Origin of the sequence: Nonomuraea angiospora (assembly GCF_014873145.1) — a bacterium.
GTDB classification, from domain to species: domain Bacteria; phylum Actinomycetota; class Actinomycetes; order Streptosporangiales; family Streptosporangiaceae; genus Nonomuraea; species Nonomuraea angiospora.
Window position 1 is genome coordinate 737,684 of the sequence record NZ_JADBEK010000001.1, and the last position, 57,671, is coordinate 795,354.

At 71.1% G+C, this 57,671-nt stretch carries 49 protein-coding genes (2 of these 49 running past the window's edge); 25 read left to right on the top strand and 24 right to left on the bottom strand.

Annotation, left to right across the window (positions count from 1 at the left end; translation table 11 throughout):
* A protein-coding gene (locus tag H4W80_RS03265) for a TetR/AcrR family transcriptional regulator (protein ID WP_192783692.1) crosses the window boundary here: on the bottom strand, positions 1-377 show its 5' portion. The gene continues 376 nt to the left of window position 1, outside the view; the window shows 377 of its 753 coding nt (coding positions 1-377); it begins with the start codon at positions 375-377; its stop codon lies off the left edge, out of view.
* An 85-nt stretch (positions 378-462) separates the two neighbouring features.
* Here H4W80_RS03265 and H4W80_RS03270 point away from each other — a divergent pair, with 85 nt between their 5' ends.
* Together H4W80_RS03270 and H4W80_RS03275 are read left to right on the top strand one after the other, a co-directional pair.
* A complete protein-coding gene (locus tag H4W80_RS03270) occupies positions 463-1,209 on the top strand; it encodes an SDR family oxidoreductase (protein WP_225963214.1) in 747 nt (248 codons plus the stop codon).
* A gap of 168 nt (positions 1,210-1,377) precedes the next feature.
* On the top strand, positions 1,378-2,277 hold the full coding sequence (locus H4W80_RS03275; protein ID WP_192783694.1) for a UvrB/UvrC motif-containing protein: 900 nt from the start codon (positions 1,378-1,380) through the stop codon (positions 2,275-2,277).
* A 176-nt stretch (positions 2,278-2,453) separates the two neighbouring features.
* Here H4W80_RS03275 and H4W80_RS03280 read toward each other — a convergent pair whose 3' ends face one another.
* The 3 genes from H4W80_RS03280 to H4W80_RS03290 form a co-directional block, all read right to left on the bottom strand.
* The gene (locus tag H4W80_RS03280; protein WP_192783695.1) at positions 2,454-3,026 is read right to left on the bottom strand and encodes a dienelactone hydrolase family protein; all 573 of its coding nucleotides are present in this window, start codon (positions 3,024-3,026) and stop codon (positions 2,454-2,456) included.
* A 452-nt stretch (positions 3,027-3,478) separates the two neighbouring features.
* On the bottom strand, positions 3,479-4,225 hold the full coding sequence (locus H4W80_RS03285; RefSeq protein WP_192783696.1) for a phosphotransferase family protein: 747 nt from the start codon (positions 4,223-4,225) through the stop codon (positions 3,479-3,481).
* A gap of 249 nt (positions 4,226-4,474) precedes the next feature.
* Positions 4,475-4,732, bottom strand: coding sequence for a hypothetical protein (locus H4W80_RS03290; protein ID WP_192783697.1), 258 nt, complete (start codon positions 4,730-4,732; stop codon positions 4,475-4,477).
* A 32-nt stretch (positions 4,733-4,764) separates the two neighbouring features.
* Between H4W80_RS03290 and H4W80_RS03295 the strand changes: the two genes are divergently transcribed.
* On the top strand, positions 4,765-5,106 hold the full coding sequence (locus H4W80_RS03295) for a hypothetical protein (RefSeq protein ID WP_225963215.1): 342 nt from the start codon (positions 4,765-4,767) through the stop codon (positions 5,104-5,106).
* A 32-nt stretch (positions 5,107-5,138) separates the two neighbouring features.
* Here H4W80_RS03295 and H4W80_RS03300 read toward each other — a convergent pair whose 3' ends face one another.
* A complete protein-coding gene (locus H4W80_RS03300; protein WP_192783698.1) occupies positions 5,139-6,128 on the bottom strand; it encodes a helix-turn-helix transcriptional regulator in 990 nt (329 codons plus the stop codon).
* Between the two features lie 93 nt (positions 6,129-6,221).
* Between H4W80_RS03300 and H4W80_RS03305 the strand changes: the two genes are divergently transcribed.
* The 3 genes from H4W80_RS03305 (at position 6,222) to H4W80_RS03315 (ending at position 7,595) form a co-directional block, all read left to right on the top strand.
* Positions 6,222-6,620, top strand: a complete 399-nt coding sequence (locus H4W80_RS03305) for a VOC family protein (protein WP_192783699.1) — start codon at positions 6,222-6,224, stop codon at positions 6,618-6,620.
* A gap of 281 nt (positions 6,621-6,901) precedes the next feature.
* Positions 6,902-7,339 (top strand): DNA-binding protein, encoded by a 438-nt coding sequence (locus H4W80_RS03310; RefSeq protein WP_192783700.1) that lies wholly within the window; start codon positions 6,902-6,904, stop codon positions 7,337-7,339.
* Positions 7,320-7,595: a hypothetical protein gene (locus H4W80_RS03315; RefSeq protein WP_192783701.1), complete on the top strand. Its 276-nt coding sequence runs from the start codon at positions 7,320-7,322 to the stop codon at positions 7,593-7,595. The genes H4W80_RS03310 and H4W80_RS03315 overlap by 20 nt, the downstream gene beginning before the upstream one ends.
* 189 nt (positions 7,596-7,784) lie before the next feature.
* On the opposite strand, the gene H4W80_RS03320 is transcribed toward H4W80_RS03315, so the two are convergent.
* From H4W80_RS03320 to H4W80_RS03350, 7 genes are all read right to left on the bottom strand, one after another.
* Positions 7,785-8,576: a class I SAM-dependent DNA methyltransferase gene (locus H4W80_RS03320; protein ID WP_192783702.1), complete on the bottom strand. Its 792-nt coding sequence runs from the start codon at positions 8,574-8,576 to the stop codon at positions 7,785-7,787.
* A gap of 217 nt (positions 8,577-8,793) precedes the next feature.
* Positions 8,794-9,984, bottom strand: coding sequence for a cytochrome P450 (locus H4W80_RS62400; protein WP_192783703.1), 1,191 nt, complete (start codon positions 9,982-9,984; stop codon positions 8,794-8,796).
* Positions 9,985-10,321: 337 nt separating this feature from the next.
* Positions 10,322-13,285: a S8 family serine peptidase gene (locus H4W80_RS03330; RefSeq protein WP_192783704.1), complete on the bottom strand. Its 2,964-nt coding sequence runs from the start codon at positions 13,283-13,285 to the stop codon at positions 10,322-10,324.
* A 173-nt stretch (positions 13,286-13,458) separates the two neighbouring features.
* Positions 13,459-14,337, bottom strand: coding sequence for a hypothetical protein (locus tag H4W80_RS03335; RefSeq protein WP_192783705.1), 879 nt, complete (start codon positions 14,335-14,337; stop codon positions 13,459-13,461).
* A 76-nt stretch (positions 14,338-14,413) separates the two neighbouring features.
* The gene (locus H4W80_RS03340; protein ID WP_192783706.1) at positions 14,414-15,469 is read right to left on the bottom strand and encodes a CU044_5270 family protein; all 1,056 of its coding nucleotides are present in this window, start codon (positions 15,467-15,469) and stop codon (positions 14,414-14,416) included.
* The gene (locus H4W80_RS03345; RefSeq protein ID WP_192783707.1) at positions 15,469-16,053 is read right to left on the bottom strand and encodes an RNA polymerase sigma factor; all 585 of its coding nucleotides are present in this window, start codon (positions 16,051-16,053) and stop codon (positions 15,469-15,471) included. The genes H4W80_RS03340 and H4W80_RS03345 overlap by 1 nt, the downstream gene beginning before the upstream one ends.
* Before the next feature lie 67 nt (positions 16,054-16,120).
* Positions 16,121-18,826, bottom strand: coding sequence for a helix-turn-helix transcriptional regulator (locus tag H4W80_RS03350; protein WP_192783708.1), 2,706 nt, complete (start codon positions 18,824-18,826; stop codon positions 16,121-16,123).
* Positions 18,827-19,014: 188 nt separating this feature from the next.
* On the opposite strand from H4W80_RS03350, the gene H4W80_RS03355 reads away from it, so the two are divergent.
* On the top strand, positions 19,015-19,578 hold the full coding sequence (locus H4W80_RS03355) for a permease (protein WP_192783709.1): 564 nt from the start codon (positions 19,015-19,017) through the stop codon (positions 19,576-19,578).
* A gap of 12 nt (positions 19,579-19,590) precedes the next feature.
* The gene (locus H4W80_RS03360) at positions 19,591-20,373 is read left to right on the top strand and encodes an alpha/beta fold hydrolase (protein ID WP_192783710.1); all 783 of its coding nucleotides are present in this window, start codon (positions 19,591-19,593) and stop codon (positions 20,371-20,373) included.
* A 6-nt stretch (positions 20,374-20,379) separates the two neighbouring features.
* Here H4W80_RS03360 and H4W80_RS03365 read toward each other — a convergent pair whose 3' ends face one another.
* Positions 20,380-20,727 carry a ribosomal maturation YjgA family protein gene (locus H4W80_RS03365; protein WP_192783711.1) on the bottom strand — a complete coding sequence of 116 codons (348 nt, stop codon included), beginning with the start codon at positions 20,725-20,727 and terminating at the stop codon, positions 20,380-20,382.
* A 388-nt stretch (positions 20,728-21,115) separates the two neighbouring features.
* On the opposite strand from H4W80_RS03365, the gene H4W80_RS03370 reads away from it, so the two are divergent.
* Together H4W80_RS03370 and H4W80_RS03375 are read left to right on the top strand one after the other, a co-directional pair.
* Positions 21,116-22,696: an FAD-dependent monooxygenase gene (locus H4W80_RS03370; RefSeq protein WP_192783712.1), complete on the top strand. Its 1,581-nt coding sequence runs from the start codon at positions 21,116-21,118 to the stop codon at positions 22,694-22,696.
* Positions 22,697-22,727: 31 nt separating this feature from the next.
* The gene (locus H4W80_RS03375; protein WP_192783713.1) at positions 22,728-23,504 is read left to right on the top strand and encodes a hypothetical protein; all 777 of its coding nucleotides are present in this window, start codon (positions 22,728-22,730) and stop codon (positions 23,502-23,504) included.
* Between the two features lie 281 nt (positions 23,505-23,785).
* Here the strand turns inward: H4W80_RS03375 and H4W80_RS03380 are convergent, their stop codons facing one another.
* From H4W80_RS03380 to H4W80_RS03395, 4 genes are all read right to left on the bottom strand, one after another.
* Positions 23,786-25,150 carry an ankyrin repeat domain-containing protein gene (locus H4W80_RS03380; protein WP_192783714.1) on the bottom strand — a complete coding sequence of 455 codons (1,365 nt, stop codon included), beginning with the start codon at positions 25,148-25,150 and terminating at the stop codon, positions 23,786-23,788.
* Positions 25,151-25,382: 232 nt separating this feature from the next.
* Positions 25,383-25,580, bottom strand: coding sequence for a hypothetical protein (locus H4W80_RS03385; protein ID WP_192783715.1), 198 nt, complete (start codon positions 25,578-25,580; stop codon positions 25,383-25,385).
* A gap of 184 nt (positions 25,581-25,764) precedes the next feature.
* A complete protein-coding gene (locus H4W80_RS03390; RefSeq protein WP_192783716.1) occupies positions 25,765-25,959 on the bottom strand; it encodes a ferredoxin in 195 nt (64 codons plus the stop codon).
* Positions 25,960-25,973: 14 nt separating this feature from the next.
* Positions 25,974-27,194: a cytochrome P450 gene (locus H4W80_RS03395; RefSeq protein WP_318786679.1), complete on the bottom strand. Its 1,221-nt coding sequence runs from the start codon at positions 27,192-27,194 to the stop codon at positions 25,974-25,976.
* A 233-nt stretch (positions 27,195-27,427) separates the two neighbouring features.
* Between H4W80_RS03395 and H4W80_RS03400 the strand changes: the two genes are divergently transcribed.
* From H4W80_RS03400 to H4W80_RS03410, 3 genes are all read left to right on the top strand, one after another.
* A complete protein-coding gene (locus H4W80_RS03400; RefSeq protein ID WP_192783717.1) occupies positions 27,428-28,078 on the top strand; it encodes a TetR/AcrR family transcriptional regulator in 651 nt (216 codons plus the stop codon).
* A gap of 76 nt (positions 28,079-28,154) precedes the next feature.
* A complete protein-coding gene (locus H4W80_RS03405; RefSeq protein WP_192783718.1) occupies positions 28,155-28,364 on the top strand; it encodes a hypothetical protein in 210 nt (69 codons plus the stop codon).
* Positions 28,365-28,422: 58 nt separating this feature from the next.
* A complete protein-coding gene (locus tag H4W80_RS03410; protein ID WP_192783719.1) occupies positions 28,423-28,848 on the top strand; it encodes a nuclear transport factor 2 family protein in 426 nt (141 codons plus the stop codon).
* 4 nt (positions 28,849-28,852) lie between these two features.
* On the opposite strand, the gene H4W80_RS03415 is transcribed toward H4W80_RS03410, so the two are convergent.
* From H4W80_RS03415 to H4W80_RS03435, 5 genes are all read right to left on the bottom strand, one after another.
* On the bottom strand, positions 28,853-29,854 hold the full coding sequence (locus tag H4W80_RS03415) for a LacI family DNA-binding transcriptional regulator (protein ID WP_192783720.1): 1,002 nt from the start codon (positions 29,852-29,854) through the stop codon (positions 28,853-28,855).
* A 38-nt stretch (positions 29,855-29,892) separates the two neighbouring features.
* Positions 29,893-30,984, bottom strand: coding sequence for a glycoside hydrolase family 172 protein (locus tag H4W80_RS03420; RefSeq protein WP_192783721.1), 1,092 nt, complete (start codon positions 30,982-30,984; stop codon positions 29,893-29,895).
* 12 nt (positions 30,985-30,996) lie between these two features.
* On the bottom strand, positions 30,997-31,794 hold the full coding sequence (locus H4W80_RS03425) for a carbohydrate ABC transporter permease (RefSeq protein ID WP_192783722.1): 798 nt from the start codon (positions 31,792-31,794) through the stop codon (positions 30,997-30,999).
* On the bottom strand, positions 31,784-32,731 hold the full coding sequence (locus H4W80_RS03430; RefSeq protein ID WP_318786680.1) for a carbohydrate ABC transporter permease: 948 nt from the start codon (positions 32,729-32,731) through the stop codon (positions 31,784-31,786). Before H4W80_RS03430 ends, H4W80_RS03425 begins: the two co-directional genes overlap by 11 nt.
* An 81-nt stretch (positions 32,732-32,812) precedes the next feature.
* Entirely contained in the window at positions 32,813-34,162 is a 1,350-nt protein-coding gene (locus tag H4W80_RS03435; RefSeq protein ID WP_192783723.1) for an ABC transporter substrate-binding protein, read from the bottom strand.
* A 927-nt stretch (positions 34,163-35,089) separates the two neighbouring features.
* On the opposite strand from H4W80_RS03435, the gene H4W80_RS03440 reads away from it, so the two are divergent.
* From H4W80_RS03440 to H4W80_RS03465, 6 genes are read left to right on the top strand one after another with little or no spacing between them, the layout of a single operon-like run.
* A complete protein-coding gene (locus H4W80_RS03440) occupies positions 35,090-36,505 on the top strand; it encodes an L-fucose/L-arabinose isomerase family protein (protein WP_185074646.1) in 1,416 nt (471 codons plus the stop codon).
* A complete protein-coding gene (locus H4W80_RS03445; RefSeq protein ID WP_192783724.1) occupies positions 36,495-38,897 on the top strand; it encodes a glycoside hydrolase family 172 protein in 2,403 nt (800 codons plus the stop codon). Before H4W80_RS03440 ends, H4W80_RS03445 begins: the two co-directional genes overlap by 11 nt.
* Complete coding sequence (locus H4W80_RS03450) at positions 38,894-40,399, top strand: sugar ABC transporter ATP-binding protein (protein WP_318786681.1); 1,506 nt, start codon at positions 38,894-38,896, stop codon at positions 40,397-40,399. The genes H4W80_RS03445 and H4W80_RS03450 overlap by 4 nt, the downstream gene beginning before the upstream one ends.
* A complete protein-coding gene (locus tag H4W80_RS03455; protein ID WP_192783725.1) occupies positions 40,396-41,451 on the top strand; it encodes an ABC transporter permease in 1,056 nt (351 codons plus the stop codon). The genes H4W80_RS03450 and H4W80_RS03455 overlap by 4 nt, the downstream gene beginning before the upstream one ends.
* The gene (locus H4W80_RS03460; protein WP_192783726.1) at positions 41,448-42,419 is read left to right on the top strand and encodes a substrate-binding domain-containing protein; all 972 of its coding nucleotides are present in this window, start codon (positions 41,448-41,450) and stop codon (positions 42,417-42,419) included. The genes H4W80_RS03455 and H4W80_RS03460 overlap by 4 nt, the downstream gene beginning before the upstream one ends.
* A complete protein-coding gene (locus H4W80_RS03465) occupies positions 42,419-43,858 on the top strand; it encodes an FGGY-family carbohydrate kinase (RefSeq protein WP_192783727.1) in 1,440 nt (479 codons plus the stop codon). The genes H4W80_RS03460 and H4W80_RS03465 overlap by 1 nt, the downstream gene beginning before the upstream one ends.
* Here H4W80_RS03465 and H4W80_RS03470 read toward each other — a convergent pair.
* The gene (locus tag H4W80_RS03470; protein ID WP_192783728.1) at positions 43,855-44,832 is read right to left on the bottom strand and encodes a LacI family DNA-binding transcriptional regulator; all 978 of its coding nucleotides are present in this window, start codon (positions 44,830-44,832) and stop codon (positions 43,855-43,857) included. The genes H4W80_RS03465 and H4W80_RS03470 overlap by 4 nt on opposite strands.
* 306 nt (positions 44,833-45,138) lie before the next feature.
* Between H4W80_RS03470 and H4W80_RS60155 the strand changes: the two genes are divergently transcribed.
* From H4W80_RS60155 to H4W80_RS03495, 5 genes are all read left to right on the top strand, one after another.
* Complete coding sequence (locus H4W80_RS60155) at positions 45,139-47,739, top strand: FG-GAP-like repeat-containing protein (protein WP_225963217.1); 2,601 nt, start codon at positions 45,139-45,141, stop codon at positions 47,737-47,739.
* A 77-nt stretch (positions 47,740-47,816) separates the two neighbouring features.
* Positions 47,817-49,289 (top strand): FG-GAP-like repeat-containing protein, encoded by a 1,473-nt coding sequence (locus H4W80_RS03480; protein ID WP_318786682.1) that lies wholly within the window; start codon positions 47,817-47,819, stop codon positions 49,287-49,289.
* A gap of 13 nt (positions 49,290-49,302) precedes the next feature.
* A complete protein-coding gene (locus H4W80_RS03485) occupies positions 49,303-50,775 on the top strand; it encodes an FG-GAP repeat domain-containing protein (protein WP_192783729.1) in 1,473 nt (490 codons plus the stop codon).
* A gap of 14 nt (positions 50,776-50,789) precedes the next feature.
* Positions 50,790-52,823 carry an N-acetylmuramoyl-L-alanine amidase gene (locus tag H4W80_RS03490; RefSeq protein WP_192783730.1) on the top strand — a complete coding sequence of 678 codons (2,034 nt, stop codon included), beginning with the start codon at positions 50,790-50,792 and terminating at the stop codon, positions 52,821-52,823.
* Positions 52,824-52,834: 11 nt separating this feature from the next.
* On the top strand, positions 52,835-56,095 hold the full coding sequence (locus tag H4W80_RS03495) for a DUF2961 domain-containing protein (RefSeq protein WP_192783731.1): 3,261 nt from the start codon (positions 52,835-52,837) through the stop codon (positions 56,093-56,095).
* 6 nt (positions 56,096-56,101) lie between these two features.
* Here the strand turns inward: H4W80_RS03495 and H4W80_RS03500 are convergent, their stop codons facing one another.
* Positions 56,102-56,959, bottom strand: a complete 858-nt coding sequence (locus tag H4W80_RS03500; protein ID WP_192783732.1) for a helix-turn-helix transcriptional regulator — start codon at positions 56,957-56,959, stop codon at positions 56,102-56,104.
* Between the two features lie 84 nt (positions 56,960-57,043).
* Between H4W80_RS03500 and H4W80_RS03505 the strand changes: the two genes are divergently transcribed.
* Positions 57,044-57,671, top strand: the 5' portion of a protein-coding gene (locus H4W80_RS03505; protein WP_192783733.1) for an NAD(P)H-binding protein. 227 nt of this gene lie beyond the right edge of the window; the window shows 628 of its 855 coding nt (coding positions 1-628); it begins with the start codon at positions 57,044-57,046; its stop codon lies off the right edge, out of view.

Below are 57,671 nucleotides of genomic sequence, written 5' to 3' on the forward strand. Positions count from 1 at the left end.
GTCGGCCGGCCGCCGAGCAGCGGGGTCAGCCAGGGATGGCGCAGGCCGGCGGCCCGGGTCTCGCAGGCGACCAGGCTGAGGTCGTGGCGCCAGTCGCCGGACGGCTCGGCGGGCAGATCGAGCTCGCCCATCGCCAGGTCGATCATGAGGTCGAACAGGTCATCGCGTTTCGGCACGTAGCGGTAGAGCGACATGGCGCCGGTGCCCAGCTCGCCCCCGATGCGGCGCATGGTCGCGGCCTCCACCCCCTCGGCGTCGGCGATCCGGACGGCCGCCCGGGTGATCTGCTCGCGGCTGTAGCCGGGCCGCCGCCCGGGCCCCGAACGCTCCAGGCGCTCGGGCCGCATCCAGATGCTGATGAGTTCCTCGTCGGACATGGCCTCTCCCTGACTTGCGTACACAGTACTCGAATAGCTAGGGTCCGATTTCGAGTACGAGGTACGCAAAATGAGGGGATCAGCAATGACCTTGACGGGTAAGACGGCGCTCGTGACCGGCGCCAGCAGGGGGATCGGCCGGGCCGTCGCCACCCGGCTGGCCCGCGAGGGCGCCCGGGTCGCCGTCCACTACGGCAGCAACGAGGCGGCCGCCAAGGAGACGGTCGCGGCCATCGAAGCGGCCGGCGGGCAGGCGTTCGCCGTACGGGCCGAGCTGGGCGTGCCGGGGGACGCCGAAGCGCTGTGGGCCGGCTTCGACGCCCACGCCGACGGCCTGGACATCCTGGTCAACAACGCGGGCATCCTCGGCGACCAGGGCGAGATCGACGGCGTGACCAGGGAGGGCTTCGAGCGGCTGTTCGCGGTCAACACGACCGCGCCGTTCTTCATCACCCGGCTCGCCCTGCCGCGGCTGCGGGACGGCGGCCGGATCATCACCATCGGCACGATGCTGACCCGGGGCGCGGCCATGCCGCGGGCGATCGGCTACGCCATGTCCAAGGCCGCGCTCGACGTGCTGACCACCGCGCTGGCCAAGCAGCTCGGGCCGCGCGGCATCACGGTCAACACCGTGGCGCCCGGCGTCATCGACACCGACATGCACGAGGGACGCCTGGTCGGCGAGGCCCTGGCCTGGCTGTCGTCGCAGTCACCGCTGGGCCGGCTGGGCACGCCGCAGGACGTCGCCGACACGGTGGCCTTCCTGGCCGGCGACGACAGCCGTTATATGACCGGACACCGCCTGGACGTCTCGGGCGGGACGACCATGTGACCCGCGGCGATGGGTTTCGTGCCGGCGGCCTGCCTGCCCGCATGACCGCCATGCCGCTCCCCGCCCGGAGGGGCCCGATGACCGGCCGGCTGCCCGCCGAAGTCACCAATCCCGGCGCGTCGCCTGAGCGCTTGCCGCCCGCGGGCGGCGCGTGTTTGACTCGTCCGGGTGTCCGCCAGATCATCGGCCGCGCGGCTGCCTCATGAGCCCGGCGTCTACCGGTTCCGGGACCGGCGCGGTCAGATCCTCTATCTGGGGCGCGCCACCGACCTCCGCAGCCGGGTGCGGTCGTACTGGGGTGACCTGCGCGATCGCCTGCACCTGACGGAGATGGTCGCCCGGATCGCCCGGGTCGAGGCGGTGGCGTGCGACTCGGTGCACGAGGCCGCATGGCTCGAACGCAACCTCCTGGAAGCCGGCCTGCCCCCCTGGAACCGCACGCAGGGCGTGGAGACGTCGATCTACATCGTGGTCGACCCGCGTCCGCGCACCGCCGGGGTGCGGACGAGCCACGTCGCGCGGTTCGACGGGGTCGCCGGCTTCGGCCCCTACCTCGGCGGAGGGCGAGCACGGCAGGCGATCTCGGGGCTGCTCCGGGCGTTCCCGCTGTCGTACACGCGTGAGCGGCTCACCGGCGCCGAACGCGACATCGCGGCCAGGCGCGGCCTCGGCCCGCAGTCCAGGGAACGGCTGGCCGCGGCCGTCATCGCCGCGCTCGACGGGACGGGCGCCGAGGCCGTGCGGGAAGAGCTGACCGCGGCGCGCGATCGTGCGGCGGCCGCGCTCAACTTCGAACTCGCCGCCCGGATCCAGGATGAGCTGGCCGCGTTCGCCTGGGTGACGAGCGTGCAGCGCGTCACCGTCGAAGGCGGCGGTGACCAGGACCTGTGCGGGTGGGCGGACGGCCTCGCCGTCACGTTCGCCATCCGCGGCGGGCGCCTGGTCGGGTGGGACCAGCGCGCGTGCGGCCGGCCGGCCGCCGCCCGGGGGAGCGCCGGCGCGCCGCCTGAATGGGCCGAGTTCGCCCGGCGCAACGCCGAGCTGGCGGCGGCGCTCATCCGCGGCTGACCGAGTCCGGGCCGGACCGCGACCAGGCCTTCGCCCCGCTTGACCCGATCGCACCAGGCCAGACTCTCGACGTTCCGCCCCGATGGTCCCGGATCACAACAGTCAGCCATAAAATCTACAATGTAAAGGCGCGGTCCTGGTCAAATGATGCCGCTTCCGAAACCAGCGCCCGCCGGTTACAGGTCGGCGACGAAGTCCAGCGCGGCGGCCCAGGCGCGCTCGGCGGCCTGCGCGTTGTAGTCGGGCAGGTCAGGGTCGGTGAACAGGTGGCCGGCGCCCGGATAGCGGAAGACCTCCACGTCGGCCCGCGCCCGGCGCATCCGGATGTACCAGGCGTTCAACCAGTCGGCGGGCTCGTAGGTGTCGGGATCGGCCACGTGAAGCTGGACCGGCAGGTCGTCGGCCGAGACGCCATCGGCCATGTCGGAGGTGCCGTGCATCAGCAGCAGCCCTCGAGACCGCTCGTCACCCAGGGCGAGGTTCTGCGCGATCGCCGCGCCGAGTGAGAAGCCCGCGTACACCAGGCCGTCGGCGGACAGCGGCGCGGCCGCGGTCACGGCCCGCTTCAGCAGCTCATCGCGTCCGATCTCCTCCTTGATCGCGGTCCCCTCCTCGGGCGTGTCGACGACCCGGCCGTCGTACAGATCGGGAACGTGCACCTCGTGGCCGGCCGTCCGGAATCGGTCAGCGGCCTGGTGGACGGCGGGCCGCAGGCCGTACATCGAGTGCAAGAGGAGAATTCGCGCCATGCGCGCAGCTTAGCCACCGCTCGGGGTCGTGCCGGCGCGCCGGGAGCCGATCGTCGAAGCCCACGGCATCCCGCTCGCGGCAATCACCACCGGCGGCGACCGCAACGACGTCACCCAACCGATCCCGCTGATCCAGGCCGCCCCACCGATCCGCGGTAAGCGCGGCCGGCCACTGCGCCGCCCCGAGCACCTGTACGCCGACCGCGGCCATGACCACGAGGTCTACCGGGACAAGGTCCGCCGGTTCCAGATCACCCCGCACCTCGCCCGGCGTGGCACCGGTCACGGCTCCGGCCGGGGCGTGTACCGCCGGGTCGGGGGAGGAGCGATCGCGCTGCTGCACTGGTTCCGCCGCCTGCGTATCCGCTGGGAGATCCCCGACGACATCCACCACGCGTTCGTCACCCTTGGCTGCGCCGTCATCTGCCGGCGACGACCGCGCACCGCATGCCTCACATCCGGGATCTCAGCACATCGACCTCACAGCCCGGCGCGAAGGGGTCGAAGCCGTGCTCGATCAGCCAGCGAACCGCCAGCAGGCTTCGCAACGACCACCACGCGTGGATCACGTCGAGGTCGATGTCGGTGCCATAGCCGGCGATGACGTCGTCGAGGTGCTCCTCGTGTCCGAGCGTGAAGGTGGCGAGGTCGTACAGGGCATCACCCTGGCCCGCCTCGGACCAGTCGATGATGCCGGTGACCTCGTCGCCGTCGACGAAGACGTGCGCGATCTGCAGGTCGCCGTGTGTGAACGCCGGAGTCCACGGCCGGAGCGCGGCCTCGGCGACCTGGCGGTTGCGGGTGACCAGGTCAGCGGGCAGGACACCGTTCGTCACGAGCGACTCGCACTCGTCGTCGAGTTCCGCCGCCAGCGCGACGATGCTCCGGCCGGCCCGGCGCGGCAGGCGCGGCAGGGGCGCTTCGTGCAGCTTCCGGATGGCGGCGCCCGCCGCGGCCCACGCCGCCGGTGACCCGGTCGACGGCCCGCCGAGGCGCCCAAGCGTCGTCCCCGGGAGCGCGGCGATCGCGAGCACGGGCGGCTTGCGCCACAGGACCTCCGGGGTCGGGACCGGCGCGAGGGACATCGCCTCGACCTCGACGTCGATGCGCGCCTGATCGGCGTCCACCTTCAAGAACACGTCACCGACGCGCAGAGTCGCGCGCTCGGAATGGGCGACGACGACTTTGACCTCATCCATGGGCGACCAGTATCCCGGGGATGATCGCCGATGTCGTCAGGTTTATCGCGTGCGATTACGCGGCTGACCGCGTCCCGCTGTTCGGCGGCCTCGTGCCCGGCACCGACCTCTGGCCAGGTCAAGCCCACCACTTGTGTCAGGAGTCCTGAAGCCCACGGTAACGCGCGATCCGTGGAAGTCTGCGGCGGACTTCCTGATCATCGTCGTAGTCCCACTGCTCCCCGCGGGGACCTTCCGTGACTCCCGGAATCAACGGAAACCCATCACCGACGGTGCGTGCCCGGAGAGCCTCGTGAAGGTCCTCCACGTCCCGGCCGATTTTTTATAGACGTGGTACGGCACGTATGCCAGCCCCTCGAACTCCGGATCCTCGTCGTCTGTCCAAGCCCTTGGCTGGAGCGACCGCGCGGACCCGCTGTAATGTGACGCCTCCTTCTCGAGGAGTCGAAGCACCTCTGGCACCTCGATCAGCCCGACGGTGCAGCCGCGGCTCTGAGCGATCTTCAATGCGGCGTAGTAGTCGAGGACTGAGGGCCGAGATGCGGCGAGTGCTCAGGCCCGGCGGCCGGCTGATCGCGTCGGTGCAGCACCCTTTCGTGGACTACCTGATTCAGGATCCGCGGCCCAACTATTTGGCGACCACCAGCTGTACCGACGAAGGGACGTTCAACGGAGAGTCCTTCCCGATGACCTTCTGGCGCAGGCCGTTGCACGCGATGACCGATGCCTTCACCACCGCCGGCTTCCGCCTCGCCGTCATCGGCGAGCCGCAGCCCGACCCGGCCGCCCGTGAGCTGTTCCCCGACGACTTCGATGACTGCGTGAACAAACTCAGTTTCCTGTGCTTCGTCGTCGAGGCACCGCCGTCAATTGCCGGCTAGCTGTGCCATCTCATGACCTGGGTTCCTCGCTGTCAGGCTTGGCGGGCGTAGGAGGCGAGGCGTTGGGCGAGCGCGGTGACGAGGTTGCGCAGTTCATCGGGGCGCTCGATGACGAACGGACGGTCGAGTGAGGCGAGTACCGGAGGCAACCAGTCGAGCCGCTCCACCCGCAACTCGACGCGCAGCCAGCGCTCGGTCGCCCGGTCCTCGCCCGCCACGGGCGCGTACTCCTCCAGGCTCGCGACGCTGGCGGGAAGGCGGGCGCGGATCTGATCGACCGTCCCGTAAATCCGCAAGGTCACTTCATGCCGGTACTCGGCCGTGGCGAACGCCGACAACACACGCTGTGCCGGACCGGGACCCGCGGGCGCTTCGAATGAGCCGGGCAGGGGCCTCGCGTCTGCGATGCGATCGAGCCTGAAGGTTCGGTCCTCGCCGATCTGGGCGTCCTTGCCCGTGACGTACCATCGGCCGGAATGGGCGACGATCCCGTACGCGTGCAGCGTGCGTTCGCTGCGCCGCCCGTCGCGGTCGGTGTAGCGGATCGAGACCGGTCGGCGGTGGCGCACCGCATCGGCGATGGTGAGCAGGACCTCGGCGTCCGGGGTGTCGAACTCGCCGGGCTGATCCGTGAAGGCGAGAGCTTCCAGGAGTGTGTCGAGCCGGCGGGCGATGTGCTTGGGCAGCACCCGCCGGATCTTCGCCGATGCCGTCTCGCTTGCCGTGTGCTCCGTCGTCGTCAACCCTGCTCGGCGGCCGGCGACCAGGCCGAGCAGCACGGCCAGCGCCTCGTCGTCGCTGAGCATGAGCGGAGGCAAGCGGTACCCGGGGGCGAGCCGGTACCCGCCGTAGCGGCCGCGCACCGATTCCACGGGCACGTCCAGGTCGATCAGCTGGTCCACGTACCGCCGCACGGTGCGCCCTTCGACGCCGAGCCGGTCGGCGAGTTCGGCCACCGTCCGGGTGCCGCCCGACTGCAGCAGCTCCAGGAGTGTCAGCACGCGGGCGGTCGGTCGAGGCATGTTCGCAGCCTAACGCGAATACCGGACCGATTCTGTCCACTATTTCTCCTAGTCTGCGACGTGCACGCCTCCAGCACAGCCAAGGAGATTCCCATGAACTTCGTCTCGATCCGCATCATCACCAGCGACGTAGCGCGCCTCGTCGAGTTCTACGAGCGAGCCACAGGGGCGCGGGCGACGTGGGCCACCGAGGACTTCGCCGAACTCAAGACCTCGGGCGCCACCCTCGCGATCGCCGGCACCCGCACCGTCCCGCTGTTCGCCCCGGGCTCTGCCCGCCCGGCGGACAACCACAGCGTGATCATCGAGTTCCTCGTCGACGACGTGGACCGCGTTCACCAGAACCTGACCGGCTTCGTCACCGGCTTCGTCACCGAGCCCACCACGATGCCCTGGGGTAACCGGTCGCTGCTGTTCCGCGACCCCGACGGCAACCTCGTCAACTTCTTCACCCCCGTCACCCCGGCAGCCATCGAAAAGTTCGCACGTTGACGCCACGCACAGCCGCTCACGCGGGAGCGCTGAGATCCTCGGGCTCCCGATGAACGCGTCCGCCAAGTCCAGGAGCGTCAACAGCAAGGGGCACCGGAACGCACCGCTGACCCCGGAGGGACGTCTGCGGTTGTGCCTGCGGATCGACGCCGGCCGGCCGGGGAGCCGGTGCCTGGAGCAGGCCGGTACGGAGCCCGTACGGCGGTCTATCTGCGGCTTTTAAACGATCTGTTTAAAACAGTAAGTTGACAATAGATCGAGTGCTGCGGCATCGTGAGCCCATGCCTACAGATGCCGATCAGCACCTCGATCCCTTCACTCCTCCGCATCCCGAGCAGGCACGCGCGCAACGCGTGCACGCGTCCCTGTTCCGGATCGCCGAGCGGCACGCGGTCACTGATGAGCAGCGCGGCCGGCAGACGCATGCGTCGGCCATCGGTCCGCACGAAGCCGTCAGGCTCGTGGCGTTCCTGCTCAGCGGAGCCGCACGGCTCGATGACGGGGAGCCGGAGGTCGATCACGCCGACATCACCGCGGCGTTGAGTCTCCTCCCGCTGGTGCGCGGGGAGCTGGACGCGCTGGAGGCGGGCCTGCTGGAGATGGCGCGGGGGCGCGGCATGACCTGGCAGGAGATCGCGTTCGGGCTCGGGCTCGGCACCGCGCAGGCCGCCAGGCAACGCCACGAACGCCTCGCGGACCGTGTCGAAGGACTGGAGTAGCGCGGGCCTCCAGCCTCGTCATTCCTACTCGCCGGGGCCGAGGGCGGCCGGATTCGGGCCCGCGGAATGGGGCGAGCAGGTCCATCCGGTCGAGTGCGGGGCCACTGAGGAGGGTCTCGGCCTCATCGGCAAGACGGTCGCGCGGCACGAGGCGGTGCGCCGGGCGGTCCTGCCGCGGATGGCCGGGTCGCTCATGCGCGGCCAGGTCGCCGCCGCTCTGGTCGATGCGGCGCAGCGGGCACGGCGGTGCCGGTAGGGAGCCTTGTCGCGGCGCGTAGCGTCGACGCGCGGGTCAAGCCGGGCCGGTGGCCGCGCTGGGTTCGGGAAGGTCGCCGGCGTCGGTGGCTGTATCGCCGGCGGGTCCGCGGACAGGACGGCACGCGGCGCGGTCGTCTCGAGGGTCATCGTCGTTGCGAGGGCGAGGGCGAGGGTCCTGGATGGGCCCTCATACGGCCGGATCCGACCGGCGGGCGACGTACAGGATCCGGTCGTGGTCGTCCTCGTCAGCCGGGTCCCGTGCCGGCGACGTCCCCACCAGCCCATGGGCGGCCACGACGCGCAGCCCGGCCTGCTCGGCCACCTCCCGCACCGTCCGCTCCGAGTGGTGCCGTTGCACGTGGCGCATCGACAGCCGCTCCCACCCCACGCCGTTCCGCTCGAACAGGTCGAACTGCGTGATCACGACCGCGTTGGCCTCGATCCGCGGGGACTCCGCGAACCAGGCCACGTACCGGTCGCCCCGGTCGGCGACCGTGGGGACGCCGAACATGCGGCGGTAGTAGCCGATGGTGTTCAGGTCGAAGACCAGCACCCCGTCCTCGGTGAGCTGGTGGCGCGCGGCCGTCAGCGCCTGTCGCAGCTGGTCGGTGTCGGTCAGGTACGTCATCGGCACGTCCACGCACGCGACCACGTCGAAGCCGGTCAATCCGGGCGGGGGCTCCTGCAGCCGTCCCACCAGGAACCGGATCTCCTCGGCCCCGGGCCGGCGGCGGGCCGTCGCGACCATCGCGGGGGACAGGTCGTAGCCGGTCACCTCGAACCCGTGCTTGCGCAAGGCCACGCTGCTGCGGCCGGTTCCGCAGCCGGCGTCCAGGAGCCGCCGCCCGCCCGATCCGTACCGATCGACCGCCTCCACGAAGCGGGCCACCAGGCTGGAGGTGTCCATCCGCGCGTTCAGCTCGTCGTAGCGGACCGCGATGCCCTCGTAGGCGGCCAGGGTCTCGTCCACGTGCGCCATGCGTGCCTCCTGGGTGCGGGTGCCCCGCCGCGTCGGGAGCCGGGCCGTGCCGGGTCCAACCGGCCCGGCACGGCCGACGGAGATGGACTACCAGACGAACCATGCCTGCCGGTTGACCCGGCGGCCGGTGACCCGGCGCAGCAACTTCCTCATGGAGCTCACCTCCTTTCCTGACGACTCCTGACGAGTCCTGACGACTCCTGACGACCGAGGGCGGTCAGGTCCGATGCGGGGTCCGGCGCAGCTGGAACGGGGGAGGGGTGATGATGCCCGCGACGTGGGGCCGCCCGCGACCGCCGCGTACCTCCAGACGGGCCCCGTCCGTCACGGCGGAGAGCAGGTCGCAGGCCAGGTTGCGGGCGACGACGGCGCCGGCGCAGGTGAACGGGCCGCCGCCGAAGGGCAGCCAGGGCCCGCGGGGACCGGGGCCGTCCCATCTCCCGGGCCGGAAGCGGGTGGGCTGCGGCCAGTGGCGCTCGTCGCGGTGCAGGAGATAGGCGCAGACCGACACGCTTTCTCCCGGTTCCAGCCGCACCCCGCCGACCTGGTGCGCGCGGAGTACGGGGCGGCCCATCAGCCACGCCACCGGCCACAGCCGCAGCGACTCCCGTACGGCAGACTCCGCGGGCACGGCCGCCAGGTCGACGCCGTCGGTCGCGGCCGCCAGCAGCGCCCAGGCGACCACGTGGCCCACGGGCGCCACGGAGGTCCGGAACAGCAGCAGGTACACCTGGGCGAGCTGGGCGGCGGGCGTGCCGGGCGGGGCGGCCTCGAGTATGGCGTCCAGCAGGTCGCCGGGCCGGTCGGGCCGCGGACCGGCCCGCCGGGCGAGCACCTCGCCGGCGAGCGCCCGCACCACGCGCGCCCACAGCGCCCGCCGCAGCACGCTCGCCAGCCGGCCGCCGGGCCGGATCAGGACGTCGTTCCGCACCACCTGCGCCATCAGCTCCCGCAGGGGCGGCGGGCTGTCCGGCCGCAGCAGCGCCCCGGCCAGGAACCGGTACGCGGCGGCGCGCCCGGCCGAGGGCCACTCGCTGACCTCCCCGAGTTCCGCCACCACGGCGGGCAGCCGCTCGCGATGCGCGGCCAGATGGGCGCGTAAGGTCGCGCGGGCCGCCCGCCCGATCGCTACCTGCGTCTCCCGCGGCTCCAGCCGGCCGCCGCGGACGTGGAAGAAGTCGGACACGTCGTCGTAGTGGCCCTCCTCGTCGTGCAGCACCCGCAGGGCCTGCGCCGGGTCGGCCACGCACAGCGACCCGTCGTCGGGCAGCCGGAACACCGGGCCCCGCTCCCGGGCCGCGTGCTCGACGAACCCCAGCGGGTCCCGGCGGTACCACCGCGCCGCCCCGCCCGGCCACGGCCGCGTCCCGCCCGGAGCGGCCCGATCCGGTCCTCCGACCGCCGTCATTCCCACCTGCCCCATGCATCCGAGAGATCGGGTGTACGCGCACGCCCGCGGCAAGGACGACACCAAATCAGGAATAGTGCCGGTTGATAAGTGAACGGTGAGGAGTATCGCCACCGAATTTACAGAATTGGTGGAATCTCGGCAATGAACGCGTTGCGTGGTAATGGCATCGCCGACCGTGTGCGCCGCGCCTGACCGGGGCTTATTCGCGGCCAAAAGGAAGACGGCGCTATATCTCCGAGAAAGTGCGAAGGCGAAATGGCATTTACCGCCGCGCACGGAGACCGCGACGCCGCGCCGGGATCGCGGCGTCGCGGTCAGCCCTCCGGGTGGCCCGCTACGAGCCGACCGCCCAGGCGCGGGTGATCGTCTGGACGACGCCCGCCCCCGACCGGTCGCCGGCCGTAGCGCGGAGCGAGATGTGGCCCGCGCGCGGGTTGGTCACCAGCGCGGTCCATCCGCCGCCGGTACGCACGACGGGCACCGCCCGCCACGTCACGCCGTCGTCGGTGGAGGCCTCCAGCGCGAGGTCGCGCACGGCCGGCTCCGGCGCGTCCGGAGCGCGCTCGACCCGGATCGGCACCCTGGTGACCGAGCCCGGACGCGCCCGGTTGGCCGCGTCGAGCCCGGCGGGCGCGAAGCGGACCGCCATCAGCGGCAGCCCCTGCGTCTTGTCCGTGTGCTGCGAGCGGAACGACCACACCGACTCCACCGCGGTGGACAGCGCTCCGGGCCGCTTGGCGGTGGCCGTCAGCGTGTAGGCCGCGGGCTCGGGCGGCAGCATCGCGACGAGCGTGCAGCCCTCTTCGAACGTGCACTCCGCGACCGGCGCCCGGGTCACGACCGCGCCCTCACGGGCCAGCACCAGCTCGCCGGTGGCGGCCCTGTCCATGCCGGTGCGCCCCGCCCCGGCGTCGGCGAACAGCCGCGCCGCGCTGAAGAAGAGCTCGTCCCCGGTACGGCCGCCGGCCGACGTGGCGAACGACGGGCCGGCCACCGCGGCGTTCCACACCTCCCGGGCAGCCTGCGGCGCGACCTCGGAGGCGATCTCCCAGGTGCCGCTCCTGACGAGGGACGTCCACCGCAGGCCGGGAGTGCGGTGATGGGTGAGGGTGCCGGGCAGCGGCACGCTGACGGGCACGATCGCCAGCGCCCAGGCGCCCGCGGCGGCCTGCACGCCCACGAGGACCTCCGCGTCCTGCGCCGTCCCCGTCGCCCGGTACGTGGCGGTGGTCCGGATCAGGTCCTTGACCCGACCGGCGAGGCCGGGGTCCTCGGGCAGGCCGCCTTCGCGGCGGTCGACGAGGTCGTAGCGGTGGCCCGGCCGGGACCAGACGCTCCTGCTCATGTACGACAGGCCCGCCTGCCGGAAGGGAAGGACCTGGTAGCGCGTGCCGGGCGACTCGAAGGGCACGAGGGCGATGGACCAGGCGCCGTTGGACAGCCGCTGCTCCAGGGTGTCCGCCCGCACGGCCGCGGGATCGTCGAGCGTGAAGCGGATCTCCTTGCCTTCGCGGGCGTCCAGGGTGAGCTGGACGTCATGGCCGGCCACGCTCACCGGGCGGTGCGCGAGGGTGTCCAGACCGGGCTCGCCCAAGTTCACGAAGAGGTTCCACTCGCCCTTGGTCAGGCGCATCGTCACGTCGCCCTTGACGTCGATCCAGCGCTCCTCGCCGGTCGCCAGGTTGTAGATCACGCCGAAGCCGCTCGTGGGTGCCCCGTCGGAGCCCACGGCCTTGACGGACACGTCGTAGGACTCGGGCTCGACCCAGGCGTTCGCGAGCGTGCGCACGCTCTGTCCGCCGGCCGTGGCCGTGACGACGCCGGGGTAGTCGCCCGGCGCCTTGCCCGTGGCGTCGAGGGTCAGCGTGAGCTGGGCCTGCCCCCGCGCGGGCACCTCGAGCCTGTCCACCGGCAGCTTCAGCACCTCACCCTCGGCCTTGAGGTCCAGCGTGATCGGGGTGTCGGCGGTGTTGTGGTACGTGACCGTTCTGGTGGTGGCCCGGTCGCCGGGGGAGCCCCACAGGTGGGCGGCGGAGACGCTGACGGGCTCGGCCACGAGCGTGCGCTCGGTGGCGGCGACCAGGTCGACGCGCCCGCCGCCCTGGTCGAAGATGCCGGCGCCGGCTTTGGCCGATTCGACCAGCGCCGCCTTGATCCGCTCGCCGTTCCAGTCGGGATGTCGCTGGGCGATGATGGCGGCGGCCCCCGCGACGTGCGGCGCCGCCATCGAGGTCCCCTTGTGCGCGATGTGGCCCCCGCCGAGCTGGGCGGCCACGATGTCGGTTCCGGGCGCGGAGATGTCCGGTTTGACCGCGTGGTCGAACGAGCGCGGGCCCCGGCTGGAGAACTCGGCCGTCCGGTCGTCGCGGTCCACCGCCCCCACGGTGAGCGCCGCGTCCGCGCTGCCCGGCGAGTTCACGGTGCCGGGCTCGCCGTCGTTGCCCGCGGCGACCACGAAGAGCGTGCCCTTGGTGGCCGACAGCGTGTTCACGGCCAGTTCGAGCGGGTCGAGACCGGGAGTGTCCTGGCCGCCGAGGCTCATGTTGACGACCTTGGCCCCGGCCTCGCCGGCGGCCCACTCCATCCCGGCGAGGATCGCCGAGTATGGGGCTCCGAACTGGTTGCCGACCTTGCCGACGGCAAGAGTGGCCCCGGGGGCCACGCCGCGGTACTTCTGCCCGGCCCCGGCGACGATCGAGGCCACATGGGTGCCGTGGCCGTAGTCGTCGCCGTCGGGGTCGTCGGTGAAGTTCTTGGACTTGGTCACCACGTCCTTGAGATCGGGGTGGGTGGCGTCGTAGCCGGTGTCCAGCACGGCCACCGTGACGCCTTTGCCGGTCAGCCCCTTCTCCCACACCTGGGGAGCGCCGATCTGCTTGACGCTCCGGTCGAGGGCGAAGGGGACCAGGGCGTCGAGCCAGATCTTGCCCGGCCGGGCGCGGGCCGAGGTGAGCTGCCGCCACGTCTGGACGGCGGTGTCCTTGCGGATGCCGCCCGCGGTCAGGCCGAGGTCGGCGAAGCCGCGGGCCTGCCTGGCCCCCGCGGGCAGGCCCGACTGGGTGATGATCGGGATGTCGGGGCGGTCGGCGTCGCCGTACCGGGAGGAGAGCAGCCCGGTCACGTCGAAGAGCCGCTCGTCGAGGACACCGCGCGCGATGAGCGGGGCGGCGTCGGAGGGGATGACGATGAGGTGGCCGTCACGTTCGCGGATCGTGAAGCGCACACGCCTGCCCTGCGCGGGCTCGACGCGATGGCCTGAGGCGCTCACCACGACCCTGTCCCCGGTCAGCAGCGTCACCGTTCCCGCGGCCCGGGGCGGAGCTGCGCCGGGAGCCGGGGGAGGCGCTCCGGGGAGCGGGGGAGCGCCTAAGAGCGCCAGTGAGAGCAGAACCTTGATCATAAGCACGCCTTTCTGCTGGGTGAGGCGGGCCGCCCGGGGTGCTGTGCGAGCGGCCCGCCCTTACCGTCCGGTCAGACGACCTTCCGGTAGATCCGGGACGTGATCGCCTGGGCCGCGCCCTCCCTGCCGAACTCCTGGTAGACCCGCGACGTGATCTCCACGGCCTTGGGCGAGTAGGCGGGGTAGAAGGCCTTGCCGCACTCCAGGTCCTTCAGCGCCGCCTTGATCTCCTTGTCCAGGTACGGCTTGGCCTGCGCCGGCTTCAGGTTCGGCCGGAAGATGACGGTCTTGCCCTTCGGGGCCTTGGGCAGTTCGCCCTTCCAGGCCTTCCTGGCGACCTCCGAGGCCTGCCGCACGATCTTCGTGTGGCTCAGACCGTCCAGCGCGGTCGGCCGGGTCTCGCCGACCCCCAGGCACGCTCCGAACTGCTTGCCCAGCCGCACGAGCTCCTTGTCCTGGTCGAGGACGCTCAGCGACTTGTCCACCGCCGCCTCGAGCCGGTCGTAGTAGTCCTCCTGGGAGGTGACGGTCTTGCCCAGCACCTCCTTGACCGCCTGGGAGAAGCAGGCGTCGTCGGCCGCGCGCCACTTCTTCAGCTCTGCGGCCGAGAGCGACATCAGCGTCTTGTTGTTCGGGTTGTCCGGCGACGTGGGGTTGACCACCTCGTCCTTGGGATAGACGTTCGGGGACCAGACGCCGAAGCCGTACTTGGCCCGGTACGTCCGCAGCGCCTCAAGATCGCCCGAGAGCCGTTCCCGCTCCCCGGGCTGCCACTGGCGCTGGGGCGCCGGCGCGGCCACGTAGGTGAGGCCCTGCTCCGTCATGCAGGCGACGCGCTTGTCCTCCAGCTGCCGCTGCTTGTCGTACGCGGCGTCGTCCGCCGGCGATGCGGCCAGAGCGCCGAACGAGCCGGCGAGCAGGGTGGCCGCGACGGCCTTGGCGATGAACATGGGTGTGCTCCTTCGTTGAAATGTGGGCATGCGAAACTGAACTCCCGGCCGGAAAGGCCGGATCAGGGGGAAGGTCTCAGCAGGGGATCTTCATGCGGGACGCCTTCGGCGACACCTCGGGCAGGCTGGGGACGAGATCGACGGCGAGCACGGCGACGCCGTTCACCGCGCCCGTCTTCTCGGTGTACTCGCCCTCGGGCAGCTTCACCGTCTTGGCCTTGGTGACCACCGTGCGCTCGCCCAGATACTGATAGGTCCGCCGGTCGAAGATCAGCTCGGACCGGGTGCCGTCGCCCTCGTCCATGGCGACGGCCAGCCCGGGGCGGCCGGAGACGTCCACGGTGTCGCCGATGAGCGCGATGCCGTCCAGCCCGGCGGCCACCCGGTAGAGGGCGGCGCCCAGGCTGGGCCGCACCACGGACTCGCGGATCAGGCTCTTGAGGGAGGACCAGATGCGCAGCGGCGCCTCGCCCGTGTCGGCCACGATCTTCGCGCGCACCTGGGCGGGATCCGTCGGCCAGGCGCCCAGCCGGGCGTAGGCCGGCCGGCCGGGGCAGCCCGACGACTCGTAGAGGATGTCCTCGGTGCCGCGGTCCCAGAAATTCCGGGGCGCCGGTCCCGTGGCCGACAGGGCCTGCCTGCGGCTCAGCCAGGGCTTGCCCACGTCGGCCGCCTCCCAGCGCTCCTCGTTGACCAGCACCTTGGTGTACTGCATCGCGCCCGACTTGTCCTTGGTGTACAGGCTCTGCTGGGCGAGTGTCTTGGTGTGGACGTACTGGCCGCGGGACGGCACCGTGTCACTCTGGTCGGCGGCGGCCCGCGCGGCCAGGGTGAGCAGCGCCCTGGCGTCGGCCGGGGGCGCGGCGAGCAGGTTCGCGGGGGTGTGCGGGGCGGAGCCGCCCAGACCCACCTCGGTGACGAGGATGCCGGCGGTGAGCGTCACCGCCATCGCGCCGACCAGGACCACGCGCCGGGCGGGCAGCGCTCTGGCCCACCTGCGGCGCGGACGGCCGGCCTGGGACGCCTGTGCCTGCTGGGCCTGCCGGAGGAAGCGGTCCCGCCCCGCCGCGGCGGCCTGCGGCGTGGGGTCCGGCTCCGCGAACACGGCCTCGATCAGCTTGAGCTCGTCCATCACCACTCCCTCATGGGGTTGACGTCGCCCAGGGCGGTACGCAGTTTCTTTCTCGCCCTGTTGATGCGGGACCCGACGGTCCCGATCGGTATGTCCAGCGCGGTGGCGATCTCCTCGTAGCCGAGCCCGCCGAACACGAGCAGGAACACCGCGTCGCGATCGCCCTTCGCGAGCCCTTTCAGCCCGCGTACCAGCTCCGGCCTGCTGGCCTGCGCCGCGAGCTGCGAGGTCACCCGGTCCTCGGGCCCGTCGGCGGAGTCCTCGGCGGGCACCTTGCTGAGGGCGTTCAGCCGGCGGCCCTCTCTGCGGCGGTGCCGGGCCACGACATTCGTCGCGATGCCGTACAACCACGACCGCACGGTGCCCCGTTGCGGGTCGAAGCCGCCTCTGCCGTTGAACGCGATCAGGAAGGCGTCCGCGACCAGGTCTTCGACGTGCTCGCTGCCGAGCCGGGCGGCCAGATATCGGTAGAGCTCGGTGAAGTATCGGTCGTACAGGAGGGCGAAAAGGTCAGGGTTGTCCATCGACCGCTCGACCACGGTGACGTCTTCCATCACGTCACTGGCGTCAGGTGGTGCAGCCATGGCGTCCTTTCGGAGGGAACTGTCACCCCGGAATTCGCCGCTCAGCCGTTTTTCTTCACGCCCGCCGTCAGCCCAGGTCGAGGCGGGCGAGTTCGGTGCGGGTGGTGACGCCGAGCTTGGGGAAGGCGCGGTACAGGTGGTGGCTGACGGTCTTGGGGCTCAGGAACAGCTGGGCGGCGATCTCCCGGTTGGTGACACCCGTGGCGGCCAGGCGTACCACCTGCAGTTCCTGGGGAGAGAGCGAGGCGGCCAGGTCGGGGGCGCCCTGGGCGACGGTCTCGCCCGCCGCGCGCAGCTCGGCGCGCGCCCGCTCGGCCCACGGCGCGGCGCCGACGCGGTCGAAGGTCTCCAGCGCCGAGCGCAGGCGGGTCCTGGACTCGTTCTTGCGGCGGGCGCGGCGCAGCCACTCGCCGTAGAGCAGGTCGGTACGGGCCCGTTCGTACGGCCGGTCCGCGTCGGCGTGCGAACGCACGGCCTGCTCCCAATGCCGCTCCGCCTCCGCGTCCCCGGTGGCGAGCAGGGCCCGGCAGCGGTGCAGGACGGCCTGCGCCCACGGCCGGCGGGCGGCGCCGGCCCAGGACTCGAAGCGGGCGAGCGGTCCGGCGGCGCGGTCGGGCAGGCCCAGCCGTACGGCGGCCTCGATCTGGTCGGGGGCGAAGTAGACGGGCATGATCTGGTGCCGCAGCGGCCCGCGGGCGGCGGCGTCGAAGCGCTCCAGCGCGGCCTCGAACCGGCCCTGACCGAGGTCCAGCAGGCCGAGCGCCCACTCGGCCCAGCCCACGATCGTCGCCACCGGATGGGCGCTGACGTGCGCGATCGTGCGTTCGGCGAGCTCACGGCAGTCCTGCTCCCGCCCCTGGACGGCGGCCGCCATGGCCATGACGCTCTCGAAGTGCGCGATGCGGTGCGTCTGGCCGATGTCGGTGGCGAGCCGGCGTCCCTCGGTCGCGGTCGTGACGGCGTCGCGGAAGCGCCCGAGGTACATCTGGTGGATCGCCAGCACCGCCTGGGCGAGCGGCAGCAGCCCGATCATGCCGTCGGCCCGGCATTCCTCGATCGCCGAGTGGGCGATGGCGAGCCCGTTGCCGAAGTCGCCCGAGATCCCGGCCAGCGAGCAGATGCTGATCCGCAGGGCCGTCATGCCGGAGGGGATCGCCGCGGCCAGGGCGATGAGCTCGCGGAAGGGCGGCAGCGCCCGCTCCAGGTCGCCGGCCAGGAAGTCGGCCATCGCGCGGGCCGCCCGCACGAACCCGTCCAGCCCGTCCTCCGCCGTCAGCGGCAGGCCGGCCAGCCGCGCCGAGGACTCGGCGACGGCCGCCGGATCGCTGAGGTACCAGGCGTTGCGCACCGCGTCGAGCAGCAGGAGCGCCGCGCCCCTGCGGTCCAGGCCGGCGATGGCGGCGGCGCCGTCGAGGAGGATCCGGTGGGCCTCCCGCACCGCGCCCCGGTCGAACGCGATCCGGCCGCGCAGCCCCGCCAGCCTCGCCAGGGTCAGCGGGTCGTCGCCCAGCCGCCGGACCTGATCGGCCAGGACCTGCGCGTGCTCCAGGGCGCCGGCGTCCGCGGCGGCCTCGGCCGACAGAGCCAGCCGCCGGGCACGTTCGGCCAGCCCGGGAGTGAGCCGGGCGGCCCGCTCCAGGGCCGCGGCGGCCGCGGCGTGGCCGGCGCGCTCACGGGCGCGGCCGGCCGCCTGTTCGAGCGCGGCGGCGATCGGCTCGTCGCGGCCGGTCACGGTGGCGGCCAGGTGCCAGGCGCGGCGGTCGGCGTCCTGCTCGTCGTCGAGCACGCCGGCCAGGGCGCGGTGCACGGCCAGGCGCTCGTCGTAGGCCGCTCGCCGCGCCGCCGCCGTCCGCATCAGCGGGTGGCCGAAGGACAGCAGCCCGCCGGCGGCGGACAGGAATCCGGCGCGCTCGGCCGCGCCCAGGGCGGCGGCATCGACCCCCAGCCGCCCGGCCGCGCGCACGACGACATCGAGATCCCCCGCGTCGTCAAGGGCGGCGACCAGCAGCATCGTCTGGCTGTCCGGCGGCAGGACGGCGATCCGCGCCTCGTACGCCTCCTGGATCCGGCGCGGCAGCGGCAGCGGCTCCTGCGCATGGTGCGGCGAATCGGGCATCCGGGGCAGCTCGATCAGGGCGAGCGGGTTTCCGCCGCTCTCGGCGAGGATCCGCTCCCGTACGGCGGGGCCCAGACCGGGCGTGCGCTCGCGCAGCAGATCGCCGGCGGCCCGCCGGTCGAGGCCGTCGAGCCGCAACTCGGGCACCCCGGGCGCGTGGAAGGCGTCCCTGGCCGCGAACAGCAGGGCGATCCCCTCCGAGTGCAGCCGCCGGGCCGCGAACAGCAGCGCCTCGGCCGACGACCGGTCCATCCACTGGGCGTCGTCGACCAGGCAGAGCAGCGGGCCGTCCTCGGCCAGTTCGGTGAGCAGCGACAGGGCGGCCAGGCCGATGAGGAAGCGGTCCTCCGGCGCGGTGGCGAGCCCGAACGCGCCCTCCAGCGCCCTGGCCTGCGGCGCCGGAAGTTTGCCGATCCGGTCGAGGGCCGGGCGCAGCAGCAGGTGGAGCGCCGCGAAGGGCAGCTCGGCCTCGGTCTCGATGCCGGTGCCGCGCAGCGGACGCATGTCCTCGCAGGACCGGGCGGCGTGGTCGAGGAGCGCGGACTTGCCGATCCCGGGCTCGCCCCGCAGGATCAGGCTCCCGCTCCGGCCGTCCCTGGCCTGCGCGAGCAGCGCGTCGATCCGCGCCTGCTCCCTCTCCCGTCCCCACAGCACCATCAGAATGTAGCGTCCCGCGCCACCAGACAATCGTCCGATACCGGGCGGACGCTCTGCCTCCCTAACGTCGGTACCGCCACGTGAGGAGAGACATGGATTTCTTACTTTTCTTGCTGCTGTTCGTCGTGTTGTGCGGGTGGCTCGACCGCTGGGCCACCCGAACCCCGGTCTCCAAGGAGGGACGCTGAATGTTCGTCGGACACTTCGGTCTGGCCGCCGCCGTCAAGGCCAGACAGCCCCGCGTCCCGCTGTGGTCGCTCATGCTCGCCACGCAGTTCCTGGACGTCATCTTCGTGATCCTGTACCTGGCGGGCGGCATCGAGTCCTTCCAGGCCGTCGCCCCGGGCACCTACGGCGAGGCGCTGATCGACGCGCAGTACACCCACTCACTGCTCGGCGCGCTGCTGCTGTCGGCGCTCTTCGGCGGCTTCGGGGCCTGGCGGTGGGGCCGCACGGCCGGGTGGGTGCTGGGCGCGGTGACGTTCAGCCACTGGCTGCTCGACCTGCTCGTCCACCGCGCCGACCTGCCGCTGCTGCCCGGAAACGCCGGTGACCTGCCGCTGCTCGGGCTCGGACTGTGGCAGATCCCCTGGCTCACGGCCGTCGTCGAAGGGGTTCTCGTGGTGGTCGGCGCGGTCCTGTACTTCCGCTCGGTACGGGAGCGCGCCACGGTGACCTGGCGCGCGATGGTCTCCGGCGGCGCCATGGCCCTGCTGCTCGCGTTGGGGCTGGTCGTGGACGTCCTCAGTTAGGGAGGTGGCGACATGTTCGTTGACGTTCCGGGCGGCCGCCTGGCCTACGACTGCGCCGGCGAGGGGCCGCTCGTCGTGTGCGTACCCGGTCTGGGGGACACCCGCGGCGCCTACCGGTTCCTGCGCCCGCCGCTGGTGGAAGCGGGGTACCGGGTGGTGACGACGGACCTGCGCGGCCACGGGGAGTCCTCGGCGGACTGGGCGGACTACTCCCAGTCCGCGGTGGGCGGCGACCTCGTGGCCCTGCTGGAGGAGCTGGACGCGCCCGGCGCCGTCCTGCTCGGCAACTCCTACGCGGCGGGCGGCGTCATCCGCGCCGCCGCGGAGGCGCCCGAGCGGGTGGCCGGCATCGTCGCGATCGACGGCTTCATCAGGGCCGTCCCCCTCAACGCCGCCGTCCGCGCGCTGGTCCGGCTGATCGCCGCCTCCCCGCGGCTGTGGAGCCTCTACTACGCCCTGGCGCACCGTACGGCCCGGCCCGCCGACCTGGCCGGACACCGCGCCGCACTGGTGGCCATGCTGCGCGACCCGAAACGGCGCGCCGCGATGCGCGCCATGCTCCTCGACCGCGAACCCGACGCCGAGCGGGCCATCGCCCAGGTCCGCTGCCCGGCCCTGGTCCTCATGGGCGCGAAAGACCCCGACTTCCCCGACCCGGCGGCCGAGGCGCGGACCCAGGCGTCGCTGCTGCGCGGGCAGGCCGTCCTGATCGACGGCGCGGGGCACTACCCGATGTCGGAGTGTCCCGAGCGTACGGCCGAGGCCCTGCTGCCCTTCCTGAAGAACGCGTTCTGACCGCGCTCATCCCGCTCTGCGCAGCCAGAGCGTGTGCGCGGCCCAGGCCGCCGCCGCGCCCACCGCGTACCAGAAGAGGTCGGGCGGGTTGAACGTGCTGCCCAGCAGCGGCCGCAGCACGGCCGGGATCTCCCCGAGCTGGGCGAACTCGATCACCCAGCTCGCCCCGGCCGCCAGCGCCGCCGCCACCCAGGGGCGTACCCGGGGGAGGATCAGCACCACGAGCGTGTAGATCAGCACGGTGTAGAGGGCGTCGCCCGCGTACTTCGGCACCGGGCCGTCGAAGAACACGCGCACCCCCAACCCGGCCGCGACGGTCAGGACGGCTGCGCAGAGAACGGGTAGGCGGGGCACCGGGTCACGTTATCGACGTATTGGGGCTCACTGCGACAACAGCGCGAGGACGCCCCGCCCAAAGGGCGGCCCAGGGGACGTCCGCCTCGTGCCGGACGGCCCGGCGCACGGTGGCCGGGCGGAGTCCGTACACCACCGGGCTGGTCAACGGCACGGAGGCGGCCACGCTGAGGTCATCGCGCACGCTTCGGGGCCGGCCCGGACAGGTGGCGGACCTCCACGCCCGGGATGCCGGCGACGGCGGGACGTCATCCCGGACCCATAAGTCAGAGGTTATGCTCCGTTGCCAGAATTGATCTTGTTCCGGGTGGAGGGCGTCTTCGATGCTGAGCGAGCCGGGCCGACCCGTCCGGGGAAACACGAGATCTCTTGAAGTGGGTGCACAACGATGACGACGAACGACGCGGCCTCGACAGATGTGCTGATCGTCGGCGCCGGGCCGACCGGGCTGACCCTGGCGTGCGACCTGGCTCGCCGCGGTGTCGGCTTCCGGATCGTCGACCGGGCCGAAGGGCCCGGCACGGCCTCGCGGGCCAAGACGATCCAGCCGCGCGCGCTCGAGGTCGCCGACGATCTCGGGGTCGTCGACCACGTGCTGCGGGCGGGCGCGGTGCACGTGCCGACCCGGCACTACGACCGCGACCGGGTGGTCTCCGAGGCGGTGGAGGCGGCCGTCGGGATGGCGGACCCGGGGGTTCCGTACGCGCCGGTGTGGCTGTCGCAGCCGCGGTTCGAGCAGATCCTGCGAGATCGCCTGGCCCAGCTGGGCGGCACGGTCGAGTGGGGGACGGCGGTGACCGGGGTGGCGCAGGACGGCGACGCCGTCGAGGTGACCGTGCGGACGGCCGCCGGCGAACAGCGCGTACGTGCTCGCTACGCCGTCGGCTGCGACGGCGGCCGCAGTCTCGTACGGGAGCTGATCGGCGCGCGGCTGGAGGGCGTCTCCTACGGAGATCACCGCTGGTGGCTCGGTGACGTGCGGATCGACGGCCTGGACCGGCACTGCCAGCACCTGTGGATGAGCCCGGAGCACGGGATCCTGTCGCTGTTCCCGCTGCCCGGCACCGACCTCTGGCAGTTCCAGGCGTCCATCCCCGCCGGCGACGCGGATCCCGTCCAGCCGTCGCTCGATCTGTTCCGGGACCTCTTCGCCGCCCGGGCCGGGCTGCCGGAGGTCACCATCGCCGACGCGAGCTGGCTGTCGCTCTACAAGATCAACGTCTGCCTCGCCGACCGCTACCGGGTGGGCCGCGTCCTGCTCGCCGGGGACGCCGCGCACATCCACTCACCGGCCGGCGGCCAGGGCATGAACACCGGCATCCAGGACGCCTACAACCTCGGCTGGAAACTCGCCGCCGTCCTCGACGGCGCCGGCCCCGGGCTGCTGGACACCTACGAACAGGAGCGGCGCCCCGTCGCGCGGGCCGTCCTCGACGACAGCACCTCCCGGCTGCGGGCCGTCACGCGGGCCGCCGCCGACGGTGACGGGGCGTCCGCGCAGCGCGGCCTCACCGGGGACTTCACCACCGGGCTCACCATCGCCTACCCCGACAGCCCGCTCACCCATGAGCTGCCGCGGTCCGTACCGGCCCGTGTCCGTCCCGGCGACCGCGCGCCCGACGCCGTCTGCCACGACCCCGCCTCCGGCGACCGGATCCGCCTCTTCGACCTGCTGCGCGGCCCGCACTGGACCCTGCTGACCTTCGACCGCGGCCATCCCGTACCGCACGATGCTCCGGCCGCTCCGGTGCGTACGGTCCGCGTCACCACCGACCCCGCGGCGGCCGGTCCTGACACGGTCATCGACACCGACGGCGACGCGCACGGCGTCTACGACATCCACGAGGACACCGCCGTGCTCATCCGCCCCGACGGCTACATCGCCTCCCGCACCCCGGCCCGCCACCCGTCGGAGCCGATGTACTCCTCCCCCCTGATCCATCTGGAGGCGGCTCGGCACCAAGCCTGAAATGTGATCATTTCTTGGGACGATCAGCGTCATGAAGAAATCCATGACGGTGTTCACGGCCACCGTTTGCGGCACTCTGCTGATGACCGCCACCCCCACCCAGGCGGCGCCGAAAGACCCGGTCCGCGCGCTGAAGGCCCAGCTGGTGGCCGGTCACGGCGTTCGTTTCGCCGACACCACCACCACGGTGGACGACGACGGCAAAGAACTGCTCATGCGGCGCCAGGGAGCCTTCCAGTTCAGCAAGAAGGGCATGGCCGCCGCCGACATCACGGCCAAGATGTCCGGACCTTTGGGCGCGGTCTCCGGCATGAACATCCCCGAGCGCGCGATCGCGATCGGAAAGGTCACCTACCTCTCCGGCGGCATGTGGAAGAAGAAGATGCCGGCGGGCAAGAGCTGGTACAAGTCGGACGACTTCTACGGCGGCGCCGCGGGATACTTCGGGCAGCCGATCAATCCCGTCGAGCCCGCGACGCTGGCCAGGCTGATCAATAAGGCCAAGAAGGTCAAGAACGCCTACACCGGCAAGATCACCTTCAAGGAGCTCGACAAGGTGTCGCCGTGGTTCCACGCGTCGATCCCCCTCCGGTCCCACAACGACACCGAGGTCTCCTACACCCTCACGGTCGGCGCCGCGGGGCTCGTCACCAAGGTGACCAGCTCCTATGCGGCGACCGGCGTCTTCGACAGCGGCACCTGGGAGGGCAAGACGTTCGCCGTCGAGACTCGCTTCACGGGCTGGGGAGGCAAGGTCTCCATCAAGGCGCCGGATGCCAAAAAGGTGACCACCAAGCTCGAAGAATGAGCGGTGCGTTCGTCTCCGTCACGAAGCCGCAGGTGCCGGCGGCGTCGAGGAGTTCGCCCATGACGCGTAACCGCCCCGGTGTCCGACAGGGGATGTCCATCCTCAGTGATCCTGGCCTCAGGTGTCGCGTTGATCGGTCAGCGGGGCGGCGGTCACCAGGCGGCGGCGCCGTTCTGGCCGGGCGCGAACAGGGCACCGCAGTACTGCTCGCGGACGAAGCCCTTTCGCTCGGCGGAGCGCAGCCATCCCGCGCGGTGGGCAGCCCGGCCCGCGGCAGTACCTCAGCGCGATCGAGCCCCGATCAGATCGTGGAGCCGCAGGGTCGCGGGATCGTGCGGGTGAGCGGCGTGAAATATGCGCAGCCAGCCGTGGGCGTCGATTCGGAGGAGATCGTCCCGGATGGATGGGTCGGCACCGCGCTCCAGGAGCAGGCGGATCACGTGGAGACGACCGCCCGGGATCGCCCAGTGCAGGCCGGTCCGCCCGAGGTAGGGCGCGACGTCGGGATGGACGCCGCGGTCGAGGAACCAGCGCACGACCTCGATCCGGCCGTGCTGGCAGGCGTGGACGAACGCCTCGCCCACGATCTCCTCCGGATCATCGGTCGCCGGCAGCCGGGACGGAAAGCCTGCGCCGGTGTCGGCGAGGTCGGGGCGTGCCGACGCGGCGTCCGGCCGGAGGCCGCCGTCCGCGTCGAAACAGGCCCGCACCAGATCCAGCCGGCCGCAGGCGGCATACGTCCAGAGCGCCTGGGGGACGATCCCGTGCTCGGCGAGCAGGTCGACGACCTCCGTGTGGTCGTGGTAAATGGCGTTCTCCAGCGGGGTGCTGCCCCATTTCCGGATGCCGGGGTCGGCGCCGGCGTCGAGCAGCAGGCGCACGTATTCGACCCGGTCGCAGCGGGCAGCCCAGGTCAGCGGGAGATCCAGGTCGGTGGCCTTGCCGAGCAGGACCTCGACCGCTGCGCGTGGCACGCCGAGCTCCTTCTGGAGCCGGACACCGGGGATCAGCTCGGGGCCCGCGAGCATGTGCAGCAGGGTGTCGGCTTGCGAGGCGTTCAGACCGGCCAGCTGATCGGTGTCGCCGGCCAGCAGCGCTTCGGCCTCGCGGTGCAGGCGCCGCCGCCGCTCCCGGCGTTCGTCGAGATCTCGCCGGGATTTGTCGGCGAACGACACGAGCTCCCGCCAGGTCGGGAAGCCGAGCTCCCGCGCGATGATCAGCTGCGCGTCGCGAAACTCGGCGGTCACGGCAGAGGTCGCGGTGGCGTGCCGGGGCACGTAGGCCCGCAACCGTCGCAGCGCGCCGGGATCGTCGCGGCGCAACTCGACGAGGAGGGCGTCGGCCATCGAGTCGTAGATGCCCGGCCTGATGCCCAGAAGGCGGGAGACCGGCCGTTCTTCGGTGGTAGCGCGGCTTTCGACGTGGGCGCGAAAATCGGCCCAGGTCCGGAATCCGTGTTCCTGAGCGAGCACGAACTGGGCGTCGCTGAGCAGGAACCGGTCGGCGGCCCGCTCGCCCAGCACGTCGGCGACTCGGGCTTCGGCTGCCGCATCGCCCGCCGCGTACGCGTGATGCAGGTGCTTGGCCTGCTTGCGGTAGTACTCCAGGTTCGGATGGGCCGGCAGCTCGAAATGACGATCGGACATGACAACCTCCTTCGTCGCCGAGGTCCGCTTGCCCGGCCGGAAAGAGGTTGGTCTTGTCCAGTGCGTTGACGTGCTGCTCGAGGTGGGAAGATCCCTGCCCGCGGACTGGCAGCGCCCTCGCACGCTTCATTCAGAATAGTGATCGGCTCCGCGCGGAGGCAACCGTCAGGAAGCGATCCATGCCTGCAGGGCGCAGGCGCGGTCTCGCGGCGCCCCGCCGGGCGTGTGGCGATCAATGACACCCGGACGGCGTGGCTCGCGCTCGCGGCTGCCGCCGTATCAGGCCTTCGCGCTCGACCTGGGCATCGCCCGCGACACCGTCGCCCAGGCGTACGCCGGGCTTGCCGATGATCTTCGGCAGCGCGGTCGTGACCACGGTGCTGCTGAGCGTCGCGACGAAGAGCGCGAGGAGCAGGCCGCTGAGCGCCACGCGGACCTGCTCGGCCGGGTCGCCGGCGGCGGGGTCGAGGCATGGCGGGATCGAGGGGTGGCGGGGTCGAGGGGTGGCGGGATCGAGGGGTGGCGGGGCCGAGGGCGCGGGCGGCGGCCACGGCGCGGTCCATGTCCTCCGCGGTCGCGACCGGCACCTCGCCGAAGGCCCCGGCCGCCGGCGGTCAGGCCTCGACGGTGATGGCCAGGGCGGGGCAGACCAGGGAGGCCTGCCGCACGTCCGCCAGCCGCCCGGGCGACGGGTCGTCGTTCAGCAGGACCACGACCCCGTCCTCGTCCCGCTGGTCGAACACGTCGTCGGCGGCCATGACGCACTGCCCGGACGCGACGCACTTGTCCTGGTCGATGATGATCTTCACGGTGTCCTCCTCGGTCACCAGGTGACGGGCAGCTCGTAGGCCCCGTAGACGAACCCGTCGTGCTTGAACGGGATCTGCTCCAGCTCGGTGGCGAGCGCCAGGGTGGGGATCCGCCGCAGGAGGGCGGGGTAGGCGACCTGCAGCTCCATCCGCGCCAGCGGCTGGCCCAGGCACTGGTGCACCCCGTACCCGAAGGTCACGTGCAGCCGGGGGTTGCGCCGGAGGTCCAGCCGGTCGGGGTCGGGGAAGACGGACGGGTCGCGGTTGGCGGTCTCGTTGACCGTGATGATGCCCTCGCCGGCCCGGATGACCTGGCCGGCGATCTCGATGTCCGCCAGCGCCACCCGCCGCAGCCCGCCGTGGGTGATCGTCAGGTAGCGCAGCAGCTCCTCGACCGCCGAGGCGATCAGCTTCGGGTCGTCGCTCTCGCGCAGGAGGGCCAGTTGCGCGGGGTCCCGCAGCAGGGCGAGCGTGCCCAGCGTGATCATGTTCGCGGTGGTCTCGTGGCCGGCGAACAGCATCAGCACGCCCATCCGGGCGGCCTCCTGCCGGGAGAGCTCACCGGCCTTGACCCGTTCGACCAGCCCGGACAGCAGGTCGTCGCCGGGCTTGGCGAGCTTCTCGCCGATCAGCCCGTCCAGGTACTCGGCCAGCCGCCGCTGGGCCTGCCCGCGCTCCGCCGGAGCCGAGTTGCGGTTGATGATGGTCCTGCTGTTGGCCTGGAAGAACTCGTGGTCGTCGTACGGGACGCCGAGCAGGTTGGAGATCACCAGCGAGGGCAGCGGCAGCGCGAACGCCTCGACGAGATCGGCGGGCTTCGGACCGGCGAGCAGCCGGTCGATCAGCTCGTCCGCGATCTCCTGGGTGGCGGGGCGCATCGCCTCCACCCGCTTGACCGTGAACGCGGAGGTCACCATCCGCCGCAGCCGGGCGTGCTCGGGGTCGTCCATCATGATGAAGCCGAGGCCGCTCGAGCCCTCCTTGGCCATGCTGTCCATGCCCGCGGCCTCCGCGGGGGAGAGCCGGGGGAGGCCGCGCGCGGGCTCGACGCTGACCTCGGGATGGCCGAGCACGGCGCGGTGCTCGGCGTGGCCGGTCACCAGCCACGCGGTGCCGCCGTCCCACAGCCGGACCCGGGTCAGCGGGCCCTCCTCCTGCCGGGCCCGCATCGCGGGCGCCGGATCCAGCGGGCACCTCGCCGATCTGGCGATGTCGTACTCCGGGATTGTCGTCACTGTTTCCTCCTGGAAGGCGTTTCAGCGAGCCGCACACGCGACGGCGGTTAAATCAACCGATTGATTTAAACCCTAGCGTGGGACGGTTACCTGTCAAGCCGGAGCGGCCCGCGGTCCGTCGCTTGAATAAGCTGTCCTTCCGTCACGCCTCGCCGGCACGGCCGAGGACCCTCGGCGGTCTGTGGGACCGGGCCGTCGAGGGCTGCGCGAAAGTCCCGGTGCGGTGAACGACGATGACGAGCAAGATGACACGGGACGAGCAGGTCAGCGCGACCCGGGAGGCGCTCCTGGCCGCGGCCGAGCGGCTGTTCGCCGAACGCGGCGTGCACGCCGTCGGCAACCGCCAGATCAGCGAGGCCGCCGGGCAGGGCAACAACGCCGCGGTCAGCTACCATTTCGGCGCCAAGGCCGACCTGATCCGCGCGATCGCCCGCAAGCACGCCGAGCAGATGGAGCGCATCCGCGAACGCATGATGGCTGGCATCGACGGCTCCACCGACCTGCGCGACTGGGTCGCCTGCCTGGTCCGCCCGCTCACCGAACACCTGGAGACCCTGGGCAGCCCCACCTGGTACGCCCGCTTCGCCGCCCAGGTCATGGCCGACCCCGCGTTCAACGCGATCATGGTGGACGAGGCCCTGACCGCCGCCCCGGTGCTGCGGCACTTCAGCGACGGCCTGGCCCGGTGCCTGCCCGGCCTGCCTCCAGGTCTCCAGCGCGAACGCACCACCATGGCCCGCCACCTCATCGTGCAGATGTGCGTCGAGCGGGAGCGGGCCCTGGCCGAACACACGCCCACCTTCCGGCCCACCTGGGACGACACGGCCGACGGCCTGATCGACGCGATCGTCGCGATGTGGCGGGCCCCCGTCCGGGACAGCTGAGCCGAGCCGCCGTCCTCGGCGCGAGGCCATCAGCGAATCAGGAGCCGAGGAGCTGTTCGAAGAGCAGGTAGCCGTTGTGATCGCGGTCATCAGGGCGGTCATCCGCCGCGAGCCGGCGAAGGATCCCATGACGGCGCGGTCCCGGGTGATGAGCAGCAGCGGCATCAGCGCTCACCGCGCCGGCCCGCCGGGTGCCCGCATGGAGCTCACCGCGCCCCCGATCCGGCACCACAACGGCACGCTCCGCGCCTGGGAGTCGCCGCCCCTTCACCTGCACACCCGCTGAGGTTCCCTTACGTCGGAGGTAATCGACGCCGCGTGCCTTTTGACGCGAGGGTGGGGGTATGAGCACTGACACCCGTGACGTCGTGGAGGAGCTGCTGCGCAGGATGGCCAAGGGCGACCATCCCCGCACCGCGGAGATGTTCGCCGAGCCGGTCGACTGGCAGCTCGACTGGCCCGCCGAGGGGCATCCCGCGGTGCCGTGGATCCGGCCCAGGTCCAGCCGCACGGAGGTGGCGGACCATTTCCGGTCGCTGGAGGCCCACCACGTGCCCGAGCTGAACGGCACGTCGGTGACGCGCATCCTGGTCGACGGGGCGCACGCCGTCGTGCTCGGGGAGATCGCGCAGACGGTACGTGAGAGCGGCACCGCCTATACCTCGCCGTTCGCGCTGCACCTCACCGTCGAGGACGGGCTCATCACCCGCTACCACATCTACGAGGACAGCCTCACGGTCGCCCGAGCCCTCGGCGGCCTCGAGTCCTGAGCTCTCAGCCGTGCCGGGGGCGGGAGCTCTCGCGGGGGTGCAGCTCCGTCTGCAGCACCATCCGGGCCGCCGGCCGGGCCGGGTTGTCGATCCGGCCGGCCAGCAGCTGCGCCGCCGCCCGCCCCAGCTCGTACGTCGGCTGCCGGACCGTGCTCAGCCCGGGCCGGAACAGCCGGGCCCACGGGATGTCGTCGAACCCGATCACCCCCACCTGCCCGGGGATCGGCACCCCCCGCTCGGTCAGGCACTCCACCGCCCCCACCGTCATGAGGTTGTTGGCCGCGAACACGGCGTCCATCTCCACCCCCTCGTCCAGCAGCGCCGCCATGGCCGAGTAGCCGCCCTCCTCCCGGAAGTCCGCGTGCCGCACCAGGGCGCGATCCACCGGCACGCCGGCCGCGCGCAGCGCCCGATGGTAGCCGCGCAGCCGCCGCATGGCGGTGGACATCCGCCGCGGGCCCGTGATGCACGCGATCCGCCGGTAGCCGGACGCCAGCAGGTGGGCGGTCGCCATCTCCGCGCCCTTCTCGTTGTCCACCATCACCGCGTCGACCTCGGTCTCGGCCAGCTCGCGGTCGATGGTGACGACGGCGGTGCCGGCGGCGACCAGGGCGGAGATGTCCGTCGAGTCGTCCGCCGGGGAGATGATCACGCCGGCCATGTTGTCGGCCAGCGCCACCGCGATGTACTCGGCCTCCCGAGCCCGGTTCTCGTCGGTGTTGCACAGGACCACCGAGTACCCGAACTGCCGGCCCCCGTCCTCCACCCCCCGTACGAGAGAGGTGAAGAACGGGTTGCCGACGTCGGAGACCAGCACCGCCCACAACGTCGTCTGCCTGCGCCTGAGATTGCGCGCCACCCCGTTGGGCCGGTAGCCGAGCTCCCGCACGGCCGCGAGCACCCGTCCCGCCAGTTCCGGGTTGACCGTGGAACGGCCGTTGAGCACGCGGGAGACCGTCGCGGCGGAGACCCCGGCGTGCCGCGCGACATCTTGGATCTTGATCAACCTCGTCCGATCTCGGAGACAGGGGCAGGAGAAATCGATTACGCCCGTGGGGACGGCGGCGGGAACGGCAACCGCTCCGCCACCGGCGCGAGCCCGAACGGCTTGTGCGGCAGCGTCTGGTACCAGAAGGCGACCGAGGAGAAGTCGTCCGAGCGCTTGTTGGCGTGGCCGTGCTCGATCGTCACCCTGATGGACTCGGTGAACGTGATCGGGTCCTCGACGTGGAAGCGGTAGAGGGAGATCTCGCCGCTCCAGTTGTCCCCGCCGGGCATGGTGATGCCGTGGTAGGGCGCGTGGTAGGTCTGCGTCGGGCACCACGCGGTGTTGAAGTAGTCCTCGGTGCCGGTGCCGTGCAGCGAGGGCGGGAACGGCTCCCCGTCGATGAAGATCATGTCATCGCCCTCGCCGTACCAGTTCCAGTCGCTGGTCTCGCGCAGGTTGCGGATGTTGAGCACGCAGCCCACGTAGTGGCCGCGCCCCTCGGCGTCGAGGATGACGTAGTTGCCGTCGCCCGTGTCGTTGATGCCCTCGACCTGGTACTCGCGGTTGCTCTGGGTGCCCTGCGGGACCCCGTCGGTGGGCCGCTCGCGGCGCCACTGCGCGTGGAAGTAGCCGAGGTCCTCGGCCGCCGAGTCGAACAGCTCGTAGTCGACGTAGTAGTAGAAGAAGACCGGCTCGGCCGACAGCTCGCTGATCAGCTCCACCTTCGCGCGGCTCGCGAACGGCATGTGGAACCACGAGTTGAAGCTCTTGCCGTCCTGCGGGCTCATCTGCAGCGGCGCGGAGACGAAGTTCGCGGTCTTGGCGTGGCCCATGCCGAAGAAGTCGCCGAGCGGCACCAGCACGCTGGGGTGCTCCTGGTCGTCCCAGGTGATCTTCAGCACGAGCCTGCGCAGGTAGTCGACGTCCACCGCGTCCGGCACGTCCTTCAGCGGGAGCGCCACCGTGCACCAGATGTGGTTGATCGAGCCGGGGCCCTCGATGTCGGCCAGGGTCACGGTGGTGCCGGCCTCGACGGTCAGCCGGTCCTCGTTGCCGCCCGTGCGGTCGTAGCTGGAGACCCGCTTGCGCCTGGAGGCCCGCAGCCGGGGCAGGTCACGCAGGCTGCTGCCGTGGTTGCCGTAGCTCATATGTTCCTCGATTCACTTCAATCCGGAGGTCTTGATCGCCTCGACCAGGCGGCGCTGGCCGAGCACGAACGCGATCAAGGTGGGCACGGCCGCGATCACCGTCGCGGCCAGGACGTAGTTCCAGGCCGAGCCGTACTGGCCCTGGAGGGTGGCGATGCCGACCTGCACCATGCGCAGCTCGGGGTCGCGGGTGGCGGTCAAGGGCCAGAGGAACGCGTTCCAGTTGGCCAGGAAGAACAGCACGGCGAGCGAGGCGAGCACGGGACGGCTGAGTGGCACGACCACCTGCCACCAGCGCCGGAAATATCCGCATCCGTCGAGATCTGCCGCCTCTTCGAGCTCGCGCGGGATCGTCAGGTAGTACTGCCGGAGCAGGAAGATCCCGAACGCGTGGAAGATCGCCGGCAGGATCAGCCCCGCGTACGTGTCGAGCAGCCCGAGCTGCCTGGCCACCAGGAACAGCGGCACGAGGATCACCGGCAGCGACACCAGCAGCGTGGAGACGATCATCGAGAAGATCACCTGCCGCCCGGGGAAGCGCAGCCGGGCCAGCGCGTAGGCGGCCATCGAGTGCAGCACGAGCGCGACCACCGTGACGGCCACGGAGACGACGAGGCTGTTGAGCATGTACCTGCCGATGGGCACCTCGGTCAGCACGTAGAGCAGGTTGTCCAAGGTGAAGCGGCTGGGCAGCGCCACCTCGAACAGCTCGTCCGCCGGCTTGAGCACCGTCACCAGCAGCCAGACCAGCGGCGCCACCGTGACGGCCGCCAGCACGTACCCGACGAGGGCGCGCAGCCTAACCGACATCGAACCTGCCTCCCTTCGTGAGCCCGAACATCAGCCCCGTGGCCACGACCAGGAACCCGACCACGACCGTGGTCAGCGCCGCCGCGTAGCCGTAGTTGTTGAAGGTGAAGGCCTGCTGGTAGATGTAGAAGACCACGCTGGACGTGCTGTTGGCCGGACCGCCCTTGGTCAGCACGTAGACGAGGTCGAAGGCCTGCAGGCCGGTCACCGCGCCGACGGTGGAGTTGACCAGCACGAAGAAGCTGGTCGGGCGGAGCAGCGGCCAGATGACGTGGCGGAAGCGCTGCCACGAGGTGGCCCCGTCGACGCGCGCCGCCTCTTCATACTCCTTGGGGATGTCCTTGAGCCCGCCCAGCAGGATCAGCATCTGATACCCCATGAGGAACCAGATGCTGATCACCACCAGTGACCCGAGCGCCAGCGCGGGGTTGCCCAGGAACGACACGTCGCCCAGCCCCACCGGCCGCAGCAGCGCGGGCACCGCGCCCTGCTTGTCGGCCAGCAGGAACTGCCACACCACGCCGACCACGACGAGGCTGATGACGTGCGGCAGGAAGAACATCGTGCGCACCAGGCCGACGCCGGGGAAGTGGTCGCGGACCAGCAGCGCGAGCCCGAGGCTGACGACGAACCCGATGGGGACGAAGGTCACCATGTACGTCAGCGTCACCTTGACGCTCTGCCAGAGCTGCGCGTCCTCGGCCATCTGGCGGAAGTTGTCCAGGCCGACGTAGGTGTAGCCGCCGAACCCGTCCACGCTGAACAGCGACACGCCGACGGCCAGCACCATGGGGAGGCCGACGAAGACGAGCAGGCCGAGCAGGTCGGGCGCGACGAACACGTACCCGGCCAGCGCCTCTTTCCTGCGCCGGGTCCACCACACGCGGGGCGCGGCCTCGCCGGCGACCGCCGTACCCGGATCGACCAATGTGGCCACCACTACCGCCTCTCGCTCAGGGGGCCGCCCGCCGGGTGCCTCCGGCGCGGCTGTGCCCGTGGGATCGCGCCCGCGAGGGCGTCACAGCATGGCCGCACCCTTGTAGCCCTTCAGGAAGGTGTCGATCTTGGCGGCGGCGTCCGCCGCCGCCTTGGCCGGGTCCGCCCCGCCGAGCTGGGTGGCCTGGATGGCGTCCGAGACGGCCTTGTACACCTCGGGCGTGTAGCGGGGCTCGCCCCGGCCGCCCGGCACCACCTGCTCCAGGAACACCTTGAGCGCCGGCTTGTCGAACGCCCCCGCCGCCTTGGCCGCCTCCTGGACGGACTTGCGGGCCGGCAGGTTCGTCTTGACGACCGTGTTCCACTGACGGCCGCGCTCGACGCCGGCCGCGTCGGTGGCGCCCAGCGCCCAGGCGATGAACTTGGCCGCCGCCTCCGGGTTCGCCCCCTTGGCGTTGGCGACGAACGCCCACCCGCCGATGTCGGTGGTGTAAGTCCCGCCTTCGGGAACGGGGAGCCGGAACACCCCGTATGTGAAGTCCTTCTTCTCCTGCTCCAGCTGCGACACCGACCAGATGCCGCTCTGCTGCATGGCGACGTACCCGCTGGCGAGGTTCGCCGGGGCGTTGCCCGCGCCGTCGCCCTGTGGCTTGCGCGGCGCGACCTTGTTGTTGACCGCGTCCTGCCACAGCTTCAGCGCCTGATGTACGCCGGGCGCGTCGAACCCGGCCCCGCCGCTCCCCGGCACGGCCGAGCCGCCGGCCATCCACATGAACGGGTACCAGGTGAAGTTCTGGTAGTAGCCGGGGATGGTCTCGAAGAGGATGCCGAACTGGTCCTTGGTGGTCAGCTTGGCGGCCACGTCCAGCAGTTGGTCCCAGGTCTGGGGGAGGTCGCCCTCGGCCAGCTTCGCCTTCTCGAAGGCGTCGACGCTATAGTACATGGCCAGCGGCTCTTGTTCCATCGGCAGGCCATAGACCTTGCCGTCCACCTTGCGCGTGTCGAGCACGCCGCCGTCGAAGTCGGCGATCTGGTCGGGCTTGAGGTGCGGCGTGAGGTCGGCCAGCACGCCGCCGTTGTGGTAGCGGAGGAAGTCGCCGGGGCTGAGCAGGAAGATGTCCGGCCCCTGACCGGCGGAGAACGCGGTCTGCAGTGCTGTGCCGGCGAGGTACTCGGAGACGGGCAGGTAGTGGAGCTTGACCTTGACCTCGTTGTTGGCGTTCCACGCCGCCGCCAGGTCGGTGAACCACTTGCTCTGCGCGTCGGCCTGCGGGTTGGGGCCGTAGAAGTTCCAGAACGTCAGCTCTTTGGCGTTGCCGCTCTTCCCGCCGCCCCCGCACGCGGACAGCAGCGGTGCCGCCATCGCCGACCCTAAGACGACGGCGCCGCCACGCAGCAGAGATCGGCGGGTCACCCTCTCGAAAGCCGACATGTCGCATCCTCCTGATCTTGCAGAAAGCTCGGGGGGTGAGCAATCGATTTCCCAGAAAGGTAGGCGTCGGCGGGGTTGGCGTCAAGAAGTTCCTGCTACGGCTTGCTGAATCAGGGAATCGATATCTCCTCGAGACCTGCAACCGCGCTCCGACGGGCAATTGGCGTCACGATGGCGCGTCCCTCGGTCTCCCGCTCCCGTGGATCCGACGCTCCCGTGCATCCGACGCCGTCTGGATCCGACGCCGTCTGGATCCGACGTTGCCTGGATCCGCCGTTGCCCGGACCCGAGGTTGCCTGGATCCGACGAGCAGCCGACTGCCCGCGACCGGGCTCCGCCGTCTCGCCGCTCCGGCTCCCAGTGAACCGGCCGGGCCGGCGACGGTCATCGGCGGGTTGCCGTGGAGGGCGGCGGTCGCGGTGCTGAGCCATCGCGGGCGGACGCACGCGCGTGTCCGGCGAGGCGAGGGGGCCGGGGGTTCTCGGCGGGGTGCCGGGCGGCGCGGGCGCGGTGAGGTGCGGCAAGCGGGGGAGGCGGTGCCCGACGTGCGTGAGGCGCATGCCGTGGTTGGGGGGCCGAGTGCCCGGAGGTGCCTGTGGTGGCGGACGTGCGGAGGGGTGCGGACCGTGGTTGGGGGTGGCGGACGTGCGTGAGGTGCGGGCCGCTCCCGGCGCGTGGGCTGCTGCCGGGTGATCGGCGTGCCAGGGGCCGGGCGCGGTGGTGGGCGGGTCTCCGGAGCGAGGCGTGGGGGCCGCCGGTCAAGTGCGACGGAGTACCGGTGCGGGGCCGCTACATCGAGTGTGAGAAATCGGTTCACCGTTGTGATTCCGTGATGTGAGGCGGGATTGACGGCCTAGAAGGTCGGATCTAGGTTGAGGGAAATCGATTTCTGAGCAATCGATTTCTCGTATGCATGGAGGACAACCCGTGGCACGTATCGGAGTGCTGAGCATCTCGGACGGGCGGGACTTCGTCGCCCGCGATCTCGTTGAGCACATCACCCACGCCACCACCGCCCTCGCGGAGGCGTTGCGCAAGGAGGGCCACGAGGTCATCGTGGCCCCGGAGATCGTGTGGACCAACGAGCTGGCCACGTCGCAGGCGCGGTGGCTGGCCGATCGCCGGCCCGATCTGACCATCTTCAACTACGCGGTCTGGGCCTTCCCGCACTTCACCATGCTGGCCGCCGAGTCCACCCCAGGGCCGCTGCTGCTCATGGCGAACATCGACCCCGCGCAGCCCGGCATGGTCGGCATGCTCGCCGGCGGCGGTGGCCTGGACCAGATCGGCCGGGTGCACGCCCGCGCCTGGGGAGACATCGACGACCCAGCCGTCAGGGAGCGCGTGCTGACCGAGGTACGGGCCGCCCAGGCGGTCAGGGGCCTGCGCGGCTCGACGTTCGGCCGGATCGGCGGCCGGCCGATGGGCATGTACACCGCCGTCGCCAACACCGACCAGTGGATGCGTACGTTCGGCGTCGACGTCGAGGAGATCGACCAGTGGGAGATCGTCCGGCGGAGTGAGAACGCCTCCCAGGCGCGGGTCACCCAGGCCCGCCAGTGGCTCGAGGCCAAGGGGAACGTGCACTACGACGGCAAGCAGCTCACGCCGGACCTGCTCGAACGCCAGATCCGCACGTACTACGCGATGCGCGAGCTCATCGACGAGTGGAACCTGGACTTCTCCGGCATCAAGGGCCAGCCCGAGCTGACCACCCACTTCTGCACGATGGACCTCGCCGAGGCCTTCCTCAACGACCCGTACGACTGGGAAGGCCCGAAGGACACCCACGTCTGCGCCACCGAGGCCGACATGGACGGCGCGCTGACGATGCAGATCCTGAAGCTGCTGAGCGGCGACCCGGTGCTCTTCGCCGACGTCCGCCACTACCACGCGGACAAGGACGTCTGGGACCTGTGCAACTCCGGCCAGCACGCCACCTGGTACGCGGCCAGGTCCGACGACCCCGAGGAGAACCTCGCCAGGACGCACTTCTACCCCGAGGTGTTCTTCTTCCCGGCGGGCGGCGCGAGCGTGCACCACCTGGCGGCGCCCGGCGCCGCCACGTTCGCCCGCCTCACCCGCAGGGACGGCCGGTACCGCATGCACGTGATGCGCGGCGACTTCGAGCTGTACGACGACGCCACCAACGAGGCGATGGCCCGGCAGTCCACGTTCGAGTGGCCGCACGCGTTCACCAGGCTGCACGTGCCGGCCACCGAGTTCCTCGGGCGGTTCGGCTCCAACCACATCCACGCGGTCCCCGGCGACTACATCGCCGAGCTGGAGGCGGTCTGCAAGCAGCTGGGCGTCGAGTTCGAGGGGTTCGGCGATGCGGCTTAGTCCTCTCCTCCTCGCGGCCGCGCTCGTCCTGGGCGGGTTGAGCGCACCGGCGCAGGCGCAGGCGAGCGCCAAGGGACCCGTCGGGTGGGACGTCTACCGCAGGCTCGACCGGCTGCCCGAGCTGCCCGTCGGCGTGCAGACCAAGCAGTTCTCCAGCTTCGACCGCACCGGCGACAACAACGACGGGTTCGAGGGCACGTACTCGTGCCTGAGCACCACCCCCCAGGGCTGTGTGATCGCCGAGCACACCGGCGCCGGCGAGGTGCAGGCCATCTGGTTCACCAGGGACGGCGGCGACGTCAGCAGGACCGGCAGGATCACCGTCGAGCTCGACGGCAGGAAGGTGGTGGAGGCGAGCCTCCAGGACCTGGTGGACGGCAAGCTCGGCGCCCCCTTCGCCTACCCCCTCGTGGGCAACGCCGACCAGAGCTCCGGCGGCGTCTACGTCGAGGTGCCGATGCCGTTCACCCGCTCGATGCGCATCACCACCGAGCACAACCCGCTCTTCCACCACGTCAGCTACCGCACGTTCGCCGATGCCGAGGGCGTGAGCACGTTCGACCCGGCCGACAAGGCACAGGACGTCATCGACCGGCTCAAGGCGGGCGGTGACCCCAAGCCCGCCGTCCCGGGCGCGCGCTCCCAGGACGCCGCGATCCGCCTCGCCCCCGGCCAGTCGGTACGGGTCGCACGCACCCAGGGCGCCGGCCTGCTGTCGGCGATCAAGCTGAAGCTGCCCCAGGCCGAGCAGGTGCTGCCGAGGACCGAGGCCGACGAGGGCCGGGCGTTCGGCCGGAACGGCTCCAGCGAGTTCACGGTGAAGATCGATCCCGCCAACGACGGCGTGCGGCTGACCAGGCGCATCGACCCGGCCATCGGCAGGCAGGCCGCCAAGGTCCTGGTGGACGGCCAGGAGGTGGCGCAGTGGCCGCCGAGCAGGCTGGGCGCCGCCGGGATGTGGGCCGAGGAGGTCGTGGACCTGCCGGCCAGTGCCACCAAGGGCAAGTCGCAGATCACGGTCAAGAACGTGTTCACCTCGTCGGACCTCGACTACAACGAGTTCACGTACTGGGTGGACAGCGCCGGCAAGCGTACCGACACCGTGGACGTGGGCGACGCGGCCGACGAGGCCGCGCACGGCTACACGATCGTCGGGCAGACGTGGCAGGGCGAGCGGACCTTCGCCTTCCCGATGGACCAGCCCCAGCTGGCGAGGATCAGGACGGCGCAGGAGATCCTGCAGGGGCTGCGGCTGCGGATCACTTTCGACGGCCGGCGCACGGTCGACTCGCCGGCCGGCGAGTTCTTCGGCAGCGGGCACGCGATGCTGCCCGTCAAGTCGCTCATGTACGCGGTCGACGCCGCGACCAGCACGCTCAGCGCGTGGTGGCCGATGCCGTACCGGACGGGCGCGACGGTCGAGCTGTTCAACGACTCCGGCCGCACGATCGAGGGCCAGGCGACGGTCACGTCAGCCAACCGCCCCGTATCAGGAAATGTCGGCTACTTCAGGACACAGTCCCGTGCCGGCGGCACCACGCCTGGCACGAGCTGGCCCTTCCTGCGGGTCTCCGGCGCGCAGGGAAAGTTCGTCGGGATCAGCCACACCATGCGCGGCCCGACCAACCGTAACTACCTGGAAGGCGACGAGCGCGTCTATGTGGACGGCTCGCGCACCCCGCAGATCCACGGCACCGGCACCGAGGACTTCTACCAGGCGGGCTGGTACTTCAACCGCGAGACCTTCAGCACCCCGTTCCACGGCAACACCGCCCACCTGGCCCCGGCGACCGGCTGTCCGGCGGACGACGACTGCACCGGCGCGTACCGGCTGATGATCGGCGACGCCGTGCCGTTCGCGGGCTCGCTGACGTTCGACATCGAGCACGGCTGGACGAACGACGTCGAAGGCGTCTACTCCTCCACCGCCTACTGGTACGGCTCCGACCGCGCCGCGACGGCACGGACGGACTCGCTGACGGTCGGCGACCCGGCGAGCGAGCGGCAGCACGGCTACACCGGCCAGGGCGAGGTCACCACGCTGGACTCCGCGTTCGAGGGCGACTTCAGGAACCCCGTCACGCTCAAGGCCACCCAGCGGGTCACGCAGGCCCCGGTCACGTTCAGGCTCGCGATCGACCGGAACAACCAGGGCGTCGAGCTGCGCCGTACGGGTGACCAGAGCGTCGCAGGGCAGCACGCCGAGGTCACCGTCAACGGGCGGCGGCTGGCCGACTGGGTGCAGCCGCTGGGCAACCGGACCCGCAGGTGGCTGGAGGACGTCTACCAGATCCCGGCGGGCGTCACCCGCGGGCAGCGGGAGATCACCGTCCAGCTGACCCCGAAGACCCCCTGGTCGGCGGCCTCCTACACGGCGTGGAGCCTCCGGTGACCACCGTCCTGGCGATGCGGGCCATCGGCAAGTCCTTCCCCGGCGTGCGGGCCCTCGACGGGGTGTCGCTCACCGTGGCGGAGGGCGAGGTGGTGGCCCTGCTCGGGGAGAACGGCGCCGGCAAGTCCACGCTGATGAACATCCTGGCCGGGGTGTTCAAGGACTACGAGGGCGAGATCGAGATCGGCGGCGAGGTGGCGCACATCCACTCGCCCAAGGACGCGCGGCGGCACGGGATCGCCATGATCCACCAGGAGCTCAACCTGGTGCCCGAGCTGTCCGTCGCGGACAACATCTTCCTCGGCCGGGAACGCGCGCTCCTCGACCGCAAGGTCACCGAGGGGCGCACCGCCGAGCTGCTGCGCGGCCTCGGGCTCGACCTGTCGCCGCGCACGCTCGTCAAACAGTGCAAGATCGCCGAACGCCAGCTCATCGAGGTGGCCAAGGCACTGTCGCAGAACGTCCGCGTCCTGGTCATGGACGAACCCACCTCGGCCCTGGCCGACGCGGAGGTGCGGCGGCTGTACGAGGTCATCCGCGACCTGACCGGGCGCGGCGTGGCCGTCATCTACATCTCGCACCGGCTGGAGGAGCTGGAGGAGATCGCCGACCGGGTCGTCGTGCTGCGCGACGGCCAGTACATCGGCGAGCGGACCGGCATCAACCGGGACGAGCTCATCCAGATGATGGTCGGCCGTCCCCTGGGCGAGATGTTCCCGCGCGCCGGCGGCGCCACAGAAGGTGACGAGTTGCTGCGGGTCGAAGGGCTCTGCGTGCCGGGGGATCGGGACACCGGGCGCACGGCGCTGCGGGAGGTCTCGCTGACGGTGCGCACCGGGGAGATCGTCGGCGTGGCCGGGCTCATGGGCGCCGGGCGCAGCGAACTGCTCGAATCGATCTTCGGCGTGCACCGGCCGTCGGAGGGAGCGATCAGCCTGCGCGGCGCGCCGTACCGTCCCAGGAGTCCCAAGCAGGCGATCGAGCGGGGCGTCGCGCTGGTCGCCGAGGACCGCAAGGCGCAGAGCCTCGTGCTGGGCAACAGCGTGGCCTTCAACGCGAGCCTGTCATCGCTCGGCCGGTACCTGCGGTTCCGGACCGTGGACCGGCGGCGCGAGGGCGCGGCCGTCGAGCAGCAGGTGCGCGCGCTGCGGGTCAAGACGCCCGGACTGCGCTTCACCGTCGGCAACCTCTCGGGCGGCAACCAGCAGAAGGTCGTGCTGGCCAAGTGGCTGCTCACGGCGCCCTCGCTGATCCTCATGGACGAGCCCACGCGCGGCATCGACGTGGGCGCCAAGGCGGAGATCCACGCGCTCATGTCGTCGCTGGCCGCCGAGGGCAAGGGCGTGCTCGTGGCCTCCTCCGAGCTGCCCGAGCTGCTCGCCATGTGCGACCGGATCCTCGTGCTGTGCGAGGGCCGCATCACCGCCGAGTTCCCGAGAGGCCAGGCGACGCAGGAGGCGATCCTCGAGGCCGCCATGGCAAGACAGCAGGTGACCACATGACCACCGTGAAGACCGCGCCGCCCGTGCAGGCGCCGGGGGAGAGCCGGGTGCGGCGCGCGCTCTCCGCCCTCGGGGCCGCGCAGGCGTACATCGGCCTGGTGCTGGTCCTCGCCGTGGGGATCGCCACCAAGGGCGAGATGTTCCTGAACGAGACCAACCTCACCAACGCCATCGGCGCCTTCGCCTCCCGCGGCATCCTGGCGGTCGGCGTCACGCTGGTGATCCTGACCGGCGGCATCGACCTTTCCGTGGGCTCGCTGCTGGGCATCGCGTCGATGACGGCCGCGATGATGCTCGCCAAGTTCTCGCTGGAGCCGTGGCAGATCGTCCCGATCTGCATGGTGGTGGGAGCCCTCTTCGGGTTCCTGAACGGCGCCGGCACGGCCTGGCTGCGCATCCAGTCGTTCGTCATGACCCTGGCCATGCTCTCGGTCGTACGCGGGCTCGACCGGCAGGTCAGCGACAACGTCAGCGTCGGCACCCAGATCGCCGGGCCCGACGGGAAGCTGACGCCGCAGGCGGAGGCGTTCCAGCTGTTCGGCACGCCCGGGCACAACCTGTTCGATCGCATCTACTACCCGGTGCTGGCCTTCATCGTGGTCTGCGTGATCTTCCACCTGATCCTGACGAAGACCCGGTTCGGGCGGCACGTGTACGCGGTCGGCGGCAACCCCACCGCGGCCCGGCTGTCCGGCGTCAACGTCACGGCGGTCACGATCGCGGTCTTCACGCTGTCCGGCATGCTGGCCGGCTTCGCCGGGCCGATCGACGCCGCCTACAGCGCCTCGGCCGACCCCCAGGCCGGGCAGTCGTTCGAGCTGGACGCCATCGCCGCCGCCGTCATCGGCGGGGCGTCGCTGGCGGGCGGCAAGGGCACCATCGCCGGCACGTTCGTCGGGGCGCTCATCCTGACGCTCCTGGACAACGTGCTCGGCCTCAACGCGGTCAGCGACAACTGGCAGCTCGTCATCAAGGGACTGATCGTCGTCGTGGCGGTCGTCCTGCAGCGTCCCGATCTCTTCAAGATCTTCCGAGGAGGGTCTCGATCATGAAGAAGACCATCACCATCGCGCTGTGCGCGCTCCTGGCCGCCGCGTGCGCGTCCAAGGCGCCCGCGCCGTCGGCGTCGTCAGGCGAGAAGAAGAAGTTCGTCGTCGGCTACTCGCAGTCGAACAACGCCGAGCCGTACCGGGCCCAGCTCAACCTGCAGCTGCAGCACTTTTTGAAGAAATATCCGGACATCGAGTTGCTGCCGATCGCCGACGCCAAGCAGTCGAGCGCCACGCAGGTCTCCCAGGTCCAGAACTTCATCACCCAGAAGGTCGACGCGCTCATCGTCTCGCCCACCGAGCCCGCGCCGCTGACGGCGGCCGTGCAGCAGGCGTGCGACGCGAAGATCCCCGTGATCGTCCTCGACCGCACCGTGAACACCGACTGCTACACCGCCTTCATCGGGGGCGACAACGTGCTCATCGGCAGGAAGGCGGGGGAGGAGGCGGTCCGGCTGCTGCCGGACGGCGGCAACATCGTCGAGCTGCGCGGCATCATGTCCAACCAGCCGCAGATCGACCGCGACAAGGGCTTCCGCGAGGCCGTCGCGGCCAACCCCAAGATCAGGATCATCGCCGACCGCGAGGGCAAGTGGCTGAAGGAGCAGGCCACCCCGATCATGCAGCAGTGGCTCGCCCAGCACCAGCAGATCGACCTCGTGTACGGGCACAACGACCCGATGGCGCTGGGCGCGTACCTGGCGGCCCAGGCGGCGGGCAAGGCCGACAAGATCAAGTTCATCGGCATCGACGGCCTGGCCATCCCCGACGGCGGCATCCGCGCGGTCCAGCTCGGCCAGCTCTCGGCCACGTTCATCTACCCGACGGGCGCGCAGGAGGCGGCCGACACCGTCAACAAGATCCTGCACGGCCAGCCGGTCGAGAAGAAGCAGGTGCTCGGCACGACGCAGGTCACCAAGGACAACGCGGCCGAGCTCTACAAGCAGTTCGACCTGTCGGGGCAGAACTGATGTTCCTCGGAGTCGACATCGGCACCTCCAGCTCCAAGGGGGTGCTCGTGGCGCCGGACGGCACGGTCGTGGCGACGGCGGTCCGCGAGCACCGCACCGCCTCGCCACGGCCGGGCTGGTTCGAGCACTCGGCGCAGGACGTCTGGTGGGCCGACTTCACCTCGATCGTGGCGGAGCTGGCCCGCCCGGACGTCGCCGCCGTCGGGCTGAGCGGGATCGGGCCGTGCGTGCTGCCCTGCGCGCAGGACGGCACGCCGCTGCGGCCCGCGATCCTGTACGGGGTGGACACCCGGGCCACCGCCGAGATCGCGGCGCAGACCTCCCGGTACGGCGCCTCCGCGATCCTGGAGCGGTGCGGGTCGCCGCTGACCTCCCAGGCGGTGGGGCCGAAGCTGGAGTGGCTGCGCACCCACGAGCCCGAGGTGTGGGCGCGGACGCGGCGGATCTTCATGGCGCACTCGTGGCTGGCGTACCGGCTGACCGGCGCGTACGTGCTCGACCATCACGCGGCCAGCCAGTGCACGCCCCTGTACGACACCCGTACCCACGAGTGGATCGACGACTGGGACCTCTTCCCCGAGCTGGAGCTGCCCGCACTGGCGTGGAGCGGCGACGTCGTCGGCGCCGTGACGGAGGCGGCAGCCGCCACCACCGGGCTCCCGAAGGGGATCCCGGTGGTGGCCGGGACCATAGACGCGTGGGCGGAGGCACTGAGCGTCGGGGCGACCTCGCCGGGCGACGTCATGCTCATGTACGGGACGACGATGTTCCTGGTCGAGGTGCTGGCCTCGCGGGCCGTCTCGCCGCAATTGTGGGGGACCGTGGGGGTGTCGCCGGGGACGTACAACCTGGCGGCGGGGATGGCCACGTCGGGCGCGGTCACCGGATGGCTGCGCGACCTGACCGGCGCCTCGTTCGAGTCGCTCACGGCCGAGGCCGCGGCGGTGGGGCGCGGGGCGGAGGGGCTGCTCATGCTGCCCTACTTCGCGGGAGAACGCACGCCTCTCTTCGACCCGGACGCGCGCGGGACCCTCATCGGGCTGACGCTGCGGCACGGGCGCGGGCACCTGTACCGGGCCGCGCTGGAGGCGACCGCCTTCGGCGTGCTGCACAACCTGGAGGCCATGCGGGCCGCGGGCGGGTCGGCCAAGCGGCTGGTCGCGGTGGGCGGCGGCACGAAGGGCGGGCTGTGGACGCGGATCGTGTCCGACGTGCTCCAGCAGGAGCAGGTCCTGTCCACCCATACGGTGGGCGCCGCCTTCGGCGACGCCATGCTGGCGGCGCGGGCCTGCGGCGTCTCGGCCGCGGGCTGGAACCCGGTGGCCTCCGTCGTGGAGCCCGACCCGGCCGCCGCCGAGGACTACACCCGGCTGTACGGGCTCTACCGGGACCTGTACGACTCCACCGCCCACATCGCCCACGAGCTCGCGACCCGTTAACGGGGGATGGAGCTCTCGCGGGGATGGAGCTCGGCGGGCAGGACGATCGTGGCGGGCTTGGCGGCCGGGGTGGCGATGCGGTCGACCAGCAGGCGGGCGGCCATGCGGCCCAGTTCGTACGTCGGCTGCGTCACCGTCGACGGCGACGGGTGCACCAGGTCCGCCCACGGGATCTCGTCGAAGCCGACCAGGCCGACCTGCCCGGGCACGTCCACCCCGCGCTCGGTCAGGCAGCGAAGCGCGCCCACCGTCATGAGGTTGTTGGCCACGAAGACCGCGTCGGGAGGCTCGGGAGAGGACAGCAGTGCGGCCATGGCGTCGTAACCCCCCTGTTCGCGGAAGTCCGCGCGGACGATCACGGGATCACCGGGCAGCGCCGCCGTGTAGCCGCGCAGGCGCAGGTCGGCGGTGCTCACGCCCTCGGGCCCCGCGATGCACGCGATCCGCCGGTATCCGGCCGCGAGCAGGTGCTCGGTGGCCGTGCGCGCGCCTCCCTCGTTGTCGACCACCACCGTGTCCACGGCGCCCCGGGGCAGCTCCCGGTCGACGGCGACGACGGGCACGGGCGAGTCGATGAGCGTCTTGGCCGCCTTGACGCTGCCCGAGGAGGAGATGATGACGCCGGCCATCTGCTCGCTCAGCGCCGCCGCGACGTAGGTCTCCTCCTTGGCCGGGTCTTCGTCGCTGTTGCACAGCACGACCGAGTAGCCCTCCTGCTGCGCGACGTCCTCGACGCCGCGCACCATGGCGGTGAAGAACGGGTTGCCGATGTCGGAGATGATCACGGCCCAGAGCGTCGTGCGGCTGCGCCGCAGGTTGCGCGCGACCGCGTTGGGGCGGTAGCCGAGCTCGCGGACCGCCGTGAGCACCCGGGCGACCATGGCGGGGTCGACGGTCTGGGCGCCGTTGAGCACGCGGGAGACGGTGGCGGCGGACACGCCGGCCTCCCGTGCGACATCGTAGATAGTGGGCATCGCACCAAGTTTCTACCATCGCGGAGCCCCGCGCCCCTCCTCGCCGCGGGTTGGGGCTGAGGTCCTGGTCCAGGAATCGCTTTCCGATCATGATCATACCTCCTCATTTCCTGAAAAATTGAAATGTGCTGATTTACCTGGGCAAATGCTCGACAGAAATCCTGACAAATCAGGGCTTGACGGCTGTCAGGTCGCGATTATACGTTCATCCAGAAATCGATTACTCAGCTCTCTTCTCCCTTCACCCCCACTTCACGGCCTCCTGCCTGCCACGCGCGCAGGAGGCCCGCACCGCCAGGAGAAGTCATGTTCTCGATCGTTCGACGATGCTTGGGTGCGAGCCTGGCCACGCTGCTCATGATGACCATCGCGGCCGTCCCGGCGGCCACGGCCGCCGCCTCGCCGCCGCCCAGCCCGTTCTTCTCGACCGTGCGGATCGACTCCGCCGCGACGGTCGGCGCGCCCGCCGCGGGCGACAACCGCAACCACGGCGACCTCTGGCCGAACTGCTGGTCCGACGACGACAACGTCTACACCGCCTACGGTGACGGCATCGGGTTCGCGGGCGCGTACAGCGACATCGGCGTGGCCCGCATCTCGGGCATGCCCGGCAATCTGACCGGCGCGCAGCTGCCGATCGGCGACAACGTCGGCCAGGTGTGGACGGCGAACCACACGCGCAAGCCCACCGGTATGGCCTGCGTGGGCGGCACGCTCTACCTGGCCGTGCAGGACCTGGCGTTCGACTTCGACGACGCCCCGGCGGCGACGATCGCGAAGTCGACCGACCACGGCAGGACGTGGACGTGGGACCGGTCGGGGCCGATGTTCGGCAACGGGGTGTTCACCACGATCATGTTCCTGGACTACGGCAAGGCGTACGGCAACGCCCCCGACGGCTACGTCTACGCCTACGGCCTCGACCACAACTGGCGCGACTCCTTCGCGAACCGGGTGCCCGACCCGGTGGACCTGTGGCTGGCCCGGGTGCCCAAGGACCAGGTGCAGAACCGGTCGGCCTGGGAGTTCGTCAGCGGCTTCACCGCCTCCGGCACGCCCACCTGGTCCGCGGACATCGGCCGGCGGGTCGCGGTCATGCACGATGACCGGCGCATCTACCAGGACGTCTACACCGCCAACCGGGCGAAGAACCTGACCGTGCTCAGCCAGGGCGGCGTGGTGTACAACAAGCCGCTCAACCGCTACCTCTACACGTCCTGGACGGAGTACACCTTCGAGTTCTACGAGTCGCCCACGCCGTGGGGCCCGTGGAAGCACTTCTCCGGCAAGGACTTCGGCGGCTACCCGTGGACCACGACCAAGCACGGCGGCTACGCCACCACGATCCCGTCCAAGTACATCAGCGCCGACGGCAAGTCGATGTGGCTGCAGTCGAACGTCTGCCCGTGCGGCGGCGGCTTCCCGGAAGGGCAGCACTGGGCGTACACGTTCTCGCTGCGCAAGATGCGCCTGGAACCGCACGTGGACACCACCCCGGCCAACACGCCCGACGGCGCCAGGAACCTGGCCCGCGAGCCGGGCACGACCGGCGTCGAGCGGGTGGCGCATTTCGGCAACGTCGGCTTCTACAACGACGGCGACAAGGCGCGGAGCGAGGACGACTGGAACGACGAGCGCAAGGGCGCGAGCTGGTGGGGTTACACCTGGCCGCGCGAATACCTGATGAACAAGGTCGCCTTCACCAGCGGGCAGATCTTCGGCGACGGCGGCTGGTTCGCGGGCGACCTGCGGGTGCAGGTCCGCAGGAACCACGAATGGGTGAACGTCACCGGACTGCGCATCACGCCTGACTACCCGTACGACAACACGGCGGGCCCGAACCGCACCTACGAGCTGGGCTTCAACCCGGTGGGCGGCGACGGCGTGCGCGTCATCGGCGCCCCGGGCGGCACCCGCACCTTCACCTCCATCGCCGAACTGGAGGTGTACTACACGGGCACCAGCGGGACCATGTTCGGCGGCTCGCCGGCGGACTTCACCGGTGACGGCAAGGACGACATCGTGGCCTTCACCCACGGGACGAGCGCGGACGTGTGGGCCGCCGCCTCGACCGGCACGGGCTTCGGGGCGTCCACCAAGTGGCACGACTTCTTCGCCCCGAACGGTGAGATCCCCTACACCGGCGATTTCACCGGCGACGGGAAAGCCGACATCGTCACCTTCACCCAAGGGACCACCGGCGACGTGTACGTGGCGCCGTCCACCGGCAACGGCTTCGGGCCGGGCGTGAAATGGCAGGAATGGTTCGCCCCGAGTGGTGAGATCCCGGCGGTGGGCGATTTCGACGGCGACGGCAAGGACGACATCGCCACCTTCACCCGCGGCGCCGACGCGGACGTCTACGTGGCGTTGTCCAGCGGCACAGGCTTCGGCGCAGGCCAGAAATGGCATGACTTCTTCGGCCTGAACGGAGAGTTCCCGGCCGTCGGCGACGTCAACGGCGACGGCAAGGACGACATCATCGTCTTCACCCAGGGCTCCACGGCGGACGTGTACGTGGCCATGTCCACCGGCCACGGCTTCGGCCCCGCGACCAAGGTGGCCGACAGTTTCGCACCCGGCGCGGACCAGCCCCGCGTGGGCGACTTCGACGGCGACGGCAAGGACGACATCGCCGCCTTCACCAACGACCCCGCCGCCGACGTCACCGTGGCCCTGTCGGACGGCGCCGGATTCAAGGCCGCCACGAAATGGCACGACGACTTCGCGCCGGCAGGTGAGTTCCCGTACGCCGGCGACTACGACGGCGACGGCAAGGACGACATCGTCTCCTTCACCCACACGCCGTCCGCCGACGTGCGCGTGAGCCTGTCGACCGGCACCTCCTTCGCCGGCGGCGGCAAGTGGCACGACTTCTTCGGCCTGCCCGGCGAGACGACTCTCTGACCCGGTAATCCTCCGCGCGGCACGGCAACCCCTCGCGCCGCGCTGCCGCGTCACGCCTCCAGACAGGAGAGAACCACGTGAGAAGCAGGATCCTGTTATCGGTGACGGCCCTGTCGGCCGGCGTCCTCCTCATCCCGCCCGCCCCGGCCGCCGCGGCCGGGCCCCGCCCCGACTTCCGCGCCCCGTGGCCGTGCGGCCAGGTGCGGGACTACTACCACCACTCCGGCGAGGTCGCCAACGCCATCGACTTCAACATCGCCGGCTCCGGCGACCTCGGCACCCCCGCCCTGGCCTCGGCGCCCGGCACGGTGATCGAGACGGTCACCGGCCACCCCGGCTACGGCAACTACGTCCGCGTCGACCACGGCGGCAGCTGGACGAGCCTCGTCGCGCACCTGGACCGGATCACGGCCGCCAGGGGCCGGTGGGTGGACTACGGCGCCGAACTCGGCAAGGTCGGCAGCACCGGCAACTCCACCGGCCCGCACCTGCACTACGAGCAGGAGGCCGACGGCGGCAACCAGCCGATCGTCATCGACGGCGTGGCTCTCCGCTACAGCGAAGCCGCGGCCAAGCACACCAGCGGCAACTGCGGTGGCGGCGGCCCGCTCCTGGGCGGCTCTCCGGCGGACTTCGACGGTGACGGCAAGGACGACATCGTGACCTTCACGCACGGCGCGAACGCCGACGTCTACGTGGCGAAGTCGACCGGCACCGCCTTCGACGGGACGTCGGTGAAATGGCACGACTACTTCGCGCTGAGCGGCGAGGTCCCGCTGACCGGGGATTTCACCGGCGACGGCAAGGACGACATCGTCACGTTCACCCAGGGATCCAGCGCCGATGTGTACGTGGCGCCGTCCACCGGCACGGGCTTCGGCGCCGCCGCGAAATGGCACGACTTCTTCGCGCCGAGCGGGGAGATTCCCGCGGTCGGCGACTTCGACGGTGACGGCAAGGACGATATCGCCACGTTCACCCGTGGCACGGCCAACGACGTGTACGTGGCGCTGTCGACCGGGACCGGTTTCGGCGCGGGCGTGAAATGGCACGACTGGTTCGCGCTCAACGGCGAGTTCCCGGCCGTCGGCGATGTCGACGGCGACGGCAAGGACGACCTGATCGTCTTCACCCAGGGTTCGACGAATGACGTGTACGTGGCGCTGTCCACCGGGACCGGCTTCGGCCCCGCCGCCAAGGTGCACGACAATTTCGCGCTCGCGGGTGAGCAGCCGCGGGTCGCGGACGTCAACGGCGATGGCAAGGACGACATCGTCACGTTCACCAACAACGGCCTCGGTGATGTGTGGGTCGCCGTTTCCGACGGCCGGGGCTTCGGCCCGGGCGTGAAGTGGAACGACTGGTTCGCTCCGAACGGCGAGTTCCCCTACACCGGTGATTTCGACGGCGATGGCAGGGACGACATCGTCACGTTCACCAAGGGCGCCACGAACGACGTCTTCGTCGGCCTGTCGAACGGAACATCGGCCTTCGGCGCCGGCGTCAAGTGGCACGACTTCTTCGGCCTCGACGGCGAAACCACCCTCTGATCCAGGAGACATCATGCGCAAGTCCCGAATCGGCCGCGCGTTATCCGTCACCGCGGGCGCGCTGGCGATCGCCGCGGCCTCGGCCATGCCCGCCCAGGCGGCCCCCGACCCCGGCAAGCACCGCTCCAACGCCGAACTCCTCCTCGCCTGCCCGTCCGTCCCCGCCGGCCACGACCAGTGGGTGACGACCGCCGTGTACCGGGTCGGCCGCAGCCTCAACGCCAACGACAAGGTGATGCTCGCGGCGTTCGAGACCGGCTGGGTCGAGTCCCACATGAACAACCTCAACTGCGGCGACAAGGACTCCCTCGGCGTCTTCCAGCAGCGCCCGAGCCAGGGCTGGGGCACCCCTGAACAGATCCTCGACGTCAGCTTCGCCGCCAACTCGTTCTTCACCCGGGCCATCAGGAACGACGCGGCCAACCCCGGCTACACCCCGGGCCAGCTCGCCCAGAGCGTCCAGCGCTCCGCCTTCCCCGACCGCTACGACCAGTCCGAGGCCAAGGCCCGCTCGCTCCTGAACGAGGCCGCCTGGATGCACGGCATGCAGGCGGCCTCGCCGGCGGACTTCGACGGCGACGGCAAGGACGACATCGTCACGTTCACCAAGAACGCCTCGGCCGACGTGTACGTCTCCACCTCGAGCGGCACCGCTTTCAGCGGGACGTCGGTGAAGTGGCACGACTTCTTCGGGCTGGGCGGCGAGACCACCTACACCGGCGATTTCACCGGTGACGGCAAGGACGACGTCGTCACGTTCGCGCACGGCTCCAGCGCCGACGTGTACGTGGCGCCGTCCACCGGCACGGGCTTCGGCCCTGCCGCGAAATGGCATGACTTCTTCGCGCCCGGCGGCGAGATCGCGGCGGTCGGCGACTTCGACGGCGATGGGAAGGACGACATCGCGACCTTCGCCCGCGGGACGACACAGGACGTCTTCGTGGCCCTGTCCAGCGGGAACGGGTTCGGCGCCGGCCAGAAATGGCATGACTTCTTCGGCCTGAACGGCGAGTTCCCGGCGGTGGGTGATGTCAACGGCGATGGCAAGGACGACATCATCGTCTTCACGCAGGGTTCGACGAATGACGTGTACGTGGCGACGTCCACCGGGACGGGTTTCAACGCCGCGGTGAAGGTGCACGACAATTTCGCGCTCGCGGGTGAGCAGCCGCGGGTCGCGGACGTCAACGGTGACGGTAAGGACGACATCGTCACGTTCACCAACAACAATCTCGGTGATGTGTGGGTCGCGATTTCGGATGGTCAGGGCTTCGGTCCGGGCGTGAAGTGGAACGACTGGTTCGCTCCGAACGGCGAGTTCCCCTACACCGGTGATTTCGACGGCGATGGCAAGGGCGACATCGTCACCTTCACCAAGGGCGCCACGAACGACGTCTTCGTCGGCCTGTCGAACGGCACCACGGCCTTCGGCGCCGGGGTCAAATGGCACGACTTCTTCGGCCTCAACGGCGAAACCACCCTCTAGAAGGAGCCGGAACAATGCAGTGGAAGCATGTGCGTAAGACCGCGTTATGCGCGGCCGTCGGCGGGCTGCTGCTCACCGCCAGGCCCGCCGTCGCCGCCGAGCCGGACGGGCTGGACAAGGCGTTCGCCGACGCGACAGCGGAATATCAGGTCCCCAAGGACCTGCTCGTGGCGGTCGGCTACGGTGAGACGCACCTCGACGGCCACGACGGCGCACCCAGCAGCGACAACGGCTACGGCGTCATGCACCTGGCGAGCAATCCGCAGCACAAGACCCTCGAACAGGCCGCCGAGCTCACCGGCGAGTCCGAGACCGACCTGAAGAGCGACACCGCGGCCAACATCCGCGGCGGCGCGGCGGTCCTGCGTGCCCTCGCCGACCGCGCGGGGCTCGACGCCTCCAAGCGCAAGGACGTCAACGCCTGGTACCCGGCCGTCGCACGCTACAGCGGCGCCGCCGATGACCGGGTGGCCCGCCTGTACGCCGACACCGTCTACGGCCTGCTCGCCCAGGGCATCAAGGCCGAGGTCGTCGTCCGGCCGCGCGAGGTGCGGCCGGAGCGCGGCACGTACGAGAAGGTCAAGCCCTTGGCGGCCACCACCGGCGAGCCCCAGGCCGGCGTCCTGAGCACCGACTACCCGCCCGCGCACTGGGTGCCCGCCAACGGCAACAACTACTCGCCCGGCCGCTCCAGCCCCATCCGCAAGGTCGTCATCCACGTCACCCAGGGCTCGTACGCCGGCACGATCAGCTGGTTCCAGAACCCGTCCGCGCAGGTCAGCGCCCACTACGTGATCCGCTCGTCCGACGGCGACGTCACGCAGATGGTCCGCGACACCGACACCGCCTACCACGCACGGTCCGCGAACGCCGAGGCCCTGGGCATCGAACACGAGGGCTTCGTGGACAACCCCTCGTGGTTCACCGACGCGATGTACCGATCCTCGGCCGCCCTGACCCGCTACCTGGCCGACAAGTGGGGCATCCCGCGCACCCGCGCGAACATCGTCGGCCACAACGAACTGCCCGGCAACGACCACACCGACCCGGGCCCGCACTGGAACTGGGACTACTACATGTCCCTCGTCAACGGTGGCGGCGGCCCGCTCCTGGGCGGCTCTCCGGCGGACTTCGACGGTGACGGCAAGGACGATATCGTGACCTTCACGCACGGCGCGAACGCCGACGTCTACGTGGCGAAGTCGACCGGCACCGCCTTCGACGGCACGTCGGTCAAGTGGCACGACTACTTCGCGCTGAACGGCGAGGTGCCGCTGACCGGCGACTTCACCGGCGACGGCAAGGACGACATCATCACCTTCACCCAAGGGGCGAACGCCGACGTCTACGTGTCGCCGTCCACCGGGAACAGCTTCGGGGCGGCGGCCAAGTGGCACGACTTCTTCGCGCCGAGTGGTGAGGTGCCGGCGGTCGGCGATTTCGACGGCGACGGCAAGGACGACATCGTCACGTTCACCCGTGGCACGGCCAACGACGTGTACGTGGCGCTGTCCAACGACCATGGATTCGGCGCCGGAGTGAAATGGCATGACTGGTTCGCCTTGAACGGTGAGTTCCCGGCGGTGGGTGATGTCAACGGCGATGGCAAGGACGACCTGATCGTCTTCACTCAGGGTTCGACGAATGACGTGTACGTGGCGACGTCCACCGGGACGGGTTTCAACGCCGAGGTGAAGGTGCACGACAATTTCGCGCTCGCGGGTGAGCAGCCGCGGGTCGCGGACGTCAACGGTGACGGCAAGGACGACATCGTCACGTTCACCAACAACAATCTCGGTGATGTGTGGGTCGCGATTTCGGATGGTCAGGGCTTCGGTCCGGGCGTGAAGTGGAACGACTGGTTCGCTCCGAACGGCGAGTTCCCCTACACCGGTGATTTCGACGGCGACGGCAGGGACGACATCGTCACCTTCACCAAGGGCGCCACGAACGACGTCTTCGTCGGCCTGTCGAACGGAACATCGGCCTTCGGCGCCGGGGTCAAATGGCACGACTTCTTCGGCCTCAACGGCGAAACCACCCTGTGAAAGGCACGCGGATGATGCGAAAGCTGCTCGCCGCGCTGGCGACGAGCCTGCTTCTCGTGGCCGCCCCCGTCGCTGTGACGGCGCAGCCCGCTGTCGCGGCGGCGGGGGCCGACAAGGGGCCGATCGGCTGGGACGTCTTCCGGCGCCTCGACCGGCTCCCGTACCTGAGCCCCGGCACCCAGACCCGGCAGTTCTCCAGCTTCGACCGGGCCGGCGCCAACTTCCAGGACGGGTTCGGCGGCGTGTACTCCTGCCTGCGCACCTCGGGAAGCCAGTGCGTGATCGCCGAGGACACCGGCGCCGGCGAGATCTCCTCGATCTGGTTCACCAGGGACGGCGGTGACGTGTCGGCCACTGGCACGATCACCATCGAGCTCGACGGCGCCGTCGTCGTCAGCGCGCCGCTGCAGAGCCTGGTCAACGGGCAGGTCGGCGGGCCGTTCGTCTTCCCGCTGGTGGCCAACGCCGACCAGAGCTCGGGCGGCGTCCACATCAAGGTGCCGATGCCGTACCGCCAGTCCATGCGGGTGTACACGCAGCACAACCCGCTCTTCTACCACGTCACCTACCGGCACTTCCCCGACGCGGAAGGGGTGCGGCGCTTCGACCCCGCCGAGAACGCCTCCGACGTCGTCGGCCTGCTGAAGGCGTCCGGCACCCGCGACCCCAAGCCGGCCCGGCCCGGCGCGCAGACCGTCACCCAGAAGGCGAGCCTGACGGCGGGGCAGCAGCGCGAGTTCGCCCGGGTGACCGGCTCCGGCGCGATCTCCGCGCTGCGGGTGCGGGTCCCGGACGCGTCGGCCACCGACGACACCCTGGCCGGGCTGCGGCTGCGGCTCGACTTCGACGGCCGTACCACCGTCGACTCTCCGGTCGGCGAGTTCTTCGGCGCCGGGCTGGGCGAGTACCCGGTCAAGTCGCTGCTGTTCGCCGTGGACACCGCGGGCGGCGGCTGGTACACCACGTGGTGGCCGATGCCGTACCGGTCCGAGGCCAGGGTCAGCCTGGTCAACGGCACCGGGCGCACGCTGGACGACCTGGAGGTGCAGGTCACCTCCGCGGCCGACGCCTCCTGGGCGGACGCGCTCGCGCCCGGCGGCCAGGCCGGCTACTTCACCACCGAGTCGCGGCGCGGCCCGGCCGTACGCGACTCCGACTGGCTGTTCTCCGACCGCACGGGACGGGGCAAGTTCGTCGGCGTCTCGCACACCATGAACGGGCTCATCTCCGAAGGTCTCACGCGGGAGTACCTGGAGGGCGACGAGCGCGCATACGTGGACGGCGCCCTGACGCCGCAGCTCCACGGCACCGGGACCGAGGACTTCTACGAGTCCGGCTGGTACTTCAACCGCGGGGAGTTCAACGATCCGCTGGCCGGCAACCCCGCGCACGAGAAGGCCGGCGGCGGCTGCCCGTACGAGTGCGACGCCGCGTACCGGCTCATGCTCTCCGACGGCGTGGAGTTCTCCTCCGCGCTCAGGTTCGGCATCGAGCACGGCCCGCAGAACGACAAGCCCGCCACGTACGGCTCCACCGCGTTCCTCTACACGCAGCCCACCTTCGGCACGCATCGCACCGCCGTCCTCGACGTCGGCGACGCGGCCGGCAGGGCCGCGCACGACTACCGGGAGAGCGGGGCCGCCACCCAGGCCACGCTCGCCTCGGTGTACGAGGGGGACGAGGACCACCAGACCGTGCGAGGGGTGACGCGGTCCACGTCGAGCCCCGTGTCGTTCCAGCTCGGCGTGGACGCCGCCAACGCGGGCGTGCTGCTGCGGCGCACCTCCGACCAGGCTGCCGCCGGCCAGGCGGCCCGGGTCCTGGTGGACGGGGTGGACGTGGGCGAGTGGCGGCAGCCGCTCGGCAACGGCACCCAGCGCTGGCTGGCGGACACGTTCGCGCTGCCGGCCGGCGCGACCGCGGGCAAGTCCGCCATCAGGGTCGAGCTGCGCCCCACCGCCGGCGCGCCCCCATGGACCGCCGCCCGGTACGCCGCCGACAGCCTCGTCCCGGCGCAGCACGCCGACGACCGGGCGCCCACGGCGGCCGAAGGGCCGTCCCTGGCCGGCGGCGACAGGCACGCCCTGCACCTCACGTGGCGCGAGCCGGACGACGACCTCGGCATCCGCGAATACCGCGTGTACGGCTCCACCTCGCCGTCCGCGCAGAACACGCTGCTCGGCACCACCCGCGCGCCCGGCTTCACCCACGGCCCGCTGGCCGCCGGCGCGACCTGGTACTACCGGGTGGAGGCGGTGGACCTGTCAGGCCGCACGGCCGCCGCCGGGCCGGTCGTCTCCGGCCGCACCGGCACGCCCACCCGCACCGATCTCGACAAGGACGGGCGGGACGACGTGCTGACCTTCACCCGGGGGAGCACCGGCGACGTGTACGCCTCGCTCTCCGACGGGACGAGGTTCGTGCAGGACGGGTGGAAGTGGCATGACTCGTTCGCCGTCGGCCAGCAGATCGCCCTGACGGGTGACTTCGACGGCGACGGCCGCGACGACGCGGTGACGTTCACCCGGGGGAGCGCCGCCGACGTCTTCGTGTCGCTGTCCGACGGGACGAAACTCGTGCAGAACGGCTGGAAGTGGCACGACTACTTCGCCGCCGGCACGGAGATCCCCGCCGTGGGCGACTTCGACGGCGACGGGCGCGACGACATCGCGACCTTCACCCGGGGCGACTCGGGCGATGTCTGGGTGGCCCTGTCGACCGGGTCCGGGTTCGGGCCGTCGCGCAAGTGGCACGACCGCTTCGTGATCGGCGACGAGCTCCCGGCCGTGGGCGACTTCGACGGCGACGGCCGGGACGACGTCGCGGCCTTCACCCGGGGCACCTCCGCCGACGTGTTCGTGGCGCTGTCCAGCGGCAGCGTCTTCCGGCACGACGGGTGGCGCTGGCACGGCAACTTCGCGGTCGGCTCCGAGACCCCCGCCGTCGGCGACTTCAACGGCGACGGGCGCGACGACATCGCGACCTTCACCGGCGGTCCGGCGGCCGACGTCTTCGTGTCGCTGTCGGACGGCGGGAGGTTCGTGGAGAACGCCTGGAAGTGGCACGACAACTTCGCGGGCGGCGACCAGGTGCCGGGCGTCGGCGACGTCAACGCCGACGGCAGGGCCGACGTGATCGCCTTCACGCGGGGCGACGCCGCGGACGTGTTCGTGGCCACCTCGGAGACCGGCCGCTTCCAGCCTGCGCCGGTGAAGTGGCACGACCACTTCGCCGCCGGCACGGAGTGGCCGCAACCGAGCCAGATCCGCTGACCGGCCTCACGGCACCCGGGCCCGCTCCCGTCCCTCCGGGAGCGGGCCCATCGAACGACTGTCGCTGAGTGCCCGCAGGCGCTGGAGCGCGCGGTGTGAGGGCGTGCCCGGGGCGGCGGTGTAGAGGACGATGCGATGATCCCCGCCGGGCAGGGGCAGGACGTCGCAATCGAGCTCCATCACGCCCACCAGCGGGTGCATGGCTCGCTTCGTCACGGTCCGCTGCACTTCGATGTCCTGCGCCGCCCACAGCTCGGCGAACAGCGGGCTGGCCGCCGTCAGCTCGTCCACGATCTGCCGTACGTCGGGATCGTCCGGGTAGCGGCCGCTGGCCCGCAGGTCGGCGACGGCCTGGCGGGCATGGTCGGCGTGATCACTCAGCAGGGCGGGAGCGCCGCCGAACAGCCAGCGCAGCGTGTTGCGCCGGCGGGGCGGCCTGGCCGCCGGGTCGCCGATGAGCGCGACCAGCATCCGGTTCCACGCGAGCAGGTCCCAGCAGACGTTGACGATCACGGCGGGAAACTCCTCGAGGCGATCCAGCAGGCGCCGCGCGTGCTCGGGAACCTCCGCCGCGGAGCCGGTCCGGACCGGGGCCTGGCCACCTATCCGCAGCAGATAGTCGTGCTCGTCGCCGGTCAGCCGCAGCGTGCGGCTCAGCGCGGCGAGCACCTGCGCGGACGGCTGCGGCCCGCGGCCCTGCTCCAGCCGGATGTAGTAGTCGACCGAGATCCCGGCCAGCAGCGCGACCTCCTCGCGGCGCAGCCCCGGCGTCTGGCGCCGGCGGCCGGGCGCCAGCCCCGCCTCTTCCGGCCTGACCCGCTCGCGCCTGCTCCGCAGAAAACTGCCCAGCTCGTCCTTGTTCATCGTCTTCCATCATGGCCTGGTATCACGAGTCCCAGGCCCACGGGGGCCTACCCGCTGCCTCGGCCGCGCGGCCAGCCTGGTGGCATGACGATTCTGGTGACCGGGGCGCGCGGGCACGTCGCGCGCAGCCTCGTACAGCGACTTCTCGCCGCGGGCCGAGCCCGGGTTCCGGCCGTCCGCGCGGCCGGCCGGAACCCGGGCGCGGCCCGCCTGCCCGCCGGGGTGGAAACGGTGCTCTGCGACCTCGCCGAGCCGGACACGTTCGACGCCGCGCTCGCCGGCGTCACCCGGGTCTTCCTGTACGCCGAGCGACGCGGCCTGGACGACTTCGTCACCCGCGCCGCGAGCGCCGGGGTGGAGCACATCGTCCTGCTGTCCGCGCTGCTCGCCGACCCCGCCTCCACCGACGCGATCGGCCGCATGCACGGCGACGCCGAGCAGGCCGTGGCCCGCTCGGGAATCGCCTGGACGTTCCTGCGCCCGGGCGCCTTCGCCACCAACACGCTCCAGTGGGCGCCGTCGGTCCGGGCCGAGGGGGTGGTCCGCGACCCGTTCCCGGACTCGCGCTCGGCCCCCGTGCACGAGGCGGACATCGCGGCGGTCGCCGCCCTCGCCCTGACCGAGCCGGGACACGAAGGCGCGACCTACCCGCTGACCGGGCCGGAGCTGGTCAGCCGCCGACGCCAGGCCGAGCTGATCGGGGAGGCCGTCG

Excerpts from the sequence above, each read along its gene's own strand:
- H4W80_RS03270 (WP_225963214.1), top strand. The coding sequence starts at position 463 with ATGACCTTGACGGGTAAGACGGCGCTCGTGACCGGCGCCAGCAGGGGG.
- H4W80_RS03280 (WP_192783695.1), bottom strand. The coding sequence starts at position 3,026 with ATGGCGCGAATTCTCCTCTTGCACTCGATGTACGGCCTGCGGCCCGCC.
- H4W80_RS03285 (WP_192783696.1), bottom strand. The coding sequence starts at position 4,225 with ATGGATGAGGTCAAAGTCGTCGTCGCCCATTCCGAGCGCGCGACTCTG.
- H4W80_RS03295 (WP_225963215.1), top strand. The coding sequence starts at position 4,765 with ATGCGGCGAGTGCTCAGGCCCGGCGGCCGGCTGATCGCGTCGGTGCAG.
- H4W80_RS03300 (WP_192783698.1), bottom strand. The coding sequence starts at position 6,128 with ATGCCTCGACCGACCGCCCGCGTGCTGACACTCCTGGAGCTGCTGCAG.
- H4W80_RS03305 (WP_192783699.1), top strand. The coding sequence starts at position 6,222 with ATGAACTTCGTCTCGATCCGCATCATCACCAGCGACGTAGCGCGCCTC.
- H4W80_RS03310 (WP_192783700.1), top strand. The coding sequence starts at position 6,902 with ATGCCTACAGATGCCGATCAGCACCTCGATCCCTTCACTCCTCCGCAT.
- H4W80_RS03320 (WP_192783702.1), bottom strand. The coding sequence starts at position 8,576 with ATGGCGCACGTGGACGAGACCCTGGCCGCCTACGAGGGCATCGCGGTC.
- H4W80_RS62400 (WP_192783703.1), bottom strand. The coding sequence starts at position 9,984 with ATGACGGCGGTCGGAGGACCGGATCGGGCCGCTCCGGGCGGGACGCGG.
- H4W80_RS03335 (WP_192783705.1), bottom strand. The coding sequence starts at position 14,337 with ATGTTCATCGCCAAGGCCGTCGCGGCCACCCTGCTCGCCGGCTCGTTC.
- H4W80_RS03340 (WP_192783706.1), bottom strand. The coding sequence starts at position 15,469 with ATGGACGAGCTCAAGCTGATCGAGGCCGTGTTCGCGGAGCCGGACCCC.
- H4W80_RS03345 (WP_192783707.1), bottom strand. The coding sequence starts at position 16,053 with ATGGCTGCACCACCTGACGCCAGTGACGTGATGGAAGACGTCACCGTG.
- H4W80_RS03350 (WP_192783708.1), bottom strand. The coding sequence starts at position 18,826 with ATGGTGCTGTGGGGACGGGAGAGGGAGCAGGCGCGGATCGACGCGCTG.
- H4W80_RS03355 (WP_192783709.1), top strand. The coding sequence starts at position 19,015 with ATGTTCGTCGGACACTTCGGTCTGGCCGCCGCCGTCAAGGCCAGACAG.
- H4W80_RS03360 (WP_192783710.1), top strand. The coding sequence starts at position 19,591 with ATGTTCGTTGACGTTCCGGGCGGCCGCCTGGCCTACGACTGCGCCGGC.
- H4W80_RS03370 (WP_192783712.1), top strand. The coding sequence starts at position 21,116 with ATGACGACGAACGACGCGGCCTCGACAGATGTGCTGATCGTCGGCGCC.
- H4W80_RS03375 (WP_192783713.1), top strand. The coding sequence starts at position 22,728 with ATGAAGAAATCCATGACGGTGTTCACGGCCACCGTTTGCGGCACTCTG.
- H4W80_RS03380 (WP_192783714.1), bottom strand. The coding sequence starts at position 25,150 with ATGTCCGATCGTCATTTCGAGCTGCCGGCCCATCCGAACCTGGAGTAC.
- H4W80_RS03400 (WP_192783717.1), top strand. The coding sequence starts at position 27,428 with ATGACGAGCAAGATGACACGGGACGAGCAGGTCAGCGCGACCCGGGAG.
- H4W80_RS03410 (WP_192783719.1), top strand. The coding sequence starts at position 28,423 with ATGAGCACTGACACCCGTGACGTCGTGGAGGAGCTGCTGCGCAGGATG.
- H4W80_RS03420 (WP_192783721.1), bottom strand. The coding sequence starts at position 30,984 with ATGAGCTACGGCAACCACGGCAGCAGCCTGCGTGACCTGCCCCGGCTG.
- H4W80_RS03425 (WP_192783722.1), bottom strand. The coding sequence starts at position 31,794 with ATGTCGGTTAGGCTGCGCGCCCTCGTCGGGTACGTGCTGGCGGCCGTC.
- H4W80_RS03435 (WP_192783723.1), bottom strand. The coding sequence starts at position 34,162 with ATGTCGGCTTTCGAGAGGGTGACCCGCCGATCTCTGCTGCGTGGCGGC.
- H4W80_RS03445 (WP_192783724.1), top strand. The coding sequence starts at position 36,495 with ATGCGGCTTAGTCCTCTCCTCCTCGCGGCCGCGCTCGTCCTGGGCGGG.
- H4W80_RS03455 (WP_192783725.1), top strand. The coding sequence starts at position 40,396 with ATGACCACCGTGAAGACCGCGCCGCCCGTGCAGGCGCCGGGGGAGAGC.
- H4W80_RS03460 (WP_192783726.1), top strand. The coding sequence starts at position 41,448 with ATGAAGAAGACCATCACCATCGCGCTGTGCGCGCTCCTGGCCGCCGCG.
- H4W80_RS03465 (WP_192783727.1), top strand. The coding sequence starts at position 42,419 with ATGTTCCTCGGAGTCGACATCGGCACCTCCAGCTCCAAGGGGGTGCTC.
- H4W80_RS03470 (WP_192783728.1), bottom strand. The coding sequence starts at position 44,832 with ATGCCCACTATCTACGATGTCGCACGGGAGGCCGGCGTGTCCGCCGCC.
- H4W80_RS60155 (WP_225963217.1), top strand. The coding sequence starts at position 45,139 with ATGTTCTCGATCGTTCGACGATGCTTGGGTGCGAGCCTGGCCACGCTG.
- H4W80_RS03485 (WP_192783729.1), top strand. The coding sequence starts at position 49,303 with ATGCGCAAGTCCCGAATCGGCCGCGCGTTATCCGTCACCGCGGGCGCG.
- H4W80_RS03490 (WP_192783730.1), top strand. The coding sequence starts at position 50,790 with ATGCAGTGGAAGCATGTGCGTAAGACCGCGTTATGCGCGGCCGTCGGC.
- H4W80_RS03495 (WP_192783731.1), top strand. The coding sequence starts at position 52,835 with ATGATGCGAAAGCTGCTCGCCGCGCTGGCGACGAGCCTGCTTCTCGTG.
- H4W80_RS03500 (WP_192783732.1), bottom strand. The coding sequence starts at position 56,959 with ATGAACAAGGACGAGCTGGGCAGTTTTCTGCGGAGCAGGCGCGAGCGG.